The following is a 57,671-nucleotide window of genomic DNA, read 5'->3' on the forward strand; positions in this document are numbered from 1 at the left end:
TCCTCGTTCAGCGCGTCGAGAACGTCGGTGACGCGCAGTTCCTTGATGTCGGCGACGGCGCCGGAAAAATCCTTCCAGAAGTCGCGCAGCACATCCTTCCAGGCGAGCTTGCCGTCCGAGATCTCGTCGAGTTTTTCCTCGAGGGACGCGGTGAAGTCGTATTCGACATAGCGCTTGAAGAAGCTTTCGAGAAAGGCCGACAGCAAACGACCCTTGGCCTGCGGCACCAGCCGGCGCTTGTCGATGGTGACGTAGTCGCGGTCCTCAAGCGTCTTCAGGATCGCCGTATAAGTGGAAGGTCGGCCGATGCCGAGCTCTTCCAGCTTCTTGATCAGCGAGGCTTCCGAATAACGCGGCGGCGGCTCGGTGGTGTGCTGGGTGGCATTGATCGCCTGCCGCGCAAGCTGCTCGCCGGCGCGGATCTCGGGTAGCCGACGGTTCTCCTCGTCTTCCGAATCGTCGTCCTTCTGGTCGGTATAGGCGGCAATGAAGCCGTCGAAGCGAACGACGGAGCCGATGGCGCGGAGTTCCGCCGTGCGGGTTCCATTGACCGCCTCGATCTCGGCGGTGGTGCGCTCGATCTCGGCCGACTGCATCTGGCTGGCGATGGCGCGCTTCCAGATCAACTCGTAGAGCCGCATCTGGTCGGAATCGAGATATTGCCTGACCGATGCCGGGGTGCGCATGAAATCCGTCGGGCGGATCGCTTCGTGCGCTTCCTGGGCATTCTTGGCCTTGGCGGTATATTGGCGTGGCTTTTCCGGCAGATATTTTGGGCCGAACTCCTTGGCGATGGCGTCGCGGGCGGCCGAGATCGCCTCGGGGGCCATCTGCACGCCGTCGGTTCGCATATAGGTGATCAGGCCGGTGGTTTCGCCGCCGATTTCCATGCCTTCATAAAGGCGCTGCGCCACCTGCATGGTGCGGCTGGCCGAAAAACCGAGGCCCGACGAGGCGGCCTGCTGCAATGTCGAAGTGGTGAAGGGCGGGCCGGGATTGCGCTTGGTGGGCTTGGCTTCCACCGACACCGCCTTGAAGGTCGCGCCTTCGAGCATCGACTTGATGTCGTCGGCCTGCGCCTTGTTGGAAATGTCGAGCTTCTGCAGCTTCTTGCGATCGAAAGCGGTCAGACGCGCTTCGAAATTCTCGTTGCGCGGCGTGCCGAGGAGAGCTGATATCTGCCAGTATTCCTCGCGGATGAAGCGCTCGATTTCAGACTCGCGATCGCAGACCAGACGCAATGCAACCGACTGGACACGGCCGGCCGAGCGGGCCCCCGGCAATTTGCGCCACAGCACAGGGGAGAGCGTAAAGCCGACGAGATAGTCAAGCGCCCGACGAGCGAGATAGGCATCGACCAGCGGCGCATCGATCTGGCGCGGATTGGCCATCGCTTCCAGCACCGACGACTTGGTGATGGCATTGAAAACGACGCGGCTCACCGGCTTGTCCTTGAGCGCACGCTTCTGCTTCAGAACTTCCAGCACGTGCCAGGAAATCGCTTCGCCTTCTCGATCCGGGTCGGTGGCGAGGATCAGGCCGTCGGCATCCTTGACCGCCTTGGCGATGTCGGCAAGCCGCTTGCCCGAGGCGGTGTCGACCGCCCAGGACATGGCAAAATCCTCGTCCGGACGCACCGAGCCATCCTTGGCCGGCAAATCGCGGACATGGCCGAACGAGGCCAGAACCTTGTAGTTCTTGCCGAGGTATTTGTTGATTGTCTTTGCCTTGGCCGGCGATTCGACGACGACGACGTCCATGAGGTCTCATATCAGCTGTGATGCGGCAGAAGAATTCCGCTGCTCGCGACGAAATCTCGTTCTATTTGTCGCTCACATGGCCGCGCTTTTGCATCCGGTCAAGGGGAAGCGTCCCAAATTGCGGGGATGCCCGTAGCGATACACTCTTAGAGTGTATGATTGAAATCACAGAATTCTGGCCAGTGGAGATGGTGGTCCCCAGTCACCGAAACGACCCGGTTCATTTTCCGGCGAGTCGGAGAAAAACCGCCGGAATGCTGCGCCGGGGCAGGGCGACACGACCCACAAACGAGAGCTGGCCGCCGGCTGCATGGGATGCCTGGCGACCAGCATGTCCCGCCAGCGGGCGGGAATTCGCATTGAGGGGTCTAGTTGGCCTTGACGGCGTGCCAGACATCGGCGACGCCGTCGCCGCTCATGTCGCCGGCCTTCTTGTCCTTGATGAAGGTGTAGACCGGCTTGCCGTCATAGGCCCACATCTTGGTGCCGTCGGTGCGGTCGACGACGCTCCACTCGTCATCTCCCTTGGCGCCAGCCTCGGCCTTCAGCGGCGGCCAGTTGGTGGCGCATTTGTCGTAGCAGTTGGACTTGCCCTTCTCGTCCTTGTCATAGGTATAGAGCGTCATGCCGTTGGCGTCGGTGTAGATCTTGGTGCCACCGACCTCGGCTTCCTTCCACGCGTCGGCGGCGAAGGATGCGGCGGTGCTCAGCAAAAGCGCGGCTAACCCGACTGTTATCGTTTTCATGGGGATCTCCCTGGATGTTCCAAAGAGGCGCGGGAAATCGCGACCTCACTGCATCAACGCCAGCCGCGGGTCCTTTCTTCCCTGGCCTCAGCGTGCGCCGACGACTTGCCACAAAATGGTGATTGGTGGAGAAGCAGCGTCGAGCCTATATCGGCGCCGGGACAGTTGGAGTTTTGGAATGGCATTGGACGTCGGCTATGTCAGCGCGGTCGGGGCGGGGGCCATCTCGTTCCTGTCACCGTGCGTGCTGCCGCTGGTGCCGCCCTATCTCTGCTATATGGCTGGCGTCTCGGTCGACGATTTTCGCGGCGATGCGGGCGTGACGGCTCGGGAAGGCACGCGCGGCGCGCTGCTCTATTCATCGGTCGCCTTCGTGCTCGGCTTCTCGACCGTGTTCGTGGCGCTCGGCGCAGGCGCTTCGACCATCGGCCATTGGCTGCGGGTCTGGCAGGAGCCGCTGGCGATGGCGGCCGGTGTGCTCATCATCCTGATGGGCCTGAATTTCCTCGGCATCCTGCGCATTCCGCTGCTGTCACGCGAGGCGCGCTTCCAGTCGCAAGGCAAGCCAGCAAATGCCCTTGCCGCCTATGTCATGGGACTGGCCTTCGCCTTCGGCTGGACGCCCTGCATCGGGCCGGTGCTGGGGCCGATCCTGACGCTGGCCGGCGGCCGTGAAACCGTGGGCGAGGGCGCGCTGCTGCTCGCCGCCTATTCGCTTGGCCTCGGCATCCCGTTCCTGATCGCGGCGCTGTTTTCCGGCGCCTTCATGCGCTTCCTCGGCAAATTCCGCGTCCATCTCGGCCGCGTCGAAAAGGCGATCGGCGCACTGCTGGTCGTCGCCGGCGTGTTTTTCCTCACCGGCGGCGTGCAGACGGTGTCTTACTGGCTGCTGGAGAATTTTCCGGTGCTGGGGCGGCTGGGGTAGTGCCTTGGCTACCGCATGCTTGCGCCGGGTATTGAACGGCAGACCCGCTGATTAAGAGTCAGCTGCTCTTCCGTTTCCGCGATCTCACCGGAATTTAACCGCATTGGTGCAGCATGGCGCCACTGCTATCCTGTCTTGATTCCCGACCCTTTTCATATGGTTGTCCTTCCATGAGCCAGAGAACCTGCCTGTCCGTCATCCTTGCCGCCGGCGAAGGCACGCGCATGAAAAGCGCGTTGCCGAAGGTCCTGCACCAGATCGCCGGTCTGCCGATGGTCGCCCATGTCGTGAAGGCCGCCGAAACCGCCGGTGCCGGCGACCAGGTGCTGGTGATCGGCCACGGGGCGGAAGAAATGCGCAAGGCCGCGGCAAAATTCGCGCCTGAGGCCGAGACCTTCGTGCAGGAAAAGCGCCTCGGCACCGCGCACGCCGTGCTTGCCGCTCGCGAAGCGATATCAAGGGGTTACGACGATGTTCTGGTGATGTTCGGCGACACGCCGCTGATCGACCCGGGCGCGCTCACCGTGGCGCGGCTGAAACTGGCCGAAGGCGCGGCCGTGGTGGTCATCGGCTTTCGCACGCCCAACCCAACCGGCTATGGCCGGCTGATCGAAAAGGGCGGCAAGCTGGTCGCCATCCGCGAGGAGAAGGACTGCAGCGACGAAGAGAAGAAGATCACCTTCTGCAATGGCGGGCTGATGGCGGTGGCCGGCAGCCGGGCGCTGAAGCTGCTCGATGCTGTCGGCAACAAGAATGCCAAGGGGGAATATTACCTCACCGACATCGTCGGGATCGCTAGCGGGCAAGGCCTTGATGTCGTCGCCACCGAAGCCAGTTTCGAGAATGCGCTCGGCATCAACAACCGCGCCGAACTGGCGCAAGCCGAAGGCATCTGGCAGCAGCGCCGGCGGCACGAGGCAATGCTGTCGGGCGTGACGCTGATAGCGCCGGAAACCGTGTTTTTCTCACACGATACCGAGATCGGCGCCGACACGATCGTCGAGCCCAATGTCTGGTTCGGCCCAGGCGTGAAAATCGCCACGAGCGCCAAGATCCATGCCTTCAGCCATATCGAAGGCGCCGTCATTGCCTCGAACTGCGATGTCGGACCGTTCGCGCGGCTGCGGCCGGGTGCCGATCTCAAGCAAAAGGCCAAGGTCGGCAATTTCTGTGAGGTCAAGCAGGCGACTATCGAGGAGGGCGCCAAGGTCAACCACCTGACTTATATCGGCGATGCCCGCGTCGGCGCTGGCGCCAATATCGGCGCCGGCACCATCACCTGCAACTACGATGGCTATTCGAAATTCTTCACCGACATCGGCGAAGGGGCTTTCGTAGGCTCGAATTCCGCGCTCGTGGCGCCGATAACGATCGGCAGGGGCGGCTACATCGCCTCGGGCAGCGTGATCACCGAAGACGTACCCGATGATGCGCTGGCCTTCGGCCGCGCCCGCCAGAAGACGATCCCAGGCAAAGGCAAGGAATTGCGCGAACGGTTTGCTTCGGCTGCGGCCGCCAAGAAGAAGTAAAACCGGCCCGGAAAAACGGAGCGATTACAGTAACCGGATTGCAAGAGCGGTCTGTCATGGTGCATCGACAAGGTTGACCGTTCCGCTGATACGGGACGAAATGCAATGTGACTTTCGCGGCAGACCGGCGATCCCTAAAAAGCGCTGGGTTTCTGCAAGGAATTGGGGCTGTCTGCATGTGCGGTATCGTTGGAATCGTCGGCCATACGAAGGTTGCGCCGCGCATAGTCGATGCGCTGAAGCGGCTCGAATATCGCGGTTATGACTCGGCCGGTGTCGCCACCATCGACCATGGCCAGCTTGCCCGCCGCCGCGCCGAGGGAAAGCTGATCAATCTCGAACGCAGGTTGAAGGACGAGCCACTCAACGGCACGATCGGCATCGGCCATACGCGCTGGGCGACGCATGGCGTGCCGAACGAGACCAATGCGCATCCGCATTTTTCCGACGGCGTCGCCATCGTCCATAACGGCATCATCGAGAATTTCGCCGAGCTGCGCGACGAGTTGATCCGCGACGGCTACAGTTTTTCCTCGCAGACCGACACCGAAGTCGTCGCCCATCTGGTGGCGCGCGAGCTGGCCAAGGGGCTGAAGCCGGTCGAGGCGGCGCACCAGGCGCTGAAGCGGCTGCAAGGCGCCTTTGCGCTGGCCATCATGTTCAAGGGGGACGAGGATCTTATCGTCGGCGCGCGCAATGGCCCGCCACTGGCGGTCGGCCATGGCGATGGCGAGATGTTCTTGGGCTCCGATGCCATCGCACTCGCCCCGTTCACCAATTCAATCACCTATCTGGAAGATGGCGACTGGGCCGTGGTGCATCGCGACAGCGTCATCATTTTCGACATCGACGGCAAAAAGGTCGACCGCAAACGCCAGCAGTCGCTTTCGACCAGCTTCATGGTCGATAAGGGCAATCGGCGCCATTTCATGGAAAAGGAAATCCATGAACAGCCCGAGGTCATTTCGCACACGCTGGCGAACTATCTGGATTTTGTCGGTGGCGTCTGCAAGCCGCTCGACCTGCCATTCGACTTTGCCAGGATCAACCGGCTGGCGATTTCGGCCTGCGGCACGGCGTATCTCGCCGGCCTGATTGGCAAATACTGGTTCGAGCGCTATGCGCGGCTGCCGGTCGACATCGATGTCGCCTCGGAATTCCGCTACCGCGAGATGCCGCTGTCGGCGGACGATGCCGCCTTCTTCATCTCGCAGTCGGGCGAGACCGCCGACACACTGGCCTCGCTGCGCTATTGCCGCAAGGCGGGGATGAAGATCGGCGCGGTCGTCAACGTGCGCGAATCGACCATGGCGCGTGAATCCGACGTCGTGCTGCCGACTTTGGCCGGCCCGGAGATCGGTGTTGCTTCGACCAAGGCCTTCACCTGCCAGCTCTCGGTGCTGGCCTCGCTTGCGGTGCGTGCCGGCGTGGCGCGCGGGACGATCTCGAAAGAGCAGGAGAAAACCCTGGTGCGCGAGCTTTCGGAAGCGCCGCGCTATGCCAACCAGGTGCTCAAACTTGAAGAGCAGATCGAACGGATCGCACGGGAATTGTCGCGCTACAGCGATGTGCTTTATCTGGGCCGCGACACCAATTTCCCGCTGGCCATGGAAGGGGCGCTGAAGCTCAAGGAAATCTCCTATATCCATGCCGAGGGCTATGCCGCGGGCGAGTTGAAGCATGGCCCGATCGCGCTGATCGACGAGAACATGCCGGTGATCGTCATCGCGCCGCATGACCGGATTTTCGAAAAGACCGTGTCGAACATGCAGGAAGTGGCGGCGCGTGGCGGCAAGATCATCCTGATCACCGACAGCAAGGGCGCTGCGCTTGCGAGCGTGAAGACGATGGAAACGATCGTACTGCCGGACGTGCCCGAAATCATCTCACCGATCATCTACGCGCTGCCGATCCAGATGCTCGCCTATTTCACCGCCGTGTTCATGGGCACCGACGTCGACCAGCCGCGCAATCTGGCGAAATCGGTTACGGTGGAATAGGCGCCTTTAAAAACTTCGCAGTTCCAAAGCGCCTTCCGGTTCACTAATGTTGCGTCGCAATAGCGCGCCCCGGTGAACCATGTCCGATGCTCCGAAGACCTCCGGCATGACCCGGCTGAGGAACTATTTCCTCACAGGCTTCGTCGTCTGCGCGCCACTGGCGATCACCGCCTATATCGCCTGGTCGTTCATCGGCTGGGTCGATTCCTGGGTAAAACCGTACATTCCGGCACGCTATAGCCCCGACACCTATCTGCCGTTTCCTGTCCCGGGATTCGGACTGATCGTCGCCCTGATCCTGATCACGCTGATCGGCTTCCTGGCAGCCAACATCGTCGGCCGCGCCATCGTCAATTTTGGCGAACGCCTGCTTGGCCGCATGCCGTTGGTGCGCGGCATCTATGGTTCGCTGAAGCAGATCTTCGAGACCGTGCTGTCCAACAAGGGCGACATGTTCCGCCAGGTCGGGTTGGTGGAATATCCGCGCAAGGGCGTCTGGTCCTTGGTCTTCGTCGCCAGTGAGAAGGAAAACGAGATCAATGAGAAGCTCGATCAGGAAGGCGATCCGCTGATCGCCGTGTTCATGCCCTGCACGCCCAATCCAACGACGGGTTTTCTCATGTACGTTCCGAAGTCGGACATCGTGCTGCTCGACATGACGATCGAGGACGGCGCCAAGCTGATCGTATCTGCCGGGCTGGTTGCGCCCGAGGTCAAGTCGAAAGTGGTTGTCGTGAATGGCGAGCCGATCGAGGGCGTGCTTGCCAACCCGTCGGTTGGCGCCTTGGCTCAGCCGGCACGCAAGAGCCGCACCGCCTCGTCGCGGCCGAACAAGTAAAGCAGCAGGCGCAACGCAGCGCCCCGATCGGACTGCAGCTCCGGGTCGCGGGACAGGATCAGCCTTGCGTCGTCGCGGGCGGCCTCCAAAAGGTCGGCATGCGCCTCGATGCGCGCCACCTGGAAACCCGGAGTGCCGGACTGGCGAGTGCCCAGCAACTCGCCTTCGCCGCGCAGCTTCAGATCCTCCTCGGCGATCAGGAAGCCATCTTCCGTCTCGCGCATGACCGACAGTCGTCGCTTGGCCGTCTCGCCAAGCGGGTCCTTGTAGAGCAGCACACAGGAAGACGGCTTGATGCCGCGTCCGACACGGCCGCGCAGCTGGTGCAATTGCGCAAGGCCAAAGCGCTCGGCATGTTCGATGACCATGACAGTGGCGTCAGGCACGTCGACGCCGACCTCGATCACCGTGGTGGCGATCAGGATGCGCGTCTCGCCCTCTTTGAAGGCGCGCATCGCTTCATCCTTCTCGGCACCCTTCATGCGGCCATGAACAAGGCCGATGCGGTCGCCAAACAGCGGTTTCAGCGAAGCGAAACGGTCCTCGGCCGACATCAGCTTGATTTCTTCGGATTCCTCGACCAACGGGCAGATCCAGTAGATCTTCTGGCCACCGGCGACGGCCTCAACCATGCGGCCGACCAGTTCGTCGAGCCGTTCGAGCGGCAATGTGACGGTGCGGATCGGCTGGCGGCCGGCCGGCTTTTCCGTCAGCTTCGACACATCCATGTCGCCGAAGGCGGTCAGCACCAGCGTGCGCGGGATGGGTGTGGCCGTCATCACCAGCATGTCGGGCGCGTCGCCCTTCGCGGTGATGGCAAGCCGCTGATGAACGCCGAAGCGATGCTGCTCGTCGATGACGGCGAGGACCAGGTCGTGGAAGATCACCGTCTCCTGAAACAGCGCGTGGGTGCCGACGACGATGTCGATCTCGCCGCTCGCCAGACCGGCCAGCGTGTCGGTGCGTTCGCGGCCTTTTTCACGGCCGGTCAGGATGGCGATCCGCAGCCCGACCTTGGCGGCAAGAGGCGCGATCGTCGCCAGATGCTGCCGTGCCAGGATTTCGGTCGGTGCCATCAGTGCTGCCTGGCCTCCGGCCTCGACGGCGCGCGCCATGGCGAGCAGCGCGACGACCGTCTTGCCGGAGCCGACATCGCCTTGCAGAAGCCGCAGCATGCGTTCGGGATCGCCGAGGTCGGCATTGATTTCGGTAAGCGCGAATTCCTGGCTGGCCGTCAACGAATAGGGGAGTGCGGCGCGCAGTTTCTCGACGATACTGCCGTCGCCGACCAAGGGGCGGCCGGACAGGCGGCGGACTTTGGCCCGCACCAGCGCCAGCGAGACCTGGCCTGCCAGCAACTCGTCGTAGGCGAGGCGCCGCCAGGCGGCACCGTCCACGGAGACATCGATCGGGTCGGCCGGATTGTGGATGCGGGCGAGCGCATCGCCAAAGGCCGGAAAGCTCTGTCGGCGCATGAACGCGCCATCCTGCCATTCGGCCAATACGGGCAGGCGCGCGAGCGCCTGGCCGATCGCCCGGCGCAGCACCTTGCCAGAGAGCCCGGCGGTGAGCGGATAGACCGGTTCGACGAGCGGCAGGTTCTCCGCCTCGCTGGCGAGCGCGATGTGGTCGGGATGGACCATGGTCGGGCGGCCATTGAACCATTCCATGCGGCCGGAGATCACGACATGCTCACCCTCGGGCATCGCCTTTTCAAGATAAGAGGCATGAGCATGGAAAAAGGTCAGCGCGATCTCGCCGGTGTCGTCATGGGCATAAACCCGGTATGGCACCGACCTGTTGCCGCGCGGCGGCGGCTGATGGCGGTCGATGCGCACGTCGAGCGTGACGATGGCGCCTTCGGCCGAACCGGCAATGCCCGGACGGTTGCGACGGTCGATGACGGTGTGCGGCAGCACGAACAGAAGGTCGCCGGCACGCGCCGCGCGATCGCCGAGATCGGCGGCGACGACCTTCTCGATCAGCGCGCCAACCTTCGGCCCCACGCCGGCAAGCGAGGTGATCGGGACGAACAAGGGGTCGAGCAGGGAAGGACGCATGATGTCAGCTTATGTCGCGACGGCCACAGCGCAAGGCTGACAGCACCTTCTATCCACGCTATATGCGCCGCAGCAAGTGAGGATGCGGCACAATGACCGGAACGACGAGATCAAGTGCCGGGTTGGCAAGCGAGGGGCTCGACGCCCGTCGCCGCAAGCTGCTGTTTCGCTCCGGCATCGCGGCCTGCGCGAGATGGACCTGATCCTGGGCACGTTCGCCGACGCCGAAATCGGTGCCTTGACCAGCGAGGAGATCGACCAATATGAGAGGCTCCTCGACATTCCCGACACCGAATTCCTGCCCATGGTCACCGGCGAACACCCGGTCCCGGCGGATATTGATTGTGCCGTCCTGCAAAAGATCCTGGCTTTCCGCCACTCCATAACATTCTGAACGACGTGATTTCATGAGCCTCATCCCCACCATCGGCCTGCCGAAAGGGCGCGCCGGCCAGTTCATAGTCGACGGTGTCGCCGATGGCTATGAGGCCTTCGCGCTGGTGCAGGCAGTACTCGAGATCGCGCCCGACAAGCCGGTCCTGTTCGTGGCGCGTGACGGCCAACGCCTGCCGGCGATCATCGAGGCGCTGTCCTTCGCGGCACCCGGCCTGCCGGTGCTGGAGTTGCCGGCTTGGGACTGTCTGCCCTACGACCGCGTCTCGCCCGGCTCGGACGCCGCCGCCAAGCGCCTCGATGCCTTGACCGCCATGATCGCGCTGGCGAAGAAGCCACATCGCGCCGTCATCCTCACCACCGCCAATGCGCTGCTGCAGCGCATTCCGCCGGCCGGGCTGGTCGAGGCCCAGACTTTTCATGCCAAGCCAGGCAACCAGATCGACATGAACGCACTGGTGTCGCGGCTGGAGACGTCCGGTTTCGAGCGGGTGCCGACCGTGCGCGGCGTCGGCGAATTCGCGGTGCGCGGCGGTATCCTTGACCTGTTCGCGCCTGGCTGGACCGAGGCGCTCAGGCTTGATTTCTTCGGCGACACGCTGGAATCGATCCGCGTCTTCGATGCCGCCACCCAGCGCACCACCGGCCAGCGCAAGTCGATGGCGCTGCAGGCGATGAGCGAAGTGGCGCTGACGCCGGAAACCATCAGTCGCTTCCGCCGCTCCTATATCGAAGCCTTTGGCGCGCCACAGCGCGACGACGGGCTCTATGCGGCGGTCAGCGAGGGCAGGCGCTTTGCCGGCATGGAGCACTGGTTGCCGTTCTTCTACGAGCGACTGGAGACCGTGTTCGACTACCTGCCCGATACACCTGTCGTCTTCGACCATCTGGCGCATGAAGCGCTCGCCGAACGCCACACGCTGATCCTCGATCATTACGAAGCGCGCAAGAAGCAGGCCGACGGCGCGCTGAAGGATGCCGTGCCTTACAAGCCGGTGCCGCCGGACCTGCTCTATCTCTCGCCAGAGAACTTGATCGCCTCGCTTGGACCGCGTGAAGCGATAGACTTCACGCCCTTCGACGCGCCTGATGCCGGCGCGAAAAAGGTCTTTCATGCCGGCTCGCGCCACGGCCGCAGCTTCGTCGAGGAGCGCGCCGATCCGAACGTCAATGTCTTCGACGTCGTCGTCAGGCACATCGCCGACGAACGCGCGGCGCGCCGCCGGATCGTCATTGCCGGCTGGACCGAAGGCTCGCTCGACCGGCTCGGCCAGATCCTTGCCGAGCACCATCTCGGCAACCTCAAGCAAGTCGCCACGCTGGCGGAGGCGGAAAGGCTTGAGCCTGGGCAGGCGGCCCTTGCCGTGCTGCCACTGGAAGCCGGTTTCGAGACCGAAAGACTGGTCGTCGTCGCCGAACAGGACATTCTCGGCGACCGGCTGATCCGCCGCTCGAAGCGCAAGAAGCGCGCCTCGGACTTTATTGCCGAGGCCTCGGCGCTGTCGGCAGGCGACATCGTCGTCCACGCCGATCACGGCATTGGTCGCTTCATCGGCCTGCGCACCATCGAAGCTGTCGGCGCACCGCATGACTGCCTGGAAATCCACTATGCCGGCGACGACCGGCTGTTCCTGCCGGTCGAGAACATCGAGCTTCTATCGCGCTACGGTTCTGACACAGCCGAGGCGACGCTGGACAAGCTTGGCGGCGGCGCCCGGCAGTCGCGCAAGGCGCGGCTGAAGAAACGCCTGCTCGACATGGCCGGGCAACTGATCCGCATCGCCGCCGAACGGCAGATGCGCGCAGCACCTGCGCTGGTGCCGGCGGAGGGCCTCTATGGCGAATTCGCTGCCCGCTTCCCCTATGAGGAAACCGACGACCAGCAGACGGCGATCGACTCGGTTCGGGACGACCTTGCCGCCGGCAAGCCGATGGACCGGCTGATCTGCGGCGATGTCGGCTTTGGCAAGACCGAAGTGGCGCTGCGCGCCGCCTTCATCGCGGCGATGGAAGGGTTCCAGGTGGCGGTGGTGGTGCCGACCACGCTTTTGTCGCGCCAGCATTTCAAGACATTTTCGCAGCGCTTTTCCGGCCTGCCGATCCGCGTTGCCCAGGCGTCGCGGCTGGTCGGCGCCAAGGAGTTGGCCGAAACCAAGAAGGGTATCGCCGAAGGGCAGGTCGACATCGTCGTCGGCACCCATGCGCTGCTCGGGTCCTCGATCTCGTTCAAGAATCTCGGCCTGCTGATCATCGACGAGGAGCAGCACTTTGGCGTCAAGCACAAGGAACGGCTGAAGGACCTGAAGACCGATGTCCATGTGCTGACGCTGTCGGCGACGCCGATCCCGCGCACGCTGCAGCTGGCGCTGACCGGGGTGCGCGAGCTGTCGCTGATCGCAACGCCGCCGGTCGACCGCATGGCGGTGCGCACCTTCATCTCGCCCTTCGATCCGCTGGTGATCCGCGAGACGCTGCTTCGGGAACGCTATCGCGGCGGTCATTCCTTCTATGTTGTTCCGCGCATCAGCGATCTCGCCGAAATCCATGATTTCCTGCGTGAATCCGTTCCCGAACTGAAAGTGGCGGTGGCCAATGGCCAGATGCCACCCGGCGAACTCGACGACATCATGAATGCCTTCTACGACGGCCAGTACGATGTGCTCTTGTCGACGACCATCGTCGAATCCGGCCTCGACATCCCGACCGCCAACACGCTGATCGTGCATCGCGCCGACATGTTCGGCCTGTCACAGCTCTACCAGTTGCGCGGCCGCGTCGGCCGCTCGAAGGTGCGTGCCTATGCGCTGTTCACGCTGCCGGCCAACCGCAAGCTGACCGACACCGCCGAACGGCGGCTGAAGGTGCTGCAATCACTCGACACGCTGGGCGCCGGCTTCCAGCTGGCCAGCCATGATCTGGACATTCGCGGTGCCGGCAACCTGCTGGGCGAAGAACAGTCCGGCCATATCAAGGAGGTCGGTTTCGAACTCTACCAGCAGATGCTCGAAGAGGCCGTTGCAGAGGTAAGGGATTCCGGCGAAGTCCAGGATGGCGGCTGGTCGCCTCAGATCGCCGTCGGCACGGCGGTCATGATCCCAGAAAGCTATGTGCCGGACCTGCAGCTCAGGCTGGCGCTCTATCGCCGTCTCGGCGATCTCGAAAACACCGAGGAAATCGACGCCTTCGGCGCCGAGTTGATCGACCGGTTCGGCCCGCTGCCGGAGGAGGTGAAGCATCTGCTCAAGATCGTCTTCATCAAGGCGCTCTGCCGCAAAGCCAATGTCGAGAAGCTCGACGCCGGGCCGAAGGGCGTCGTCATCCATTTCCGCAAGCGCGAGTTCCCCAACCCGGTCGGTTTGGTCCAGTTCATCGGCGAGCAGGGGTCATTGGCCAAGATCAGGCCGGACCACAGCGTCGTGTTCGTGCGCGACTGGCCAACGGCCGAGAAGCGCCTGGCGGGTTCGGCTGTGGTGATGACACAGCTGTCGCGCTTGGTGGAGAAGGCCGCGTAGTATCATGGCTGGCACCTTTCGACGGGAAAGGTGCCTTCAGCCGCCTGTGATTTGTTGAAAGGGAAAAGTAACTGAAGCGCAGGGGTCAGGCGCTCTCTGTGGGGGGAGATGTGCGACGATTGGGGCAATTGAAGTATTTTGGCCCAAGGGTCAGATGGTCTTGCAACTCATCGCTGAAGGGGGAAATCCATGAACCCGCAAACCTTCGATGAATACTGGCTCGGCTATCTCGCTGGCCATTCGAAACCTTCGACCCGGTTTATCCACTATCTCGGCCTGTTCTTCGCGCCGATCGCCGGGGTCGCGGCGTCATTTCTTGTCGTCTGGTGGGCCTTCCTCGTCATCATTCCCATCTTCTACCTTGCTGCTCTGTTTACCCATCCTTTGCTCGAGCACAACAGCAACAAGCCCTTCGCGGATCGCCCCCTGTGGAGCGCCATCGCGCTACTCCGTATGCTTGCACTCGACCTGACTGGAGGCCTTGGCCGCCACCTTAGGCGAGTGAACGAGGCCGCCCGACAAGCATGACAATGGCGGTCGTCGCTCTCTGCTCGGCCATTCTGCTGTTCGCAGCCGTCTTTCATCTCTATTGGGGTCTCGGCGGTCACATCGGCGTTGGCGTTTCGCTCCCGCAGCGCGAAGATGGCAGCACGGCCATGAAGGCAACGGCCTTCGGCGCCACAATAGTGGGGCTGATACTGGCGCTGGTGCTGCTGCTCGTTCTTGGCCTCGTCGGCGTGATCCATTTGCCGGTGCCGCAAGAATGGCTGAAGGCAGCTGTGCTGTTTTGGGCGGTCGTCTTCAGCGCGCGAGCGTTGAGTTGGTCGAGATATGTCGGCCTGTTCAAGAAGGTCAGGACAACACGCTTCGCCAGCTATGACACATTGCTTTTCAGCCCTTCGTGCCTGGTTTTGGGGATGGGCCTTTTCTATCTGGGGCTGACCGACCACATGCAATGACCTGCCGACCATCATTCGCCAGCGCTGAAATTCCGGTCTAGAATAGGAAATCGGCTTCGTGTATGGAGCCGCGACCCCCCGTATGGGGCCGGGAATGGCGGAGTCTAGGCCGCTGGAAAGAGCGTTGGGTGCAGCGATGACGAAATGGTCGCCGAATTCGTGGAGAGCAAAGCCGATCAAGCAGGTTCCTGCCTATCCGGATCTTGCCGCGCTGAAGAACACGGAAGCGCAACTCGCCACCTTTCCGCCGCTCGTTTTTGCAGGTGAGGCCCGCAAGCTGAAGAAGCAGCTCGCGGCTGTGGCCGCCGGTGACGCCTTCCTTCTCCAGGGCGGCGACTGCGCCGAGAGTTTTGCCGAGCATGGCGCGGACAACATCCGCGACTTCTTCCGCGTCTTCCTGCAGATGTCGGTGGTGCTGACCTTTGCCGGCGCACAGCCGGTGGTGAAGGTTGGTCGCGTTGCCGGCCAGTTCGCCAAGCCGCGCTCGTCCGACAACGAGACCAAGGGCGGCGTGACGCTGCCGAGCTATCGCGGCGACATCATCAACGGCATCGAGTTCGACGCCAAGTCGCGCATTCCCGATCCTGCACGGCAGGAGATGGCGTACCGTCAGTCGGCGGCGACGCTCAACCTTTTGCGCGCCTTCGCGCAGGGTGGCTATGCCAGCCTGGAGAATGTGCATCGCTGGATGCTCGGCTTCGTGTCCGACAGCCCGCAGGGCGAGAAATACGAGTCGCTCGCCAACCGCATCACCGAGACGATGGACTTCATGAAGGCCGTCGGCATCACCTCGGAAACCAACTACGCGCTGCGCGAGACCGATTTCTACACCAGCCACGAGGCACTGCTGCTCGGCTATGAGGAGGCGCTGACCCGCGTCGATTCGACCTCCGGCGACTGGTACGCGACGTCAGGCCACATGATCTGGATCGGCGACCGCACGCGCCAGCCCGACCATGCCCATGTCGAATACTGCCGCGGCATCAAGAACCCGCTCGGCCTGAAATGCGGTCCGTCGCTGACGCCGGACGGCCTGCTGGAACTGATCGACCTGCTCAATCCGGAGAACGAACCCGGTCGGCTGACGCTGATCGCGCGCTTCGGTTCCGACAAGGTCGCCGACTATCTGCCGAAGCTGGTGCGCGCGGTGAAGAAGGAAGGGCGCAGCGTGGTCTGGTCGTCGGACCCGATGCATGGCAACACCATCGAGGCCGCCGGCTACAAGACGCGGCCGTTCGACCGCATCCTGAAGGAAGTGCAGACCTTCTTCGAGGTGCATCGCGCCGAAGGTACCCATCCGGGCGGCATCCATGTCGAAATGACCGGCAAGAATGTCACCGAATGCACCGGTGGCGCGCGCGCCATCACGGCCGAAGAGCTGCAGGATCGCTACCACACGCATTGCGACCCGCGCCTCAATGCCGACCAGGCGATCGAACTGGCCTTCCTGGTCTCGGACCTGCTCAAGAAGAGCCATCCGGTCCAGCACAAGCAGGCGGTCAACGGCTGATTTTCGCCGCGATCCGAATGAACCCATGAACGAGGCGCCTGACAAATCCGGCGCCTTTTCTCTTTTCAGCTCAGCACCCGCGCTCCCGGCGCGGGCCGACGGGACGGGGATCGGCAAAGACCGAAGGTATCAGTCCTTCTTGTAGAGCAGCCAGCTCTTGCTGGCACGGCTGGCCATCGTCGAGTGCTTGGTGACGCGGTTGCGGCCGCTGACCTTGGAGCGATAAAGCGCCCGGTCGGCCTTGGTATAGAGGTCTTCGGGACCATCGGCTTCGGATGCCATGCAGATACCCATCGAGACAGTGACGGTGCCGTAGTTCGTGCCGGTCTGGCTGCTGGTGAACGGCGTCTGCTCGATCAGTGCGCGAATGCGCTCCGCGATCTCGTAGGTGGCGTCCTCGCTGGCGCCCTCGATGATCAGCGCGAACTCCTCGCCGCCGGTGCGGGCGACGAACATGTCGCCACGGATGCTGGTCTGGAGAATGTCGGCGATGATCTGGATGATCTTGTCGCCAACCGGGTGGCCATAGCGGTCATTGATGTCCTTGAAACGATCGATGTCGGCAAGGATCAACGCGTTGAACAGGATGCCCTTGTTGCTGTTGTAGATCCTGGTGATTGCCTTGTCGAAAGCGCGGCGATTCCAGATGTGGGTCAAGGGATCGGTATCGGCCAGCCGCTTGTATTCCTCGAGCTTCGACTTGACGCTCTCGAGTTCGGCGGTCTTGTCGCTGAGCGTCGAGGCGACCTGCCTGCCGTGGTCGATCGTCGAATTGGTGGCAATTGCCATGGCGTTGGCGATCTTGTGCAGAAGATCCTGGGAGAGAAGGCTGCGGCTGCTCAATCCGCTCGATGTTTCATCGAGGATCCTGCCGTATTTCTCGATGTGGCTGCGTTCGCTTCTCAGCAGCAGCGCCACGTCCTCGAGCTCCTTGGCGATGACGTCTCGCGCATGCTCGACGATGCTGGGCCCATGGTTATGTGCAAAGAAGGCGCGCCCGATCTGGTCAAGCTCGTCCTGTGTCGGCCGCTCGCTCAGCGAAACGACGGCGAGGCTAAGTTCGCGATTGGTGCCGCTCAGCGCCTCGTAGAAGATCTCATAGTTGCGCGGCAGTCCGAGCACGCCCAGCTGGCGCATCGTGGCGACAACCGTGGCTGCGATGTCGGTGCTTCGTTCGGTCTGGATTGCTGCCGGCTGCATCTTCGATTCACTCTTCCCCTCGGAGCCCGCCGCGGAAATTTCCGGGGTTCCAATTGTCGCCGACCAGGGGAATGCCACCCGACAGCCCAGAACAATTTGCGAAGAGACGCGTCCCCACCCACGACCTTCACTTGCCGCGACCATAAATGCGGCGGCGCTAAAGTTTCCTTAATTGACAGGGATCGCACCGGTTTTTCCCTACCTGTGGCTGTAGAAGCTCTAACCCGCGCATCAACAATCTGGGACAATGCCAGTCTGGTGTCCTTGAATTCGAAGCTGTTCCGTCATTGAACCGAATTTCGGATTTGCCATACCAGTGCATGTCGCATTTGCTCGCGTGCGACGGCCATAAAGCTGGAATCCTGGCGCCGATGCCAGGCAGAGTTTCTTCAAGGAGGGATCGAAGTGAGTGACAGTCACCGGGGATCGTGTCTGTGCGGAGCGGTTCGCTTCAGGACGCGCGGAGCGCTACGCGGCGTCGTCTATTGCCATTGCTCGCAATGCAGGAAGCAGAGCGGACATTTCTATGCCGCGACCAATGTTGCCGACGCCAACATCGTGGTCGAAGGTGCGGAAAGCATCACCTGGTACGAGGCGTCTGCCTTCGCCAGGCGCGGTTTTTGCAAGGCATGCGGATCGCTGCTGTTCTGGAAGCCGCGCGACCAGGATTACATCTCGATCATGGCTGGATCGTTCGACAGGCCGACCGGCCTGCAGGGCGAATGCCATATCTTCGTCGGCGACAAGGGCGACTATTATTCGATCGATGACGGTCTGCCGCAGTTTGAAAAGTCGACGCCTGCCATACCGGTCGCCGAATGAATCTTGGACAAGTCGCCTTATTCCATTGATCTGGCCAGCCATTGCATTATCCCGTGCCGGTGATTCGGAAAGGGGTTTGGCATGCAGCGGCTGATCGACGCTCTTTTCAATTCGGTGCGGGCGTTTCGCAAGCTGGCCGTCAGCGAGAAGGCTTTTCAGCAGGAGCTGATGCTGCTTGCGCTCGCCTTGCCGCTCGGCTGGTTTGTTTCGATCTCGTGGCGCGGCTATGCACTGCTCATCGGCGCGGTGCTGTTGCTGATCATGGTCGAGGTGCTGAACACCGGCATCGAAGCGGCCTGCGACGCCTTCAGCCGCGAGTTCAATGTCGACATCCAGCTGGCCAAGGATTGCGGTTCGCTGGCGGTGCTGATTTCGGTGCTGATCGTTGCCGGCGTCTGGGGCATCGCCATCATCGAGCGGATCATGGGCCTGCCGATCTAGGGTCTGGACCCGCTAATATGATCGAAATGGTGTGAGGCCATCTGTTCGGATACGCGGAGCGAAGGCGCAGGAAGACCCCGACCTTCGCGATTCTCCTCGCATCTTTTTCCCATTTCACGCGCCATTTCGATCATATTAGCGGTCCAGACCCTAGACGTCGGCGTCCTTCGGATCGGCGAACTTGCGGCCCGGGAGCGGCACAAGCATGGGAACGTGCCGGCGATAACGCAGGTAGGTCGCGCCGAACTCGGCGATCAGATCCCGCTCCTCGAATTGCAGGCCGACCAGGATGTAGGCTGTGGTCATGATCGCGACAGCAAATGGCCGGCGGTCATCTCGGGCGCGGCCCAGAACGCGAGCAGAAAGCCCAGCATGAGCGGATGCCGCACGATTTTGTAGAGCAGCGGCGTCTTGAACGTTTGACCGGGCATCTCGGCCCCGCGCAGCGCGAAGAAAGCCTGGCGCAGGCCGGATAGATCGAAATGATCGATCATGAAGGTTGAGGCCAGCACGATCGACCAGCCGAGCCAGTAGACGCCGATCAGGAACCAGGCCGCAATTCCGTCGATCTGCCAGATCTGTATCGGGATCGGCCGCCACTGCCAGAACAGCAGCAGAAGGATCAGGCTGGAGAGCAGCACGTAGGTGCTGCGCTGGCAGGCCACCGGAAAGATCGTGGCCGACCATCGTTTGAAGGCCGGGCGCGCCATAATGCTGTGCTGAGCTGCGAATAGACCGAGCAGCAGCAGGTCGATGACGATGGCCTCGCTCACATTCGTCGGGCCGCCGACGTCTATCGACTTGGGTATGAGATAGTTGCCGACGAAACCGAGCGCATAGAGAAATGAAACAAGGAATACGGCATAGCTCAGGATGGCGTAGAATAGGATCAGGAGGCGTGCGAACATGATTGTTTCCCTATTGTGCCGGCGCCAGCGGTGCCGCATGCAGGAGCCTGCGATAGCGAGCCGGCTCGATCAGGCCTGACTGTTATCCATGGACCGTCCCCTGCGCGTCCCCTGGGGTGCCGACAGGCAACGGGAGATTTCATGACTGGGTTCTCGCTTCAGACATTCGGGTTCCCGGAGATCCACGGTGACGACCGTCCGATCAAGCTGAACCTGCGCAAGGGTCTTGCACTGCTGGTCTATCTCGCGGAGGCCCGGGGCGCTGTTGCACGAGAGGTCATGGCCACGCTGCTATGGCCCGAAAGTCCCCCAGAGACCGCCCGCGCGCGATTGCGGCGCATGCTTCATCGTATCGAGCTTGCGCTCGGGCGGCATGTTTTCGAGACCGACCGCACCAGCGTGCGATGGTCTGCGGCGGTCGAACTGAAAGTTGACTCGCATCTGTTCGAGAGCGCCTGCGACGGAGGCGCTTTCGAGGAAGCCTGCCTGCGCTATCGGGGTGACTTCCTCGCGGGCTTCTCTCTGCACGATTGTCCCGAGTTCGACGATTGGGCGTTCTATCGCCGCGAGGCGCTCAGGGGGCGGCTGATGCATGCGCTTGAACGCCTCGTGCACGACAACAATGCCGCCGGTGAACATTTTGCCGCGGCGGCGCACGCGGGACGCCTTGTCGAGCTCGATCCGCTGAGCGAGGTGTATGGCCGGCATTTGATCCGCAGCCTGCTGCTTGCCGGCGATCGAAGTTCGGCGGAACGACACCACGCGGCACTGAGACAGCGACTGCGTGACGAGCTTGGGATTGCGCCCGAAGCCGCAACCGAAGCGCTCATGGAGCCCACCACGGCGCCGCCGGCCCATGCTGTTCCGACGACACTCTATGCAAAGGGCGCCGGCATACACTTGGCGTATCAGACATACGGAAGCGGCGAGCTTGATATCCTGATCATGCCCGGCTTCGTGTCGCATGTGGAACGGCTTTGGGAGCTTCCCTCGTGCCGGGCATTTCTGCTTTCATTGATGACGCTTGGGCGGCTGATCTTGTTCGATCGCCGCGGGATCGGGCTGTCGGACCGGGTCGGATCGGCTCCGAGCGTCGAAGTCACGGCCGAGGATATCGGCACCGTCCTGCGGGCGGCGCACGCGCGTCGGGTCGTCCTGTTCGGGGCGTCGGAATGTGGGCCGGCATGCATCAAGTTCGCGGCCGATCAATCCCACCTCGTGGCTGGCCTCATTCTGTTCGGCTCATTGGCCAAGGGCTGCTGGGCGCCGGACTTTCCGCACGCGTTGCGGGCAAGCCAATATGACGCCTGGCGCCAGCAACTCGTCACCGAATGGGGTGGCCCTGCCGGGATCGAGACCTTCGGGCCGAGCCTTTCGCGTGATCCCCAAGCGAGGGCCTGGTGGGCCGGGCTGTTGCGCGCGGCCTCCAGTCCAGGCGGCATTGGAGCCGTGCTGGAGGCGCTACGCGACACCGACGTGAGACACCTCCTGCCACGCGTTTCCGTGCCCACGCTGGTGATGCACCGCCGGGATGACCGGGCCGTGCGTATTGCGGCGGGCCGCGATATGGCAAGCCAAATCGCCGGCGCTCAATTCGTTGAGCTCGACGGCAATGATCATTGGTTCTTTGCGGGCGCTCAGCAACCGGTGCTCGAGGCAATCAAGCGGTTCGTCAACGCTCTGCCGGGCGACAGGAGGCCAAGGCGGTGAGGTCAGCCCGGCGGCTCAGGCATCTATCCGGAGCACTGGCCGCCGACCGGGCGTCACGACGCGTCGTCTCCGGCGATGATGAGTCTGCTATAGCCTTCCAGCCTTTCGATCCCTACATGACGGTCACCAAAGGAGACTGTCATGAGCGAAGCCGCCAATTTTCTGTTGCTTGAACGGGTGCGGCTGCCGGACGATCTGCGCTGGCTGGCCGAAAAATATCCGCGTGAAAACTGGCAGGGCCATGCCAACATCCATGGCGTCGCCACCATGTGGCTGCAGCGGCACGACATGTTCCGCGAACTCGGCGGCATGCTGACCAACGGCATTAGCGACTATCGCGAAGGCAGGCTGACGGCGCCCGACTTCGCGCGTTGGTTCGCGCCGCGCCTCAATCATTTTCTCGGCCATCTCGACGGCCACCACAATGTCGAGGATCATCATTATTTTCCGGTCTTCGCCCAAGCGGAGACGCGCCTTAAGCGCGGTTTCGAGATTCTCGATGCCGATCACCACACCATCCATGAGGGGCTGGAGCGCAATGCCGAGGCAGCCAACGCCTTTATCAAGACGCTTCAGGAGAGCGAGGACAGACAGCGCTTCGCCGCCGACGCCTACGCCGACGAAAACAACCGGCTGATCGCCATGCTGACCCGGCATCTTGCCGACGAGGAAGACCTGATCATCCCACTGATCCTCGATCGGGGCGATCGGGCGCTTGGCATAGACTGACGATCAACTCTCCCTGGCGCGTTGTTTCCTCGCGCCATGGTGGGCGACGAACCAAGCAGCGAGCGCAACCGTCAAGCCAATGGCAAGCGCGATCAGCAACCGTTCATGGTGGGCCAGGGCCTGTCCGACAATGTGTTCGGCGCCCAGCCCGAAAACATAGCCGATGGTGCCGAACAGGACCGCCCAGATGATCGATGAAAGCGCGTTGAGCATAACGAAACGCTGCACCGTGATGCGCGACAGCCCCGCTGCTATGCCGCCGACAAGGCGCATGCCGTAGACATAGCGGTTCGACAGCACGAAAATGTTGGGATGGGTGTTGAGCAGGCGAAAGGCGCGACGGAAACCGGGCCGCTTGCGCAATCCGACGACGTAGCGATGGTCGGCAAAGCTTCGTCCCAGGATGAAGAAGAAGGTGTCGCCGACAAACGCGCCGAGGGCGGCCGCGACGAAGGCGTGCCACAGCACGAAGACCTGTTGGTGCGCGAAGAAGCCGCCGAGGATAGCAGCACTTTCACCCTCCGCGACGCAGCCGAAAAAGACGGCAAACAGCCCATACTGTTCGATGAAATGATGGATCGCGTCCGTCATGAGGGCTGCGTCTGGGGCGTGAGCCGTTCGTCGATCCACTTCAGCCGTTCGGCTATCTGCGCGATCTCGTCGCGCATGCCGATGATCTGGCTGTGGCGCAACTCGTCCAGTTTTTCGTGCAGCGCCATGATCTCGATTTCGGCCTTGAGATTGACCTCGTAATCATGGGCGGCGTCGATGCGGTCGCGCGCGGCCTGACGGTTCTGCGACATCATGATCACCGGCGCTTGCAAGGCAGCGATCATCGAGAGGACGAGATTGAGGAAGATGAAGGGGTAAGGGTCGAACGAATCTCGCCCCAGCAGCCACCAATTGGCACCGATCCAGAGGATCAGGAAGGCGATGAAGGACAGGATGAACGCCCACGAGCCGCCAATACGGGCGATGGCGTCGGCGATACGGTCGCCTGCATCCTGAATGCCGGCAAGGCTGTTGTTGATGTCCTGGGAGATGGGCTTGCGGTCGACGGTACTCTGCAGCACCCGCCTCTCAAGTTCGCTCAGGTTCTCCGGGTTTCGCCTCAGCCAGCGGTTGGCCAGTTCGGGCACGGTCTTGTTCATGGATGTCTCCGTACAAAAGCATCGGCTTGGCAGCCTGGTTTCCATATAGGAAGATGCCGGGTCGTCAAAAGCACGACGTGGAGATGGGAGCAGAATGCCAGATTTCGCCAAAATCCGCGCTCGTGCGGCCAAACGCAAGGGCGGCGAGGCGGAGCTTTCGTCGCTGCTGGGACCGGTGCCCGACAATGCCGCCGTGGCCGACATCACGGACGACCGCATTTTGTCGACGATGGCCGAGCGCGTCTTTGCCGCCGGTTTCGTCTGGCGCGTCATCGAACAGAAATGGCCGGGCTTCGAGGAGGCTTTTCTTCACTTCGAGCCGAAGCGGCTTTTGTTCCAGCCCGATGATTTCTGGCACGATCTGACGGCTGACAAGCGCATCGTTCGCAATCCCCAGAAGATCAAGTCCGTGCGTGACAACGCCGCCTTCGTCGAGCGCGTATCGAAGGAGCATGGCAGCTTCGGCAAATTCCTGGCCAACTGGCCGGCCGGCGACCAGGTCGGACTGATGGCCTATCTCGGCAAGCATGGCAGCCGGCTCGGCGGCAACACCGGGCAGTATCTTCTGCGCTGGCTGGGCTGGGACGCCTTCGTGATTTCAGGCGATATGGCAGCGGCGCTGCGCGACGCGGGCCTCGACATCGCCGAGAGCCCGGCCTCGAAGAAGGATCTCGACAAGATCCAGGTGCAGATCAACACTTGGGCCGCGGAGACGGGCCTGCCGCGCCGGCATATTTCGCGCATCCTGGCGATGTCGATCGGCGAGAACAACTCGCCGCAAGCCTTGCGCGAATACATGGGTGACCAGGACTGATCGGCAGTCGCCCAGGCGCGATCGAAATCCATCGATCGCTCAAGACACAAATGAGATACGTCAATCGGTCCGACACGATTGACATACTTCAATCGGTCTGGAGTGGCCCAAATGAACGCCATTGCCCGGCGAATTTTGCCGCGCTAAACCGCAGGCATGACCAAGAAGCCCGACATCCTGCGCATCGCTGTTGCCCAGCTCAATCCGACCGTCGGCGACGTCGCCGGCAATCTCGCCAAGGCACGCGAGGCGAGGGCGGACGCCGCCCGCCAGGGCGCCGACCTCGTGCTCTATACCGAGCTTTTCCTCGCCGGCTATCCGCCGGAGGATCTGGTGCTGAAGCCGGCCTTCCTGAAAGCCTGCGAAAAGGCGGCACAGGACTTTGCCGCCGATACCGCCGATGGCGGCCCGGGCGTCATCATCGGCACGCCACTGAAGCGGAAGAGCGGCACGCACAATTCGATCGCCTTTGCCGATGGCGGCAAGATCATCGCCGAGCGCTACAAGCTCGATCTGCCGAACTACGGTGAATTCGACGAAAAGCGCGTCTTCCGTGCTGGACCCGAGATCCAGGGACCGGTCAATTTCCGCGGCGTGCGGATCGGAGTTCCGATCTGCGAGGACATCTGGGGCGATGTCGGCGTCTGCGAAACTCTTGCCGAGAGCGGGGCGGAAATCCTGCTGGTGCCAAACGGCTCGCCTTACTACCGCGCCAAGATCGATGTCCGCCACCAGGTCGTCATCCGCCAGGTCATCGAATGCGGGCTGCCGATTATCTATGCCAACCAACTCGGCGGCCAGGATGAGCTGATCTTCGATGGCGCATCCTTCGCCATCGGCGCGGACAAGACGCTGGCCTTCCAGATGAGCCAGTTCGAGGACGCGGTCGATGTCACCACCTGGAACAGGCAAGGTGATCATTGGGTCTGCTCGGAAGGGCCGATGTCGAAGATCCCGGGGAGGGAAGAGGCCGACTACCGCGCCTGCATGCTGGGCCTGCGCGACTACGTCAACAAGAACGGCTTCAAGAATGTCGTGCTCGGCCTGTCCGGCGGCATCGATTCGGCGATCTGCGCGGCCCTTGCCGTCGATGCGCTCGGCGAGGAGCGACTGCGCGCGGTGATGATGCCATACCGCTATACGTCGAAGGACTCGCTCAAGGACGCCGAGGACTGCGCTCGCGCGCTCGGCTGCCGATACGATATCGTGCCGATCTTCGAGCCGGTCGAAGGCTTCCTGCACGCGCTGACACAGATGTTCGAAGGCACCAAGGAAGGCATCACCGAGGAGAATTTGCAAAGCCGAGCACGCGGCACCATCCTGATGGCGATCTCCAATAAATTCGGTTCGATGGTCGTCACGACGGGCAACAAGAGCGAGATGTCGGTCGGCTACGCCACGCTCTATGGCGACATGAATGGCGGCTTCAATCCGATCAAGGACCTCTACAAGATGCAGGTTTACGCGCTGTCGCGCTGGCGCAACAGCCACGTGCCGCCGGGCGCGCTCGGGCCCTCCGGCGAGGTGATCCCGAAGAACATCATCGACAAGGCGCCGTCGGCGGAATTGCGCGAGAACCAGACCGACCAGGATTCGCTGCCGCCCTATCCGGTGCTCGACGATATCCTCGAATGCCTGGTCGAGAACGAGATGGGCGTCGACGACATCGTCGCGCGCGGCCATGACCGGGCGACGGTGACGCGCATCGAGCATCTGCTCTACATAGCCGAATACAAACGCCGGCAGGCGGCACCCGGTGTGAAGATCACCAGGAAGAATTTCGGCCGCGACCGCCGCTATCCCATCACCAACCGGTTCAGGGATCGCGGCTAGACGCCGTTTCCCGAGCGAAAGTTCGCGCCATGCCGCAAGGGCGAGTGTAGCCATGCCTGACTGTGAAATCAGCTTCGACATGTCCCGGATCGATTTCCGGGCGACATCCGACCTGTTGATGGCAAGCTATTGGGGTGCCGGGCGCAGCGACGAGATGCATCGCCGCGCCTTTGCCAATTCGCTTTGCGTCGGCGCTTACGCCGAGGGCAAGCAAGTCGGCTTCGGCCGGGCGATCACGGATCGCACGGTGTTCGCTTATCTCGCCGATATCATCATCTGGCCCGGGTATCGCGGGCAGGGCATAGGTGGCCGCCTCGTCCAGGCCCTTATCGACCATCCGGATGTCGGGACTGTTTTCCACTGGAGTCTGTCGACCAGTGACGCGCACGGCGTTTATGAGAAGCTGGGCTTCAAGGCATCAACCGATGGTCGATACATGCGCCTCGATCGCGTTCCGCAATGAAGAGCGCGTGGCGATGGCTTGCATCAGCCGTTGTTGCAAAATAATCGCAGTGGTTGGACCAGATACGCTTTTGGCGTGAGCTCGTCTTGGCGAGGCACCAGCGTGTCTCTATAAGGGCGTCTCCGCGATTGATTTGCGGGAGGTCTGAATGGCAGTATTTCAATTGGTAATGCGAGGCCGCGAAGCCTAGGTCTCATCAGGCGCTCCGCGAGGGTTTACCCTTCGTGCCGAAGCCGGATCGAGAACAGGCTTTTGCCGATGCCGTTCGCCGCCCGACTGCGGGCGCGACGCCAAATATGCCACTCCGCATTCTGGGCAATTGTTGGCCCCTTGCGGCTTCTTCAATTTTTCGACCTTACCGGGATCGGGCTCGTTCGCGCCCGAATGACATCATGGCTCGTTTTAGAATCGATTTGCGCGCGAGCGCCTTTCGCAGCGTTCTTGGCTTCACGCTCACCCATTGGCAGCGCCAGCCGTGGCGGCTTTCGCTCATCATGGGCGGGTTCCTGCTCTCGACGCTGGCCGACGTCTTGACGCCGCTCTATTCCGGCCGGCTGGTCGATGCCGTAGCCAGCAGCGCCGGCGCGGACGCGATTGCCTGGAATGCCGCGGTGACGGCGTTTTCGATGTTGATCGCCTTGGCTCTTACCGGCGTCGTGCTGCGCAACCTGGCCTTCATGGGGATCGTCGAACTGACGCTGAAGATGATGGCCGACATCGCCGCCGATGCCTTCCACCGCGTGCAGCGCTTTTCCACCGACTGGCACGCCAACAGCTTTGCCGGCTCGACCGTGCGCAAGGTGACGCGCGGCATGTGGGCGCTCGATCTGCTCAACGACACCATCCTCATCGCGCTCTTGCCGTCGGTCGTCATGCTCGTCGGCTCTACCCTGCTGCTCGGCTGGTTCTGGCCGCTGATGGGCGTGGTCGTTGCCGCCGGGTCGGTGCTGTTCATCACGGTGACGGCGATGCTCTCGCTTGGCTATGTCGCGCCGGCGGCGAGGCTTGCCAACACCTGGGACACGCGCCTCGGCGGTTCGCTGGCCGACGCGGTGAGCTGCAACGCCGTGGTCAAGGGCTTTGGCGCCGAGGAGCGCGAGGAGCGCCGCCTCGCCGGGGTCGTCGCCAAATGGCGTGCGCGCACGCGGCGCACCTGGGTGCGCGGCACGATCAACGGCACCACGCAAGGGGCGCTGCTGCTGGTCATGCGCGCCGCGGTGATCGGCCTGGCGCTGATGCTGTGGTCGTGGGGGCAGGCGAGCGCCGGCGACGTCGCCTTCGTGCTGACCTCGTTCTTCGTGCTGCAGGGCTATCTCAGGGATATCGGCACCCATATCCGCAATCTGCAGCGTTCGATCAACGACATGGAGGAACTGGTCGATTTCCAGTCCGAACCGCTCGGCATCGAGGACCGGCCCGGCGCCAAATCTATCCGGATCACGCAGGGACGCGTCAGCTTTGACAACGTCACCTTCCACTATGGCAACCACCGATCGCCGCTGTATCGCGACTTTTCGGTCGATATCGCGCCGGGTGAACGTGTCGGGCTCGTCGGTCATTCGGGTTCGGGCAAGACGACTTTCGTCAAGCTCATCCAGCGGCTCTATGACGTGAACGCGGGAAAGATCCTGATCGATGGCCAGGACATCTCGCAGGTGGCGCAAGCATCACTGCGCGGGCAGATCGCCATCGTCCAGCAGGAACCGATCCTGTTCCATCGGTCGCTGGCCGAAAACATCGCCTATGCCCGACCGACGGCGACGCAGGACGAGATCGAGCATGCCGCGAGGCTGGCGAGCGCGCACGATTTCATCACCAGCCTGCCGAAGGGCTACGGCACGTTGGTCGGCGAACGCGGCGTGAAACTGTCGGGCGGCGAGCGTCAGCGCGTGGCGATCGCGCGCGCTTTCCTTGCCGATGCGCGCATCCTGATCCTCGACGAGGCGACATCGAGCCTCGATTCGGAATCGGAGGTACTGATCCAGCAGGCGATGGAACGATTGATGGTCGGTCGCACCACACTGGTGATCGCGCACCGGCTTTCGACGGTGCGGGCGCTGGACAGGCTGCTGGTCTTCGATCGCGGCAACATCGTCGAGGAAGGCTCCCATGACGAGCTGATCCGGCTCAAGGGCGGCATCTACCGCCGCCTGTTCGAGCGCCAGGCGCTTGAGCTGACCAAGGGACTTGTCGGCTGACCTGGGGTTGGCCTCCAGCTTCGGCCGGAGGTCACCTCTACCGGGCGAGGTGGCGCGGGGCACGGAATCGCAGGGCAGAGCCGAAGGGCAGACGCAGAGCAAATTCATGCGTCAGCTTTTCGCCTACAGGAATGTCTTCTTCCGCTATGCCGGGGGGGACGATGGTCCGCTCGCGAACCGATGAGGTTACGCAAGCGGCCGCTCCGGCGACATCTTCATGGGTGGGTTGATGGGCGACCGACGACCGGCGTCGGCTCCGCCGGCTGGCTACGCTCGGTCATGGCGGGCGTCGCCGGACTGGCCGCCGCCTATGCGTCGCCTGAGACCCACGCCGCCCCCGGTCTTTTCATTGCGCGCGCCATGTTCTATGTCTGCCGCACTGCGCGGGGGCGCGTCTTGTCAATCACAAAAGCATCCGGTACGCCCCGTTCATGACAGTCACCGTTCGTTTCGCCCCGTCGCCGACCGGCCGCATCCATATCGGCAATGCGCGCACCGCTTTGTTCAACTGGCTGTTCGCCTTGAACAACAAGGGCCGCTTCATCCAGCGCTTCGACGACACCGACATTGCCCGGTCGAAGCAGGAATTTTCCGACGCCATCCTCTACGACCTGCATTGGCTGGGTATTTTTCCGGACGCCACCGAATATCAGTCGCGGCGCTTCGAGGTCTATGACGCGGCGGTCGAGAGGCTGAAGACGGCCGGCGTTCTCTATGCCTGCTACGAAACGCCCGAGGAGCTCGATCTCAGGCGCAAGGTGCGCCGCACGCGCGGCCTGCCGCCGGTCTATGGCCGTGAGGCGCTGGCGCTGACACGAGAGCAGATCGCCGAATACCAGGCCGACGGCCGCCGGCCGCACTGGCGCTTCCTGCTGCCCAATTTTTCTAGCGATCCGCAGCAACCCGAGCGCACCGAGGTCCACTGGAACGATCTGGTGCGCGGCGAGGAAACCGTCGATCTGGCCTCGCTGTCCGATCCGGTCCTGGTGCGCGAGGACGGCACCTATCTCTATACGCTGCCTTCGGTGGTGGACGACGTCGAGATGGGCGTCAGCCATGTCATCCGCGGCGACGACCACGTCACCAACACCGGCGTGCAGATCACCCTGTTCAAGGCACTGGGTGCCGAGCCGCCGGTCTTCGGTCACCATAATCTTCTAACCACCGCATCGGGCGAAGGACTGTCGAAGCGCACCGGTGCGCTTTCCATCGAGAGCCTGCGCGAGGACGGGATCGAGCCGATGGCCGTCGCTTCGCTTGCCGTGCTGGTGGGCACCTCGGAGAACGTTTCTGCGGTGCCGACAATGCCCGAGCTTGCCGAACGCTTCGATCCGGCGGCGACATCGAAGTCCGCGGCCAAGTTCGATCCGGACGAGCTGTTCGTGCTCAACCGGGCGCTGCTGCACCATATGCCGTTCTCCGAGGCGCGAGACCGGCTGATCGTGCTTGGCGTCTCAGGTGAGCAAGCCGAGCCTTTCTGGCTGACAGTGCGTGGCAATCTCGACAGGCTGGCCGATGCCGTGAACTGGTGGCGTATCCTGCGCGAGGGGCCGCAGGAGAAGCCGGAGTTTTCCGATGACGACCGCGATTTCCTTGGTCAGGCGTTCGACCTGTTGCCGGAGGAGCCCTGGGGCGGGACGATCTGGAAGGACTGGACGGGCAAGATCAGGGAAGCGACCGGCCGCAAGGGCAAGGCATTGTTCATGCCGCTCAGGCTCGCCCTTACCGGACTGCCTTCGGGGCCGGAGCTTGCAGATCTATTGCCGCTGATGGGTCGGGAAGGAACGCTGGCCCGACGACCCTGACCTTGCGCTGCTCCGGCGGCATAGTGGACACCGGCGAAGTCACCGGCTTGACGGAAAGCCGCTTGATCGCGTCGCGGTCCAGTCCGCCTTCAATGTTCGCCAGCGTCTCCGGGTCGGCGCCCGGATCGGGCTTGGAAACCGGGACCGGAACGAGCGGTGCCGCGTCGGCTTCGGGCCGCGACTGCTGCTGATACGGCGGATTGCCGCCGATGATCTGGAAATTCTGCGCCGCGTTGCAGCCGCAGGCCGGCGGCCGCGACATGTTGGACTGCTTGTAGAGATAGGCGGTCGGCAATTCGCTGTAAGGCCTGCCGGTGACCGATGACGTCATCGACGCCGAATCGTCGTCCATGCCGCGCGCATAGAAAACCTGCATCTCGGTGCCGGGGCAACTCGATTCGCAATTCTTCTGGTCGCGTTCGAAATCGCTGACCGAGGCGGCATTCGACATCGGAAAGAAGTAGCCGTCGCAGGTGCGCACGCACGTGGTGTGGAACTGGCCGCCGACGCTCGGAAAGTCCGGTATGCCGGGCTGGTTGAGCACTCGGCGGACGTTTCGCTCCTCGCCGGGATCGTCAGACTGGTCGAGTGTGTCGAGTGAATCGATCTGCCGGCTATTGCCGCCGAAAAGCTGGTCGAACAGGTTTGCGTTGCCGTCTTCGCGATTGGCTTCCTGCAGCGGTGCGCCCGGTGGAACAATTGTGGCGTCGTCGTCCCGGCAACCATTGGCGTCGAGCGCCGCCAGGATGCGTCCGCGATCACGGCGCGAGCCGCCGCCTTCGGCCAGCCGCTCGCGTTTGCTCTGCAGGGCATCGAGATTGGCATTCATGCGCTCGATGGTGGCATTGAGCCCGGCGCATTGATTGACGTTGCGGCCGAACAGCGAAAAGCCGCAGCCGGCGCTGCTGGACTGGCCGCGGGCCTTCGAGATCTGCTCGCGTTGCCTGGCGATGGCGGCGTCGTATTTCCGGATCAGCGCTGGGCCGCCACCGTCACCGCGCGAGGCAGCGGCAAGATCGGCCTCCAACTGGCGGCAGACCCGCGGGGCGGCTTGTGGCTCGGTGACCGTGGCGCCGAAAAGCAAGAGGCCAAGCAGCACGGCAGCATGCGCCTGCTTCCACCCTCCGCTTGTCATTCTCCTGAACCCCGCTTGCCTATGGTCGCCGAGGCTACCCCGTTCGCGGTTAACCGTCTATTTCCGGACATGGCCCGAGCACCGGCGTTAAAGCCCGGTGATCAATGCGTCTTCCGTGGTTTGACGTCATGACAATGCGCTAATTTCAATCAGCCAAGCGACGCAAAGGACACGTGGGGCAGCCGTTTCCGGGTCGCGGTCAGAACTTGTAGTTCATGCCGATTTTGACCGCATTGAACGTATTGTCGAACACGGTGTTGCTGCCGCCGTAGTCGATGGTCTGGTCTCGCAGATCGACATACAGATATTCGACTTTCGCGGACCAATGGTCGGTGAGCGCCTGCTCCAGGCCGGCGCCAATGGTCCAGCCAGTCTTGGTGTTCTTCTCGGAAAAGCTGTTGAGGGGGCCGTCGAGATACCGGTTTTCGACGCTCCCGAACGCCAAGCCACCGGTCCCGTAGACCAGGGTGCGATCGAACGCATAGCCTGCTCTGGCGCGAAGCGTTCCAAACCAGTCCACCTTGGTGTCGTAAGTATCGCCGCGAACGCCAACGTTGATTTCGTTCGAGTTCCCCTTGATGTCGGCGCCCGCGATGTCGGCCTCGACGCCGAGAACCACGGAATTGATCTGGTAGTTGTAGCCGACCTGAACGCCGCCCAGGAAACCGTCGATGTCGTAGTCCTGGCTCGCCTGAAACGTTGGTGTGTTGGGCGAACTGAAAACCGCGTCGGATCTACCGAAACCGTAGCCAAGATGCCCGCCGGCATAGATGCCGGACCAGTCGTGGACGGTTGTGGGTTCAGCACCAATAGCGTCAGCGGCGAACGCATGTCCGCCGACCAGGGACAGCATTGCAGATGCAAGCAACAAGCCTCTCATGGTATCCTCGCCGCCAAACCAGACGACTGAACTCTATCAAATCGGCCTTCCCTGAGAAATCCACCTTCGGCCAGCGCCAAATTTTCTCAATCAAAAGTTGCCAGCCTGCAACACCTGTTCGGACAAGGTTGTGTCGGAGCACCGTGCGGGCCACCTTCGGGGCTTGGCCAAGCCGAACCAGCAGGAGCTGAATTAGCCCAGATTGGCGATCGCCTGTGCCTGCTGTGCGGCCTCGGCGATCGCCAGCGCTGTCATGTTGACCACGCCGCGCGAGGTTACCGACGGTGTCAGTATGTGTGCCGGCTTGTCGGTGCCAAGCAGGATCGGACCGACATGCAGCGCATCCATCATCGTGCGCAGCGCGGTGAGCGTGATGTTGGCCGCATCGAGATTCGGGAATACCAGCAGGTTGGCTTCGCCCTTCAGCCGTGAGTGCGGGTAGACACGCTGGCGCAACTGCTCCGACAGGGCCGAGTCGGCGTGCATCTCGCCGTCGCACTGCAACTCGGGCGCAATCCGCGCCAGGATCGCCGCCGCATGCCGCATCTTCAGCGCGCTCGGCGCATCGCGCGAGCCGAAATCCGAGAACGACAGAAGGGCAGCCTTGGGCTCGATGCCGAAGCGCCTGATTTCCTCCGCCGCTAGAATGGTCATCTCCGCGATCTCCTCCGCCGTCGGATCAACCGAGACATAGGTGTCGGTGAGGAAGATGATGCCGCGCTGCGAGATCAGCATGGAAAGCGTCGACAGGTCATGATCCCTGATGCCGGCGCGCGGGCCAATGATCAGGGTGACATTGCGCAGATGGCGGGCAAAGCGGCCCTCGAGGCCGCAGATCATGGCGTCGGCGTCGCCGCGTTTCAGGGCGAGTGCCGCGATGACCGTGTTGTCGGTGCGCACCATGGTGCGCGCGGCCTCCGTCGTCACGCCGCGCCGGCCGGCGAGTTCGATCAGCAGATCGACATAGTGGCGGTAGCGCGGGTCGTCTTCCGGGTTGATCAGGCCGAAATCGACGCCGGGCCTGATGCGCAATCCGTAGCGCTTCAGCCTGACCTCGACCACATGCGGCCGGCCGATCAGGATCGGCTCGGCAATGCCTTCCTCAAGCACCACCTGGGCAGCGCGCAGCACGCGTTCGTCCTCACCCTCGGCATAGATGACACGCTTGGCGGTCGAGGCCTTGGCCGACGAGAACACCGGCTTCATCACCAGTCCGGAACGGAAGACGAAGCGATTGAGCTTGTCGATGTAGGCGGCGAAGTCGGTGATCGGCCGCGTGGCGACACCGGTGTCGCAGGCTGCCTTGGCGACGGCCGGGGCGATGCGCAGGATCAGGCGCGGATCGAAGGGCGAGGGGATCAGGAACTCGGGTCCGAAGACCGGCGTTTCGCCGGAATAGGCGCGCGCGGCCACGTCCGAAGGCTCCTCGCGGGCAAGCGCCGCGATCGCTCGTACCGCGGCCATCTTCATCTCTTCATTGATGGCGCTCGCGCCGCAGTCCAGCGCACCGCGGAAAATGTAAGGAAAGCACAGTACGTTGTTGACCTGATTGGGAAAATCCGATCTCCCCGTGCAGATCATCGCGTCGGGCCGGGCGGCCCTTGCCACCTCCGGCATGATCTCCGGATTGGGGTTGGCCAGCGCCAGGATCAATGGTTTTGGCGCCATGTGTTGCAGCAGTTCCGGCTTCAGCACGCCTGCCGCCGAAAGGCCGAGGAAGACGTCGGCGCCGGGGATGACATCGGCCAGCGTGCGTGCCTCGGTGTCCTTCACATAGGGATCTTTCCAGCGGTCCATCTCGTCAATGCGGCCCTTGTAGGCGACGCCGAAACGGTCGGTGACCCAGATGTTCTCCACCCGTGCGCCAAGCGAAACCAGCAGATTGAGGCAGGCAAGGGCGGCCGCGCCGGCACCGGAGGTGACGATCTTGATGTCCGAAATGGCCTTGCCGGCGAATTCCAGCCCGTTGAGCACGGCGGCGGCGACAATGATGGCGGTGCCATGCTGGTCGTCGTGGAAGACCGGGATGCCCATGCGGGCTTTCAACTGCTCTTCCACCTCAAAGCACTCGGGCGCCTTGATGTCCTCGAGATTGATGCCGCCGAAGGTCGGCTCCAGCGCCGAGATCGTCTCGACCATGCGCTCGATCCCGGGCGCGTCTATCTCGATGTCGAACACATCAATGCCGGCGAACTTCTTGAACAGGACAGCCTTGCCTTCCATGACCGGCTTGGAGGCAAGCGGTCCGATATTGCCGAGGCCGAGCACCGCCGATCCGTTGGAGACGACGCCGACCAGATTGGCGCGCGCCGTATAGTCGGCGGCGGTCGCCGGATTGTCGCGGATTTCGAGGCAAGGGGCGGCGACGCCTGGCGAATAAGCGAGCGCGAGATCCCGCTGGTTGCCGAGCGGCTTGGTCGCCTGGATCTCGAGCTTTCCCGGACTTGGATATTTGTGGAAGTAGAGGGCGGCTTCATCGAGATCCGAACGTGCCGTCTTCTTGTTCTCGCCTTCCATGCGGCCGCTCCCTCGAAATCTGCCTGGAGAGTCCTTTTAGCATGCGGCCAAGCTTTTTCGCGACGCTAATTGACGCGCCGACAGCTCTACTCGGCGGCGCGTCCAAAACGACTATATATCAAATGCTTATGCGGATTTTATGCCAAATGAGTCTTGCTGCTTGATCGGCGTGCCGATCAAAAGGCGCTGACGTAGAGACCGCCGTCGACCGGTATGTTCTGCCCGGTCATATAGCCGGCATGGACCGAGCACAGGAAGGCGCAGATCTGGCCGAACTCCTCCGGCGTGCCGAGCCGCTTGGCCGGAACATCGGCACTGATGCGGGTCTTGCGCGCGGCGGCAGCGGCGGGGTCTTCGACCGTGCCGGCCTCATGCGGCCCGCGCAGCCGGTCGGTATCAAGCTTACCCGGCAGCAGGCTGTTGATGGTCACGTTGCGATCCACCACCGTGCGTGCCACGCCGGCGAGGAACGACGTCAGGCCGGCGCGCGCGCCCGAAGAGAGATCAAGACCGGGGATAGGAACGTAGACCGACAGCGAGGTGATGTTGACGATGCGGCCAAAGCCACGCGCCGCCATGCCGTCGATGACGGCCTGCACCAGCTCGATCGGCGTCACCATGTTCTGGGTGACGCCTTCGAGAATCTTCGCGCGATCGAGTTCACGGAAATCGCGCAGCGGCGGGCCGCCATTGTTGTTGACGAGAATGTCCGGGTCCGGGCAGGCGGCGAGCAGCGCCTTCTGCACTTCCGGTTTCGAAACGTCGCCGATAACTTCCGTCACCGTCACGCCATAGCGCTCGCGCAGCTCAGCGGCGGTTTTCGCCACCAGTTCGGCGTTGCGGCCGTTGACAACGATGTTGCAGCCGGCCTCGGCCAGCGCCATGGCGCAGCCGCGCCCAAGCCCCTTGCTCGAAGCGCAGACGATAGCCTTCTTTCCGCGAATACCGAGATCCATGTCGATTTTCTCCTCTTGAGCCGGCGGCAAGCTAGTCCCTCGGCTGGACCAATCGCAACCGTCATACGGTTGTTGCATGAATCGGGGCATAGGCTGGGCGAAAGCAACGGTGAAATCGCGATGTCCGGCCAAGAGCCCCGCACTTTCCGCAGCATGTTCATTTCCGACGTCCATCTTGGATCGAAGGCGGCGAAGGCCGAATTCCTGATCGACTTCCTTAGATATCACGACGCCGACATAATCTATCTGGTCGGTGACATCGTCGATGGCTGGCGGTTGCGGCGGAGCTGGCACTGGCCGCAAAGCCACAACGACGTCGTGCAGAAATTGCTGCGCAAGGCGCGCAAGGGAGCCACCATCACCTACATCGCCGGCAACCACGATGAATTCGCTCGCCAGTTCCAGGGTGTGCATTTCGGCGGCATCGTCGTCGCCGACCGCGCCATCCACGAAACCGCCGACGGCAAACGCCTGCTCGTCATCCACGGCGACCAGTTCGATACCGTCGTCCACAACGCGCGCTGGCTCGCATACCTTGGCGACCACGCCTATGATGCGGCGATGCTGGTCAACCGGGTCGTCACGCGGCTTCGCCAATTGCTCGGCCTGCCGTATTGGTCGTTCTCGTCCTGGGCCAAGGCCAACGTCAAGAAGGCGGTGAACTTCATCGGGTCGTTCCAGACCATGCTTGCGGAGGAAGCGCGCCGCTCGCATGTCGACGGCATCATCTGCGGCCATATCCATCATGCCGCCATCGAGAATTTTGGCGATGTCCAGTACATCAACACCGGTGACTGGGTGGAAAGCTGCACCGCCGTTGTCGAGCACTTTGACGGCCGGTTGGAGATCCTGACCTGGGCGCAGGTGCTGCCCGAGGCGCCGGACGAGCCCTTCATCCCGATGCTCATCGAGGACCGGGTGGGGCAGGCGGCATAGCGCCGGAGTTCATTTCGGCTCTGGGCTCAATCGATTAGGCCAACCGGTTTCGTCCGGTTTTCACCCATGTTAAGGGATCGATACGCGTTGCCGGCCGATCGAGTGCAGCGTTATTGGATCGATTCATGTCCCTGCCGCCGCTTTCGCCCGAACAGCTCGTCAAGCCGCGCCATTTCGAACTGCGCATCAGCCTGATCTTCGCCACGCTGTTCGTGCCGCTCGGAACGCATCTTCCTTACTTCCCGCTGTGGCTGCAGGCCAAGGGTTTCCATGCCGAGCAGATCGCCGTGATCCTGGCGGCACCGATGTTCTTGCGCGTGGTGACGACGCCGTTGCTGACCGCGCTGGCCGACAGGGCCAGGGATCGCGCCGATGTCTATGTCGCGCTGGTGGCGGCCGCGCTACTCTTGTCTGCAGGTTATTTCCTGACACCGACCTATGCCATGGTGCTGGCAGTGTCGCTGGCGCTGACCATTGTCTGGACGCCGCATTCGCCGATCGCCGATTCGCTGGCGCTGTCGGGCGTGCGCCGCTTCGGCTCGAACTACACCAGCATGCGCAAATGGGGCTCGATTTCCTACCTGTTCGCCAACATTGCAGGCGGCTTCATCCTGTCGGCAACCGGCGCCCGGGCCGTTCCAGTAATCATTTTCGTGGCACTTGCCGCAGCTCTTGCCGCCGGCTTGCTGGCGCCCCGTCTTGGCCGGCCGCGCCGTGCCTCGCCGCTTTCGGCCACCGACATCCAGCAGTCGGCGCCAAAACTTCTCAACCCATATTTCCTGTATTTTTCCATCGGCGTTGGCGTCATCACCGCCAGCCACGCATTCCTCTACGGCTTCGTCTCGATCTACTGGAAATCGATCGGCATCGGCGATTCGGTCGTCGGCTTGCTGTGGGCATGGGGCGTGGTATCCGAAGTCTGCATGTTCATGATGTTCACCCGCTTCTTCGGCGCGTTCTCGGTCGTGACGATCATGATGATGGCAGGGGTTGGGGCCGTCGTGCGGTGGATCGCCTTTCCCCTGGTCTGGCCGCTCGGCCTCGGCGTTGCCGGTTTTTTCGGCGTCCAGACGCTGCATTCGGTCTCGGTGGCGCTGGTGCTGATCGGCCTGCAGAAGATGATCGGCGAAACGATTTCCGAGGAGCAGACAGGTGCCGCGCAAGGCATCGCCTATTTCTCCAACGGGTTCTTCATGGCGGTGGTGACGCTGGCATCCGGCCCGCTTTACGACCATTTCGGCGTCGACGGCTTCTTTGCCATGATCCCGATCGCCTTGATCGGATTGGTCCTCATCGGACTTGCGGCGCGCTCAGCCCCACAAGGCCGTATCAGGGGGTGATACCAGGGATCCCTGGTAGACAAGACCGGGCACGCGATCGCGGGCAAGCAGCAGCGGACCGTCGAGGTCGACAAAGTCGGCGCCTTGGGCCAGCAGGACGGCCGGCGCCATCGCCAGCGACGTGCCGACCATGCAGCCGACCATGATGCTGAAACCGAGTTCGCGGGCGCGATCGCGCAGGACGAGCGCCGCCGTCAGGCCGCCCGATTTGTCGAGCTTGATGTTGACGGCGTCGTAGAGGCCGACAAGCGCGGCAAGATTCTTCTCCTCATGCACGCTTTCATCGGCGCAGATCGGCACGGAATGCGCGATATGGCGCAGGATCTCATCATGGCCGGCCGGCAGCGGCTGTTCGATCAGCGCGATGCCTTGCTCGGCGGCAAAGGCAAGGTTCGCAACGATGTTGTCATCGTTCCAGCCCTCGTTGGCGTCGAGGATGATGCGGCTCTCTGGCGCCGCTTGCCGGACGGCGCGGATGCGTGCGACGTCGTTGTCACCACCGATCTTGACCTTGAGCAGCGGCCGCGCCGCATTGGCGCGGGCTTGCGCCGCCATTGTCTCCGGCTCACCGAGCGACAGCGTGTAGGCCGTCTCGAGTTCCGATAACGGAACGGCGCCAATCGCGGTGGCGACGGGTGTGCCGCTGATCTTTGCCTCCAGATCCCACAGAGCGCAGTCGATGGCGTTGCGGGCAGCGCCCGCCGGCATGGCGTCCAGCAAGGCTGTCCGGCCGATGCCGCCGGCGATCCGGTCGCGCATCGCCTCGATCGCTTCACGGACACCATCCATGGTTTCGCCATAGCGCTTGTAGGGGACGCATTCGCCACGGCCGGCGTGACCGTCCTTGCTGATTGTGCAGGTGATGACCTCGGCTTCCGTCTTCGAACCACGTGAAATGGTGAAGGTTCCGGCGATCGGAAAACGTTCGGCCTCAACCGAAATGACACGCGCCATATTTTTCTGCTCCGGCTGTGCGACAAGCGCTGTCGGCAAATCGACAGGTCAGACCCGTCAGGCTAAACAGGACGCCATGTTGACTATCGGCAAGCGCGACGCAAGCGGCACGACCGCGGGGGAGGCTGACCACGAACCGCGCGTGGCGATCGGCGAGGAGGACGGCGTTCTGGGTTGCGCGTTCTCGGGAATCTGGACGACACGCACCGTCGCATTGATCGACACCGATATGCGCAAGATCGAGAAACGGAGTGGTTTCAAGACCTTGGCGCTCGATCTTTCCAACATCGAGAAGATGGATACCGCCGGCGCCTGGCTGATAGACAGGCTGGTCAGCGCTTTCGAGAAAAAGGGCGTCAAAATCCAGATGCAGGGCCAAAGCGAGATCGCTTCGATACTGCTCGACGCCGTGGGTGAGGCTGTTCGGCGCGAATCCGAATCCGGTCCGGTGCGGCCGCCCAACATCATCATTCGCACGCTCGAGGCGGTCGGCCGGCGCGTCTACGAGATGCGCGACGACTTCCTCGCCTCGATGAACATCCTCGGCGCCACCATCCGCGGCGCGCAGATGAAGCTCGGCCGCGGCCATGCCGTCAATCCCGCGGCGATCTTCAACCAGATAGACCGCATGGGCGTCGGCGCCATTCCGGTGGTGGTGCTGATGTCGGCGATCGTCGGCGCCATCGTTGCCCAGCAAGGCGCCTATCAGCTCAGCTATTTCGGCGCCGACATTTTTGTCGTCGACCTCGTCGGCGTGCTTATCCTGCGCGAGCTCGGCGTGCTGATGACGGCGATCATGATTGCCGGTCGCTCCGGAAGTGCGATTACCGCCGAGATCGGCTCGATGAAGATGCGCGAGGAGGTCGACGCGCTGAAGGTGATCGGGCTCAACCCGATCGGCGTCCTGGTCTTCCCGCGGCTGGTGGCGCTGGTGATCGCCTTGCCCTGCCTGACCGTCATCGCCAATTTCGCGGCGCTCGGCGGCGGCATTCTCGCGGCCTGGCTCTATTCGGATATCGCGCCTGCCGCCTTCATAGACCGGCTGCGCGTCGCCATTGACCTCAGTACGATTTTCTCCGGCCTGATCAAGGCACCGTTCATGGCCATGATCATCGGCACGATCGCCTCGGTCGAAGGCATGAAGGTTGGCGGCAGCGCCGAATCGCTCGGCCAGCACGTCACCGCCTCGGTGGTGAAATCGATTTTCGTCGTCATCATCCTCGACGGGCTGTTCGCCATCTTCTACGCAGCGATCGAGTTCTGAGATGAAGCTGCGGAGTGGGACAAAGGCGATCGCGGACGACACGGGCGAGGGCGACATCGTGCTTTCCGCGCACGACATCACCGTGGCCTTCGCCGACAAGGTGATCCTCGACAAGTTGTCGCTCGACATCAGACGCGGCGAGATTCTCGGTTTTGTCGGCGCCTCGGGCGCCGGCAAGTCGGTTCTGCTGCGCACCATTCTCGGCCTGACGCGCAAGCGGTCGGGCACGATCAAGCTGTTCGGCGTGGATGTCGAGAAGGCGAGCGACGCGGAACGCCTGCGTATCGACATGCGGCTTGGCGTGCTGTTCCAGCACGGCGCGCTGTTTTCGGCGCTGACGGTAATGGAAAACGTCCAGGTGCCGATGCGCGAATATCTCGACCTGCCGCGAAAGCTGATGGACGAACTGGCGATGCTCAAGGTCGAGTTGGTCGGACTGCCGCCGGACGCGGCGCAAAAATTCCCCTCCGAACTCTCCGGCGGCATGATCAAACGGGCGGCGCTGGCGCGGGCGCTGGCGCTCGACCCGGATATCGTCTTCCTCGACGAGCCGACCTCCGGCCTCGATCCAATCAGCGCGGCGGAATTCGACGAACTGGTGGTCAAGCTGCGCGATACGATGGACCTGACCGTCTATATGGTCACGCACGACCTCGACACGCTGTTCACCGCTTGCGACCGCGTGGCGGTGCTCGGCAACAAGAGAGTGCTGGTAGAAGGCACCATCGACGACATGCTGAAGAGCGAGGAGCCTTGGGTGAAATCCTATTTCCGCGGAAAACGCGCCCGGCAACTTGATCTTGCGGCGCGCGCATAGCCATAAGTGAAGCAATGGAAACCAGAGCCAACTACGTCATTGTCGGCATTTTCACGCTGGTCGCGATCCTGGCGGCGTTCGCCTTCGTCTACTGGACGGCGGCGATCGGCGACAAGGGCGAGACCACATTGCTGCGCGTGCGCATTCCGGGCTCGGCTTCCGGGCTTGGCCGTGGCAGTTTCGTGTTGTTCAACGGCGTCAAGGTGGGCGACGTCAGGCGCGTCTATATCGATGTCGACAATCCGACGGTCGCCATCGCCGACACCGAGATCGACCGCTTGACGCCGATCACCAAGTCGACGCAGGCCGATATCGGCCTTGCCGGTCTCACCGGGCAGGCCAATATCGAACTCAAGGGTGCCGACCCCAAGGAAGTAAAACTCCTCGACCAGGCCGAGAAGGAAGGCAAGGTCGCCGAGATCGTTGCCAACCCGTCGGCGGTCACCAACCTCTTGCAGACCGCGCAGAACATCTTCACCCGCGCCGACAAGGTACTGAGCGAGCTTGAAGGCTTCACCAAGGATGTCCGAGGGCCGCTGACCGACACCGTCAAGAACGTGCAGACCTTCTCCGATGCGCTGGCCAAGAATTCCGACGGCATCGACAAGTTCCTGTCCAGCGTCAGTGCGCTGGCCGACGAGTTGAAGGGCGTTTCCGGCAAGCTGGACGGCACGCTGAAGGCAGCGGAAGGCCTGCTCAATGCCGTCGACAAGGACCAGATCAAGAGCATCGTCGCCAATGTCGATACAGTGACGTCAAACCTCAAGGAAACCTCGAAGCAGTTCGACAGCGTCATCAAGAACGTCGATACGGCGGTCGGGTCGGTCAACGATTTCGCCAAGCAGACGCAAGGCACGCTGGCCAAGGTCGACGGCGTGCTGGACGGCATCGATCCAGCGCAGGTGCGCACCGCTCTGGCCAACATCCAGAAGGCGAGCGAAAACGCCGACAAGGCTGCCGCGGACATCGCCAAGGTGACCGACAAGTTCGCCAACCGTGCTGATGATATCGACCAGACGATCAAGGATGCCAAGCAACTTGCCCAACGACTCAATGATGCTTCGGTGCGTGTCGACGGTATCCTCGCCAAGGTCGACACCTTGCTTGGTTCGGGGCAGGCCGATGGCGTGATGGCCGATGCCAGGGCGACGATGAAGTCGTTCAAGCAGGTTGCCGACACGCTGAATTCCCGCCTGGGCGTCATAACCGACAATCTGGCGCGTTTCTCGGGCCAGGGCCTGACAAACGTCGAGGCGCTGGTGCAGGACAGCCGTCGTTCGATCACCCGCATCGAGGAGGCGGTGACCGATCTCAGCCGAAACCCGCAGCGCATCCTTTCGGGTGGCGATGGCGAGGTTCGGCAATTCGATGGCAGGGCGCGGCGTTGACTTCGGCCGCCGCTCGCCCCAAGAACATGAGCTGCGGATGCGGATTGATCTTACGATCCGGGGACAACGAGGATCGCGCGTGAAGTCGGTGTGGGTGAGAACGAGCGGATTGACATCGGCTGCGGCATTGCTTGCGCTCTCGCTTGCCGGCTGCGCGGCGCTGGGCGGCAAGCCTGCGCCGCTGGATACGTTCGAGCTCTCGGCGCCGTCGATCGACGCACGCGGCCACAGCCGCCGCCAGATTCTCATCGCCCAGCCTTCCGCGCTCAAGGCGCTGGACAGCCAGAACATCGTCATCAAGCCTTCGGATCGTTCGATCCAATATCTCAAGGGCGCGCAGTGGGCCGACCGACTGCCGTTGATCGTGCAGGCGCGGCTGGCCGAGACGTTCCAGCGCTCAGGCAGCTTTGCGGGCGTCGGCAAGCCGGGCGAGGGCCTGGCCATCGACTACCAGGTGATCGTCGAGGTCCGTTCGTTCGAAGTGCGCGTCGACGGCGGCGAGCATGCCGAGGTCGACCTGTTCGTGCGCATCCTGAACGACCGTAACGGCGAGGTGCGTGCCTCCAAGAGCTTCACCGCATCCGCGCCCGTTTCGGGCAGCGGCAATCCCGCCTATGTCAACGCGCTCGACAATGCGTTCGGGGATGCAGCCAAGCAGATCGTGCGCTGGACCGATTCTGTCATCTGATCTCCGTAAGGGATTGATCGCGCAACGCTTCTGAGAGCGCTGACGTCTTCTCCAGGCGACACCGCAGACGTGCCAGCACAACAAATCGATCGAAATGAAAAAGGCGGGAAATTTCCCGCCTTTTTGTTTGTTGCAGAGAGCCGTGGCTAGTGCAGGCGGCCGCTGGCGTGGGCCAGCATGGTGTAGACCTTGCCGGTGTCCGACGTCAGATAGGTCTGCGCCATGATGTTGTCGCGGTCGTTGCGCGCGACATCCTTGAGCAGCTTCTCGAAATCGTCGCAATAGCGGTCGACGGCGGCACGGAACTCGGCCTCCGCCTGATATTTGCGGCGGATCTCGTCAAACGTCTGCTGACCTTTCAGCGTGTAGAGCCGCCGGGTGAACACGTCACGCTCGCCGCGCCGATAGCGGTTCCACAACTCGATCGAAGCATCGTGGTCGATCGCCCGCGCGATATCGACGGACAGCGAGTTCAGCGATTCCACGACATGCAGCGGCGAGCGCTGGGCAGGAGCCGCACGCGGTGCTTCCGCTGGCGTTGCCGGCCTGGCTTCCTCTTCGCGCGATGCTCCGCTCAGCAGATCACGGACCCAGCCGCCTTGCGGCGTACGGGCGCTGGCATCGACACGCTGGCGCGGTGCCGCCTCGGCCGGACGCTCGAGGTCGAGCGTGCCGCGCAGCGCGGGGCCGCCCAACGGCGCCTGAGGTGTGCGAAGCTCCGGCTGTGGTGCCGGCGCGCGACGCGGTGGCTCGGGGGGCCGTGCGGCCGGCGCTTGCGGCGCCGGGCGCAGATTGCGCGGTTCAGAGGTATCGCCACCGCGGCCGGACTTCGCAACGATGTCCGAAAGCTCTTTCAAGGCGTTGATCTGCTCGGAAACGGCACGGCGGATGGCCGAGGTCGATTCCTTTGCCTCTTCCGGCATCTCGATGACGCCCTTCTTGAGTTCGGCGCGGGTGAGGTCGAGCTCGCTCTTGATCGAGCCCGCGGTGCGGCGCATCTCCTCGGTCGCATCGGCGAAGCGCTTGGTTGCCGAATCGACGACTTCGGTGATGGCGTTGCGGATCTTGTCCGCCGACTCCATCGTCTTGCCCTCGGCGTTCTGCAGCGTCTGGCCGACCAGGCTCTCGAACGAGCGCATGACCTTTTCAAGATCCTCCGACTTCTTGACCAGGCCGACGGCGAGGTCCTCGAGCGACGATTGCCTTTCGAGCGTGTGCTCGAGATTGCTCTGGGCCGAGCTCAGCAGGTCCGAAGCACTGGACAGCAGGCGGCTGTGTTCGTCGAACTTGGTGGCGATCGATGCGACCTCGCGCAAGGTGGACGATGACAGTTCCGTCAGCCTTGTCGTGTTCGAATCGACCAGCCGCGCCGAGCTGGCGAAGGTTTGCGCGGCCTTTTCCGTGGTGGCGGCGAAGCTTTGCGTGCTGCCGCTCAGCCGTTCGTCGACCTGGCCGAGATTGACCGCGGCCTGTTCGATCAATTGACCGAGCTGCGAGCTGGACTTGGTCATGCGGCCAATGAGGTCGGCGACGCTGTCGGACAGCGACGAGCGAGCGCCTTCGACGGCCGACAATGTCTCGGCCGTGCGGCTGGCGAGCGCGTTGACCAGTGCTGCGTTCTCGCTGCGCAGCTTTTCCGTGGCGCGTTCGGTGACCTCTTCCATGCTTTTTTGCAGTTCCGAGCCGCCCTGGGCGAAGCGCTCGACCAAAGGCCGCGCGGTTTCGTCGAGGATCTTCGACATTTCGGCCGAGCGCGCCGCGAGCATGGAGTTGAGCTCGCGGGTGTTGGCGCCGATGGTCTTGGCGGCGTCGTTGGTGCTCTGGCCGATATGCTGGCCAACCGCGGTGAAGGTCTCCGCGATGACGTTGGCGCGCGACACGAGTTGCGCCTCGGCACTCGATACCTGCTCGTTGAGCTTCTGGCCCATCGTCTCGGCCGTGTAGGCGAGACGGTTCTCGACACCTGCGATCTGCTCCTCGACACGGGCGGCCGCGGCCGCCGCGCTCGATGCGAGCCGCTCGTCGGCACCTGCAAGCGCCTGCTCGATCTCGCGGGCATGCACGGCCAGTTCCTGGCCGGTCTGCCGCGCACGGTCGGCGACCCTCTGCTCGGTATTGGCGAAAGCACCGACGATGGTCTCCGCATGCTCGCCGATCGTCGATGTGCTGCTGGCGATGCGTGAGACAAGGCGCTGATCGGCATCGTCGAAGATGCGGCCGATCTCCGACGCACGACTCGACAGTGCTTCGGAACCCTCGGCGATGCGAGAAACCAGCTGCTGGTCGGCGGCGTCGAAGATGCGGCCAAGGTCCGATGCACGTGCGGCAAGCGCTTCGGCCGATTCGCCGATGCGCATGCCGAGCCGCTGGTCGGCGCTTTCGAAGTTGCGCAGAATGTCGCCGGCGCGCGCGGCGAGCGACTGTGCCGTTTCGACGGCGCGGGCGACCAGCTTCTGGTCGGCGGCATCGAAGGTACCGGCAATCTCGCTCGCGCGGGCGGTCAACTGATCGGCGGTCTCCTGGGCGCGCACGGCCAGCTTCTGGTCCACCACGTCAAAGGTGCCGGCAATCTCACTTGCACGAGCGGCCAGTTGATCGGCGGTTTCATGGGCGCGAGCCAGCAGGGAACTGGAGGTATCGTCCGCGCGGGCAAGAAGGGCGTTCGACGTGTCTTCGGCACGGGCGTGCAGGCGACGATCGGCCTCCTCGAAGGTGCGGGCGATGTCTTCGGCCCTCGCCAGCAGGGCGGCGGAGGTCTGCTCGGCGCGCTCGGCGATCCTGCGGTCGGCGTCGCTGAACGCCGCACCGGCCTGCTCATGCAGCGTGCTGGTGACCTCCAGGACCTTTTCGCGCAATGCGCCGGCAACGAAGACAGCGCTCTTCTCGAGAACGCTGCGGACGTTGTCGACACCTGTCGAGAGCGCACGCTCCATGGTGCCGGCGCGTTCCTCGATGATGCCGGTCTGGCGGCTGAACGCCTGCTCGATCTTCTCGACGTCGGCAGCAATCGCATCGGAAATGCTGATGCTTCGTGCGGCGATCTGGTCGATGTGGCCTGACAGCGAGCGGTCGACGTCCTTGCGGGTTTCGGCGAGCTTGCCGAGATCGTCTTCCAACGCGCGGCTCAGCATATTGCGGCCTTCGGCCAGCTTGCCGACATGTCCGGCGATGACGTTGTCGATGTCGCCGCGGCTTTCGGTCAGCTTCTGCAGGTCGGCCTCGAGGGCGCGCTTGAGAATGTCTCGGCCCTCAGCCAGCTTCTCCACCTGACCAGCGACCAAGCCGTCGATGCTGGAGCGGCTTTCGGCCAATTTGGCCAGATCGGCTTCCAGGGCGCGCTTGAGGATATCGCGGCCTTCGGCCAGCTTCTCGACCTGGCCGGCGACCAGACCATCGATGCTGGAGCGGCTTTCGGCCAGCTTGGCGAGGTCGTCCTCTAGTGCCTTCGATAGGGTCGAACGCTCCTCGACAAGCCTTTCCGCGTGGTTGTTGACGAGGCCGCCGACGTTTTCAAGATCAGCCTGGAGCGCCTTCGACAGCGTCGAACGATCCTGGGCGAGCCGTTCGGAATGGCTGTTGACCAGGCCGTTGACGCTTTCGAGGTCGGCTTCGAGCGCCCGCGCGAACTGTGCCCGGTCGTCGATCAGTTTCTGCGACTGGTCAGCAACGGTGCTCTTGACCGCATTGAGGTCGGCTTCGAGCGCCCGCCGCAGGATGTCGCGGCCCTCGGCCAGCTTCTCGACCTGGCCGGCGACCAGTCCGTCGATGCTGGAGCGGCTTTCGGCCAGCTTGGCGAGGTCATCCTCGAGTGCCTTCGACAGGGTCGAGCGATCCTGAACAAGCCTGTTCATGTGATCGGCGATGACACTGTTCACATTCTGCAAATCGGTTTCCAGGGCCTGCGAAAGCTGGCCGCGATCCTCGGCCAGCTTTTCCGACTGGCTGGCGATGACGCCCTTGATCGTGTTCAGGTCGGATTCAAGGGCACGCTTGAGGATATCACGGCCCTCGGCCAGCTTCTCGACCTGGCCGGCGACGAGGCCATCAATGCTCGAGCGGCTCTCGGCGAGCTTGGCAAGGTCGGCCTCAAGTGTCTGCGACAGCAGGCTGCGGTCCTCGGCCAACCGCCCTGAATGGCCCTCGATCAGGCCACGTATGCCGGACAGATCATCGTCGAGCGAGCGGGACAGCTGCGTCCGGTCCTCCGCCAGCTTGGCGGAATGGGTTTCGATGAGGCTCTTGATGCCGATGATGTCGTTTTCCAGCGCCTTGGCGAGCACGGCGCGGCCCTCGGCGATCTTCTCGACCTGGCCGGCGACGAGGCCGTCAATGCTGGCGCGGCTGTCGGACAATTTGCCGAGATCAGCCTCCAGGGCGCGCGACAGGATGTTGCGGCCTTCAGCCAATTTTCCGACGTGTCCGGCAACCATTTCATCAATGATCGTACGGGCTTGCACCAATTTCCCGGAGTCTTCGTTCAAGGCGCTGGCCAGCCTGTTGCGGCCTTCTTCCAGCCGTTCGAGATGGCTGCCCAGCGACGCGTCGATGGCTGCCCTCGATTCATTTACCTTGCGCAGATCCTCCTCGAGTGCGCGCGAGATCAGGTTGCGGCCTTCGGCCAGCTTCTGCACCTGGTTGGTTACCGCCGCATCGATACCGGCGCGGCCCTCGGCGAACTTCGCCAGGTCGGCCTCCATGGCCGCGGCCATGCGGTCGCGGCTTTCGGAAAGTTTGCGGCTGTGATTTTCGACGGCTTCTTCGATGCCAACTCGGGCATCGGCAAGCCGCTGGATGTCGCTGTCGAACGAGCGCGAGACGACATGACGCGCCGCTTCCATGCGGCCGGCGAAATCGCTGGCGCGGGCTTCGAGCATGGAGGAGGTCGACGTGACGATGTCGGCCATGTCGGCGCCGATCTGGGTCTTGCCCTGATCGATCATCGCCGACAGCGTGTCCTTGCTCTCGGCAAAGGTATGCGCGATTTCGCGGGCGCGTTCGACCAGCGTCTCGTTGATCTGGCGGGCGCGGGCCTCGAGCGCCGCATTGAGCTTCTGCGTTCCGGTGTCCAGCGCCTCGGCGCGGGTCTGGAATTCGCTGATCAGCGCCTGACCGCGTTCGGCCAACGTCCGCTCGATGCCGCTGAGGCTGGCTTCGAATTCGGAACTCAGCGTGCGCGCGGCGCCGCCGAGCAGCGACACCATGCCGGTGGTGCGATCGTCGAGCAGGTCGGTCAACGACCGTGTCAGACCGTCCGTGGTGTCCGTCAACTTGGCAATGCGCGTGTCGAGAAGGCTGGCGAAGGCCTCGCCCGAGGTCGACAGCCGGTCGGTGATCGAATCGAGCCGGCCTTCCACCGAATCGAAGATCGACATCGAGCTTTCATTGATACGGTCGATGAGGGTGTCGCCGGAATTGGTGATCGTCATCGACAGCTTGGTCGAAGCATTGAGGATGCTGTCGCGGATGATGTCGCTGGCGGCGCCGATCTCGTCCTTCAGCGTCTCATGCGCCCCGGTGATCGAGGCGCGGACCCGCTCGGCGTGGGTGACAACGGCTTCGCGCTCGCTGCCGAGCCCGTCGACGAGCGAACGGATGCGGGATTCGTTTTCCGAATAGGAGCGTTCGATCTGGTTGACTTCGCTGTGGACCAGCGTTTCCAGCTCCACGGCGCGGGCAAGGGTGCGTTCGATGCCTTCGCCCATAGCCGCGACTTCGCGGCGAACGGCCTGACCGATCATCATCACGCGGTCCTGGGCAAGGTTTTCCGGCTCGGTCAGGCGGAACGCCACTTCAGTCATCGACTGGGCGGCAATGCGCATTTCCTGGGCGCGGCGAATCATCGCCGCGAAGGCCCAGAACAGGATGACGGGCACAACCGCCGCGACCGCGAGGCCGATCAGTTCGGGGCGGGCAAAAAACTGGTCGACCGTACGGATCCTCCAGATGCTCGGCCCGAAAAGGAGATTGGCCAATCCGCCGGCGCCGGCGATCCAGGCGAGCGAGACAAAGGCAATGACCCAGTAAATGGTGTTCGAGGCACGCCTGTTGAGGCCGTGAAGGAGCGTCTTGTAGTCCTTCTGGCGATCGTCATTGGCTGGCGCGAAACCGGTGGGCTGGGCGCCATTGCGTGTTTCAACGGGACGCAATTCGGCAGGCTTGGCCTGGGGCGCGGGCTTCGCACCCTGGCTCTGATTGACGGCGGGCTCCGGCTTCTGATTGCGTCCCTCGCGCGCCAATTCGTCGGCGGCCTGGGATATCTGCGCTTCCAGATCTTCCATCGAAGCCGCGATGTCGAGGTCGCCGCCGCCGATATCGCCGCTGAGGTCGATATCGAGCGCCTTTTCCAGCTCCCTGGCCACGTCGTTGTCGAGAGTTCTCGTCGTCGTTGGTTTCTTCGCCATGCCTTCGCTACCCTGTACTAGCTGCCGCGGGCTTATAATTCTGTTTGTCGTACCCCCGCGCAGGAGGCTGAAAATGGACCCCTCGTATCGTAATGACACAGGGGGGTAAAGAAAACATGCATTCCGCGAGATGTGTAAAACTTTAAATATAAGGTTAACAGAGCCGTGATTCCGGCGCCGCTTTCGCAACATTTTTCCGGGCCACCCATTAACCCGTTGTCCACTGGATTCGCCTAGGTTTTCGGGCGGTCGAACAAACGGAGTTCCAAATTCATGCGTGGCGAAAGCGGCATTGCCTTCTCAATGCCCGGGGGCGACGTATCCGGTCCAAGGCGGTCACGGCCGGTCGATTTGGCACATCTTGCCCGCCAGACGATGGGCGACCGCAGCCTCGAGCAGGAGGTGCTGGCGCTCTTTGTACAACAGGCGCTGTCGGTGCGCGACAGAATAGTCGACGCCAATATCAAAGACCGCCTCCTGCTCGCGCACGGGCTGAAGGGGTCGGCACGGGGCGTGGGTGCCTTTGCCGTTGCCGATTGCGCCACCGAGATCGAGCACCGGCCGGAAGACGATCAGACGCTCAGGCGGCTTGGCGGGCTGATCGACGAAGTGCGCGATTTCATCGCCGCCATCAATCGCTGAGCCCGGTTTGCGGAAAAACGTCAAGGAGCGGCGCTTTCGCGCGGCAGTTGACTTGTCTGCCGGAGTGATTATCTCGGCTGGGACTCCCTTCAGGTGAAAAATGACCAAGCTGACTTTTATCGCCCATGACGGCACACATTTCGACATGGACGCCGAAAACGGCTCGACGGTCATGGAGAACGCGATCCGCAACGCGGTGCCAGGGATCGAGGCGGAATGCGGCGGCGCCTGCGCCTGCGCGACCTGTCATGTCTATGTCGACGAAGCGTGGACGGCGCTCGTCGGCGAACCGGAAGCGATGGAAGAGGACATGCTGGACTTCGCCTACGACGTCCAGCCGAATTCGCGGCTGTCATGCCAGATCAAGGTGCGCGACGCGCTTGACGGCCTGGTTGTCCGCGTGCCCGCCCGTCAGGGCTGAGACACCGGTTTTTTGCCGACTGCTGCTTGGCAGCGGCGGATTGCTCATGCAGTGTCTCGGCACACACACACCGAGGCCCATCGCATGACCGACATCACCAAGACAGACGTGCTCATTGTCGGGGCAGGGCCGGTCGGCCTGTTTGCCGTGTTCGAGCTCGGCCTGTTCGACATGAAATGCCATTTGATCGACATCCTCGACCGGCCGGGCGGCCAGTGCGCGGAACTCTATCCGGAGAAGCCGATCTACGACATTCCCGGCTGGCCTTCGATCTCGGCGCAGGGACTGGTCGACAAGCTGCTCGAGCAGATCGCACCATTCAAGCCTGACTTCACCTACAACCGCATGGTTTCCAGCCTCGAAAAGCTGGAGGACGGCAGTTTTCGCGTCACCACGGACGAGAACGAGGTGTTCGAGGCCAAGGTCGTGGTGATTGCCGCCGGCGGTGGCTCCTTCCAGCCGAAGCGCCCCCCGATCCCGGGCATTGAACCCTATGAAGGCAAAAGTGTCCTCTATTCGGTGCGCCGGATGGAAGACTTTCGCGGCCACGACCTCGTCATCGTCGGTGGCGGCGATTCGGCGCTCGACTGGACGCTCAACCTGCAGCCTGTGGCAAAGAGCGTGACGCTGGTCCACCGGCGGCCGGAATTCCGCGCGGCGCCCGACAGCGTCAACAAGATGTATGCCATGCAGGAGATGAAGCAGCTGGCGTTCCAGGTCGGGCAGGTTACCGGGCTGGCTGGCGCCGACGGCCAGCTCTCATCTGCCGTCATCAAGGGGCCGGACGGTGATGTCGAGGTACCCTGTACGCGCATGCTGCCGTTCTTCGGCCTGACCATGAAGCTCGGACCGATCGCGGAGTGGGGGCTCAATCTTCACGAAAACCTCATTCCGGTCGATACCGAGAAGTTCCAGACATCGGTGCCCGGCATCTTCGCGGTCGGCGACATCAACTGGTATCCGGGCAAGCTGAAGCTCATCTTGTCGGGCTTCCACGAAGTTGCGCTGATGGCGCAGGCCGCCAAGCGCATCATCAGCCCCGGTGAGCGCATCGTGTTCCAGTACACGACCTCGTCTACGAGCCTGCAGAAGAAGCTTGGCGTCGTTGAAGCCTGACCTCTAGTCGGCTAGCACAGGAGCCGCGGTGTGGCCGCGCAGCGGCTTTTCCGGCATCAGCCCGAGCGCGACGAGCGCCATCAACAGCATTGCCGCCGCCGTGAGGAAGATCATGACGAACGCCGCGGCCTCGACGGCGGCGCTGGCCGCCTGCACGCCTTCGCTGGCCAGCGGCAGGCCGTAGCCGAGCGCGACCGCGCCGAGGACGGCGACGCCAAGCGCGCTGCCCAATGAGCGAAGGAAGGTCAACACGCCGGTGGCGACGCCGAGGTGGGCCTGATCGACGGCGTTTTGGACCGACACGGTGGCAACCGGAAATGTCGTCCCGCTTCCCAGGCCGATGCAGGTCGTCAGGATCTCGACGATCAGCAGCGAAGCATGTCCCGCCACCAGGCTGAGTACGCCGAGGCACAGGATGGCGAAGGTCACCCCGATCATCGCGATCCGCTTGTAGTGAACGAAACGCTGAATCGTGCGGCCGCTGAGGGTGGCGCCGGCAACGGTGCCGAGCATGAGCCCGAGCATGGCGGTTCCCGATGCACTGGCCGACAGCCCGAGGATCGACTGCAGGTAGACCGGCAGGTAGACCGCCAGGCCGATATTGGCGGCCTGCAGCAGGAACATCGAGAGGGTTCCGGCAAGAACGATCGGGTTGCCAAGCACTTCGAGCGAGACCAGTGGCTCGGCGGCGCGCAGCAACCGCAACGCAAAAAAGCTCCATATGACCGCCGAGCTAGCGAGCAGCCCGAGGATTTCGCGTGACAGCCACGGATATTCGCTGCCGCCCCAGTTCAAAGCCAGCAGCAGCAAGGCGGTGGCCGCGACGAGCAGCAGCGCGCCGAGGCCATCGATGCGATGATGTTTCGCGGCGATTGGCAACTTCTTCAGTGGTTTGTTGATCATGGCCATGGCGACCAGACCAAGCGGAATGTTGATCCAGAAGATCAAGGACCAATGCAGATGTTCGGCGAAGGTGCCGCCCAGAAGCGGACCGGCGATGCTGGCGACCGCCCAGGTGCCCGAGATCCACGCCGTGTAACGGGCACGCTCTCGTGGTGGTACGAGGTCGCCGATCACGGTCTGCGCCAGCGCAAACAGGCCGCCGCCGCCGGCACCCTGGATCGCGCGGCCGACGATCAGCACCAGCATGCTGGGCGCCATGGCGCTGACCAGGGATCCGGCAAGGAATATGAGAATCGCCGCATAAACCGTCGGCCGGCGACCATGAACGTCCGAGATCTTGCCATAGAGGGGCGCCACCGCCGTGGCGGTCAGGAGATAACCGGTGACGATCCAGGGCAGATATTCGGCATGGCCAAGCAGGCGCGCCATCGTCGGCATCGCCGGCGCGACGATGGTCTGATCGAGCGCGGCCAGCAGCATGGACAGGAGAACGCCGCCGATGATGGCGTTCTTTTCGCGTTCGCTGAGCGGCGCATCCGTCTTCACCGCCGTCTGCTTGCCGACAGTCTGGTCCATATCCATTCATCCGTATGCTTGCGGCTGGCCGGCCTCATCCAGCCATCCCAGTGCGTTGACCGCGTTTGGCCGCATTGATCTTTCGAGGTCCGCATCGCGAACCCCGACATATGTCGTCCCCTATAGGCGGATTTCGACCGGTGCCCGAAAATTTTTCGAAGCTGGCACCACGCTTCGGCTGAATTGGCTCGCGACGGCACCGTTCAACGCATCGCCAGGACTCAGGCCGGTGGTGGCAGCCGGCCGTTCTCGATGCGCTCCGTCCGGTAGCGCAGCAGCCGCAGGATGCGGCTTTCGAAATTGACGCTTTCGACGCGGTCGAACCGCAATTGATCCTGGTCGTGCCTGGCCAGCACTGCCGCGGTGATTTGGGCGGCCTTGGCCTTGGCTGCCTCGCAATTCCTTTGCGGGTAGGTTGCTTTCAGGGCGTCTTCGAGTTCGCGGCCATGGTTCCTGGCAATCTCGACATGGCGCTCCTCATGGCGCTTGATGTCGGCCGACAACGTATCCCAGAACAGCCTTACGTCGGCATCCGCCTTGCGTGGGCGGCGCCACTCGGGAAGGATCACCTTCACCTTGACGGTCACCACCGCGTCGGCGATCCGGCAGGACTTCGCTGTCTGCGCATAGCTGATGCGGGTTGTGAACGCCATCTGCGTGGCGCCCGGGTGGCGCCCCCCTGTGCTTTTCACCTCGGGACCACGTTTGGAGAGCTGCATCTCGATATCGTCGAGCGTGCTGCCGTCAATGGAAAAATAGCTGTATGTCTTGACGAGATTGGCCGCACCCGCCGGGAGCGGGGTCACGGCGATCAGCAGCGCGCCAAGCAGGGATCGTTTCATGCAAAGCATGGATCGTTTCATCATGTTGCCTCTTCGACCACCTTGCTTTACGGCCGTTGCCGGCGCAACGGAATTGATCCGCTGCGGATCACACATGGTTGATGAGCCCCATGGTTGCTGAGCAATGACGGCCAGGCGATGGCAACTGGCGCATGGACGCCATCTCGAACTTGGCGGCAAGGCGGTGGTCGTCGGCATCCTCAATGTGACGCCTGACAGCTTTTCCGATGGCGGCCTGTTCGATGCGCCCGAAAAGGCGTTGGCCCAGGCACGCCGCATGGTGGGGGAAGGGGCGCTGGTCGTCGACGTCGGTGGAGAATCGACCCGCCCCGGTGCCGCCGCGATATCGGCCCGCGAGGAGCAGGCCCGCATCCTGCCCGTGATCGAGGCGCTGGCGAGCGCCGGCGAGGTGCTGATTTCGGTCGACACCTATCGCGCGGACACCGCCCGGCTTGCCGTCTCTGCCGGCGCCCATATCGTCAACGATGTCTGGGGGCTGCAGCGCGAGCCCGACATTGCGCGTGTCGCCGCCGACACGGGCGCCGGCCTTGTCATCATGCATACAGGGCGAGATCGCGAGAAGTTGCCGGATGTGATCGCCGACCAGTTGGCGTTCCTCGGAAAATCGCTGGAGATCGCCCGCCGACACGGTGTCACCGACGACCATATCGTGCTTGATGCCGGTTTTGGCTTTGCCAAGGAGACGGCCGAGGAAAATCTCGACCTGATGGCGCGGTTTTCCGAACTCAACGCGCTCGGCTTTCCGCTGATGGCTGGCACGTCGCGAAAACGCTTCATCGGCAGCGTCACCGGCCGCGACGCGGCCGACAGAGCTGCCGGGACGGCGGCGACCAGCGTTATCCTGAGGCTCAAAGGCGCCGACCTGTTTCGCGTCCATGATGTCGCATTCAACGTGGACGCGCTGGCGTTAGCAGATGCTATGCTGGCGCGTGAAACCGAGCGAGCAGGCTGCTGAAGCAATGTATGTTATCCGCATGAAGAATTGCGCCTTCTTTGCCCGGCACGGCGTGCTGGACGAGGAGGAAAGGCTCGGTCAGCGCTTCTATGTCGATGCCGCTCTCACGGTTGATCCAGGCCGGGCGCTCGTCGAGGATTCCATCGAGGACACCGTCAACTATGGCATCGCCTTCACGGTGATCGAAAAGATCATTACGGGGCAGCGGCGCTTTCTGATCGAGGCCCTGGCGCTCGAAGTGGCCCGTGCGCTGACGGCGCGTTTCCCGCAGATCAAAAAGGCCGAGATCACGGTGCGCAAGCCCAACGCCCCGGTGCCCGGCGTGCTCGACTACGTCGAGGTGACCGTTGTCTGGCCCGAATAGCACTGTCTACCTCAGTCTTGGCGGCAATCTTGGCGACCCGGCGAAGTCGATGGGCGCGGCGCTGCGCATGCTGGATGCCGATGGCGACACGCGTGTCACCGGTGTCTCCTCGCTCTATCGCACACCGCCCTGGGGCAAGCTCGATCAGCCGGACTTTCTCAATGCGGCTGCCGAAATTTCCACCAGGCTTGCGCCGCGTGCCTTGCTCGACCTCTGTCTCGATGCCGAGCGCAAACTGAAGCGGGTGCGCGAGGAGCGTTGGGGTCCGCGGCTGATCGATATCGACATTCTGGTGTTTGGCGAACGCGTCATTCACGAGACTGGACTGGAAGTGCCGCACCCGCGCATGCTGGAGCGCGCCTTCGTGCTCGCGCCGCTGGCCGAGATCGCGCCCGGCCTGGTTGTCGGCGGTCGCAGCATCACGGATCGGCTGGTTGCCGTCGACACCTCGGGTATCGAGCGATTGCCATCCGGCCGGGATTGGTGGCTGGTCTGACGCGTGGGCGAGGCGAGAGCGGGATCCTTTTAACCGGAAAATCCGCCGTCATCCAGAAACGCCTGCTCCTGCTGTGTGGTCTCGCGGCCAAGCATCCTGTTTCGGTGCGGAAAGCGGCCGAAACGCAGGATGATATCACGGTGCTCGACAGCGTACTTCAGATAGGGTTCGGCCCTGGCCTGCGTCAGATCGACCGATATCTGCTGGTCGGTGGGAAGTTCCGAATGCTCGTACGGCAGATAGAGGAAGACTCGGATTTCTTCGTCGAGCTCCAGATCATGGCCAGCCGCGATCGCCTTTGCGGCGAAATATCTGGCCAGCGGGTCGGTCGCGTACATATGGCCGGTGCCGCGAAAGCAGTTGCGCGGAAACTGGTCGAGCAGGATCATCAGCGCCAGCGAACCCTCGGCATGCGCTGACCAGTCGTCGCATTCACGCCGCGCGGCTGCATAGTGCAGCTCGAGAAAGCGGTTGCGGAAGTCGGCATCGAAAGCCTCGTTCTTCTCGAACCATGCGTCCTCGCCGGCATCACGCCAGAATTTGGTGACCGACAAGGCTCGGCTGTCCAATTCCATGCTTGGGTCCTCGTTCAATCCGCGGTTTCGGATTTGTGCAGCACGCCGGCGGTCTCTTCGTTGAGAGCCTGGCCAGGGCGGCGCGGCGTGGACAGCGGTGTTGGAATCGGCGTGCCGATATTGCCCCTCAGGAAGCGCTGTCCGGCGCGAACGCCTTCGGCGAGCTGGGTTTCGAAGCGGGCGGTGTCGCGGCGTCTGACGTCCTCGATCGTTTCAGCCACGTCTCCCGGATCCACGCCCAGCGATTCTAGGGCTGAGCCACCAAAGACGAGTGCCGATTCGAAAGTTTCGCGGAGTTGATAATCGACGCCAGCGCGAATGAGCTGTAGCGCGGTGCCGCGATCGAATGCGCGCGCCAGCACCATAAGCAAGGGAAACTCTGCCTTGACGAGCTCCGCGATGCGAACGGCGGCGTCGGGCTTGTCGACGCAGATCAGCACGGCGCGCGCCCGACCCGCACCCGCGGCGTGCAGGATATCGAGCCGCGTGCCGTCGCCATAATAGACCTTGAAGCCGAAATCGGCCGCCGCCTGAATCATCTCCACATCGTTGTCGATGATCGACACGTCGATGCCGCGCAGCAGCAGCGGCTGGCTGGCGATCTGGCCAAAACGGCCGAAGCCGATGATCAGAACGCTTCCGGTAAGGCCGTCGGCAACATCGACCCCATCGAGCGACTGCTCGTCGCGCGGCGTGAGATACCGCAGCGCGACAATCGCCAGTGGCGTCAGCACCATGGAGATGATGACGATCGCGGTTAGCGTGGCGTTGGCCTGACCGTCGATGATGCCGACCGCGGCGGCGGCGGAATAGAGGACGAAGGCGAATTCGCCGCCTTGCGCCATGAAGACGGCACGTTCCAGCGCTTCGCGATGGCCGGTTTTCAGGATGCGGGCGACGATGTAGATGCCGAGCGCCTTCATCACCATGTAGGCGACGACATAGATGGCGATCAGCCGCCAGTTCTCGACCACCACATGCAGGTCGAGCGACATGCCGACCGCAAGGAAGAACAGGCCGAGCAGGATGCCGCGGAACGGTTCGATGTCGGCTTCGAGCTGATGGCGGAAGGTCGATTCGGACAGAAGCACGCCGGCCAGGAATGCGCCCATCGCCATTGACAGGCCGCTGAGTTGCATGGCGAGCGCGGACCCGAGAACGACCAGAAGTGCCGCCGC

General features: G+C 63.0%; 45 protein-coding genes and 2 pseudogenes (2 of these 47 cut by a window edge). 30 read left to right on the top strand and 17 right to left on the bottom strand.

The window, feature by feature from the left end; all coding sequences use genetic code 11:
- On the bottom strand, positions 1–1,760 hold the 5' portion of the coding sequence (topA, locus tag AC56QQ_RS17175) for a type I DNA topoisomerase (RefSeq protein ID WP_497128838.1). The gene continues 883 nt to the left of window position 1, outside the view; the window shows 1,760 of its 2,643 coding nt (coding positions 1–1,760); the start codon lies at positions 1,758–1,760; its stop codon lies beyond the left edge, outside the window.
- A 368-nt stretch (positions 1,761–2,128) separates the two neighbouring features.
- The gene (locus AC56QQ_RS17180; protein WP_497128840.1) at positions 2,129–2,506 is read right to left on the bottom strand and encodes a COG4315 family predicted lipoprotein; all 378 of its coding nucleotides are present in this window, start codon (positions 2,504–2,506) and stop codon (positions 2,129–2,131) included.
- A 178-nt stretch (positions 2,507–2,684) separates the two neighbouring features.
- Here AC56QQ_RS17180 and AC56QQ_RS17185 point away from each other — a divergent pair, with 178 nt between their 5' ends.
- From AC56QQ_RS17185 to AC56QQ_RS17200, 4 genes are all read left to right on the top strand, one after another.
- Complete coding sequence (locus AC56QQ_RS17185; RefSeq protein ID WP_497128842.1) at positions 2,685–3,431, top strand: cytochrome c biogenesis CcdA family protein; 747 nt, start codon at positions 2,685–2,687, stop codon at positions 3,429–3,431.
- 170 nt (positions 3,432–3,601) lie between these two features.
- Positions 3,602–4,960, top strand: coding sequence for a bifunctional UDP-N-acetylglucosamine diphosphorylase/glucosamine-1-phosphate N-acetyltransferase GlmU (glmU, locus tag AC56QQ_RS17190; RefSeq protein ID WP_497128844.1), 1,359 nt, complete (start codon positions 3,602–3,604; stop codon positions 4,958–4,960).
- Positions 4,961–5,136: 176 nt separating this feature from the next.
- On the top strand, positions 5,137–6,960 hold the full coding sequence (gene glmS, locus AC56QQ_RS17195; RefSeq protein ID WP_497128847.1) for a glutamine--fructose-6-phosphate transaminase (isomerizing): 1,824 nt from the start codon (positions 5,137–5,139) through the stop codon (positions 6,958–6,960).
- Between the two features lie 79 nt (positions 6,961–7,039).
- Entirely contained in the window at positions 7,040–7,798 is a 759-nt protein-coding gene (locus tag AC56QQ_RS17200) for a DUF502 domain-containing protein (RefSeq protein ID WP_497128849.1), read from the top strand.
- Here AC56QQ_RS17200 and recG read toward each other — a convergent pair.
- Positions 7,750–9,858 (bottom strand): ATP-dependent DNA helicase RecG, encoded by a 2,109-nt coding sequence (recG, locus tag AC56QQ_RS17205; RefSeq protein WP_497128851.1) that lies wholly within the window; start codon positions 9,856–9,858, stop codon positions 7,750–7,752. The two genes, AC56QQ_RS17200 and recG, sit on opposite strands and share 49 nt — an antisense overlap.
- A 92-nt stretch (positions 9,859–9,950) precedes the next feature.
- Here recG and AC56QQ_RS17210 point away from each other — a divergent pair.
- The 5 genes and pseudogenes from AC56QQ_RS17210 to AC56QQ_RS17230 all read left to right on the top strand — a co-directional run bounded on the left by AC56QQ_RS17210 (position 9,951) and on the right by AC56QQ_RS17230 (position 16,232).
- A pseudogene (locus AC56QQ_RS17210) lies at positions 9,951–10,252 on the top strand (FAD assembly factor SdhE).
- 13 nt (positions 10,253–10,265) lie between these two features.
- Positions 10,266–13,763: a transcription-repair coupling factor gene (gene mfd, locus AC56QQ_RS17215; protein ID WP_497122773.1), complete on the top strand. Its 3,498-nt coding sequence runs from the start codon at positions 10,266–10,268 to the stop codon at positions 13,761–13,763.
- 189 nt (positions 13,764–13,952) lie between these two features.
- Positions 13,953–14,291: a DUF962 domain-containing protein gene (locus AC56QQ_RS17220; RefSeq protein ID WP_256750413.1), complete on the top strand. Its 339-nt coding sequence runs from the start codon at positions 13,953–13,955 to the stop codon at positions 14,289–14,291.
- Positions 14,292–14,293: 2 nt separating this feature from the next.
- Positions 14,294–14,722: a DUF3995 domain-containing protein gene (locus AC56QQ_RS17225; RefSeq protein ID WP_497122774.1), complete on the top strand. Its 429-nt coding sequence runs from the start codon at positions 14,294–14,296 to the stop codon at positions 14,720–14,722.
- A gap of 136 nt (positions 14,723–14,858) precedes the next feature.
- On the top strand, positions 14,859–16,232 hold the full coding sequence (locus AC56QQ_RS17230) for a class II 3-deoxy-7-phosphoheptulonate synthase (protein ID WP_091575124.1): 1,374 nt from the start codon (positions 14,859–14,861) through the stop codon (positions 16,230–16,232).
- Positions 16,233–16,361: 129 nt separating this feature from the next.
- Here the strand turns inward: AC56QQ_RS17230 and AC56QQ_RS17235 are convergent, their stop codons facing one another.
- A complete protein-coding gene (locus tag AC56QQ_RS17235) occupies positions 16,362–17,432 on the bottom strand; it encodes a GGDEF domain-containing protein (RefSeq protein WP_497122775.1) in 1,071 nt (356 codons plus the stop codon).
- Positions 17,433–17,837: 405 nt separating this feature from the next.
- Between AC56QQ_RS17235 and AC56QQ_RS17240 the strand changes: the two genes are divergently transcribed.
- A complete protein-coding gene (locus AC56QQ_RS17240) occupies positions 17,838–18,254 on the top strand; it encodes a GFA family protein (protein ID WP_489861722.1) in 417 nt (138 codons plus the stop codon).
- 81 nt (positions 18,255–18,335) lie between these two features.
- Entirely contained in the window at positions 18,336–18,695 is a 360-nt protein-coding gene (locus AC56QQ_RS17245) for a diacylglycerol kinase (protein WP_497122776.1), read from the top strand.
- A 150-nt stretch (positions 18,696–18,845) separates the two neighbouring features.
- On the opposite strand, the pseudogene mddA reads toward AC56QQ_RS17245, so the two are convergent.
- Positions 18,846–19,603, bottom strand: a pseudogene (mddA, locus tag AC56QQ_RS17250) (methanethiol S-methyltransferase).
- A 141-nt stretch (positions 19,604–19,744) separates the two neighbouring features.
- Here mddA and AC56QQ_RS17255 point away from each other — a divergent pair.
- Both AC56QQ_RS17255 and AC56QQ_RS17260 read left to right on the top strand, forming a co-directional pair.
- Complete coding sequence (locus tag AC56QQ_RS17255; protein WP_497122777.1) at positions 19,745–21,313, top strand: bifunctional AfsR/SARP family transcriptional regulator/alpha/beta hydrolase; 1,569 nt, start codon at positions 19,745–19,747, stop codon at positions 21,311–21,313.
- 141 nt (positions 21,314–21,454) lie between these two features.
- Positions 21,455–22,042 (top strand): hemerythrin domain-containing protein, encoded by a 588-nt coding sequence (locus tag AC56QQ_RS17260; RefSeq protein WP_497122778.1) that lies wholly within the window; start codon positions 21,455–21,457, stop codon positions 22,040–22,042.
- Between the two features lie 3 nt (positions 22,043–22,045).
- On the opposite strand, the gene AC56QQ_RS17265 is transcribed toward AC56QQ_RS17260, so the two are convergent.
- Both AC56QQ_RS17265 and AC56QQ_RS17270 read right to left on the bottom strand, forming a co-directional pair.
- On the bottom strand, positions 22,046–22,633 hold the full coding sequence (locus AC56QQ_RS17265; protein WP_497122779.1) for a DedA family protein: 588 nt from the start codon (positions 22,631–22,633) through the stop codon (positions 22,046–22,048).
- On the bottom strand, positions 22,630–23,193 hold the full coding sequence (locus AC56QQ_RS17270; RefSeq protein ID WP_497122780.1) for a DUF1003 domain-containing protein: 564 nt from the start codon (positions 23,191–23,193) through the stop codon (positions 22,630–22,632). Before AC56QQ_RS17270 ends, AC56QQ_RS17265 begins: the two co-directional genes overlap by 4 nt.
- A 94-nt stretch (positions 23,194–23,287) precedes the next feature.
- Between AC56QQ_RS17270 and AC56QQ_RS17275 the strand changes: the two genes are divergently transcribed.
- The 5 genes from AC56QQ_RS17275 to gltX all read left to right on the top strand — a co-directional run bounded on the left by AC56QQ_RS17275 (position 23,288) and on the right by gltX (position 30,306).
- The gene (locus AC56QQ_RS17275) at positions 23,288–24,007 is read left to right on the top strand and encodes a DNA-3-methyladenine glycosylase I (protein WP_497122781.1); all 720 of its coding nucleotides are present in this window, start codon (positions 23,288–23,290) and stop codon (positions 24,005–24,007) included.
- Between the two features lie 156 nt (positions 24,008–24,163).
- Entirely contained in the window at positions 24,164–25,840 is a 1,677-nt protein-coding gene (locus AC56QQ_RS17280) for an NAD+ synthase (RefSeq protein ID WP_497122782.1), read from the top strand.
- A gap of 52 nt (positions 25,841–25,892) precedes the next feature.
- On the top strand, positions 25,893–26,303 hold the full coding sequence (locus AC56QQ_RS17285; RefSeq protein WP_489861715.1) for a GNAT family N-acetyltransferase: 411 nt from the start codon (positions 25,893–25,895) through the stop codon (positions 26,301–26,303).
- Positions 26,304–26,695: 392 nt separating this feature from the next.
- On the top strand, positions 26,696–28,501 hold the full coding sequence (locus AC56QQ_RS17290) for an ABC transporter ATP-binding protein (protein ID WP_497122783.1): 1,806 nt from the start codon (positions 26,696–26,698) through the stop codon (positions 28,499–28,501).
- A 431-nt stretch (positions 28,502–28,932) separates the two neighbouring features.
- Positions 28,933–30,306 (top strand): glutamate--tRNA ligase, encoded by a 1,374-nt coding sequence (gltX, locus tag AC56QQ_RS17295; RefSeq protein ID WP_497122784.1) that lies wholly within the window; start codon positions 28,933–28,935, stop codon positions 30,304–30,306.
- Here the strand turns inward: gltX and AC56QQ_RS17300 are convergent.
- The 4 genes from AC56QQ_RS17300 to AC56QQ_RS17315 form a co-directional block, all read right to left on the bottom strand.
- Entirely contained in the window at positions 30,224–31,441 is a 1,218-nt protein-coding gene (locus tag AC56QQ_RS17300; RefSeq protein ID WP_497122785.1) for a DUF2865 domain-containing protein, read from the bottom strand. The genes gltX and AC56QQ_RS17300 overlap by 83 nt on opposite strands.
- Before the next feature lie 199 nt (positions 31,442–31,640).
- Positions 31,641–32,321, bottom strand: a complete 681-nt coding sequence (locus AC56QQ_RS17305; protein WP_497122786.1) for an outer membrane protein — start codon at positions 32,319–32,321, stop codon at positions 31,641–31,643.
- A gap of 192 nt (positions 32,322–32,513) precedes the next feature.
- Complete coding sequence (locus AC56QQ_RS17310) at positions 32,514–34,838, bottom strand: NADP-dependent malic enzyme (RefSeq protein WP_497122787.1); 2,325 nt, start codon at positions 34,836–34,838, stop codon at positions 32,514–32,516.
- Between the two features lie 176 nt (positions 34,839–35,014).
- Positions 35,015–35,794, bottom strand: coding sequence for an SDR family oxidoreductase (locus tag AC56QQ_RS17315; RefSeq protein WP_497122788.1), 780 nt, complete (start codon positions 35,792–35,794; stop codon positions 35,015–35,017).
- Between the two features lie 153 nt (positions 35,795–35,947).
- Between AC56QQ_RS17315 and AC56QQ_RS17320 the strand changes: the two genes are divergently transcribed.
- On the top strand, positions 35,948–36,730 hold the full coding sequence (locus AC56QQ_RS17320; protein WP_489863456.1) for a UDP-2,3-diacylglucosamine diphosphatase: 783 nt from the start codon (positions 35,948–35,950) through the stop codon (positions 36,728–36,730).
- A 125-nt stretch (positions 36,731–36,855) separates the two neighbouring features.
- A complete protein-coding gene (locus AC56QQ_RS17325) occupies positions 36,856–38,070 on the top strand; it encodes an MFS transporter (RefSeq protein ID WP_489861709.1) in 1,215 nt (404 codons plus the stop codon).
- On the opposite strand, the gene dgcA is transcribed toward AC56QQ_RS17325, so the two are convergent.
- Positions 38,041–39,024, bottom strand: a complete 984-nt coding sequence (gene dgcA / locus AC56QQ_RS17330) for an N-acetyl-D-Glu racemase DgcA (RefSeq protein WP_497122789.1) — start codon at positions 39,022–39,024, stop codon at positions 38,041–38,043. The genes AC56QQ_RS17325 and dgcA overlap by 30 nt on opposite strands.
- 76 nt (positions 39,025–39,100) lie before the next feature.
- Here dgcA and AC56QQ_RS17335 point away from each other — a divergent pair, with 76 nt between their 5' ends.
- From AC56QQ_RS17335 to AC56QQ_RS17350, 4 genes are read left to right on the top strand one after another with little or no spacing between them, the layout of a single operon-like run.
- Positions 39,101–40,288, top strand: coding sequence for an MlaE family ABC transporter permease (locus AC56QQ_RS17335; RefSeq protein ID WP_489861707.1), 1,188 nt, complete (start codon positions 39,101–39,103; stop codon positions 40,286–40,288).
- 1 nt (position 40,289) lies between these two features.
- Complete coding sequence (locus AC56QQ_RS17340; protein WP_497122790.1) at positions 40,290–41,105, top strand: ABC transporter ATP-binding protein; 816 nt, start codon at positions 40,290–40,292, stop codon at positions 41,103–41,105.
- A 14-nt stretch (positions 41,106–41,119) separates the two neighbouring features.
- Positions 41,120–42,493 carry an MlaD family protein gene (locus tag AC56QQ_RS17345; RefSeq protein WP_489861705.1) on the top strand — a complete coding sequence of 458 codons (1,374 nt, stop codon included), beginning with the start codon at positions 41,120–41,122 and terminating at the stop codon, positions 42,491–42,493.
- 37 nt (positions 42,494–42,530) lie between these two features.
- Positions 42,531–43,181: an ABC-type transport auxiliary lipoprotein family protein gene (locus AC56QQ_RS17350; protein WP_489861704.1), complete on the top strand. Its 651-nt coding sequence runs from the start codon at positions 42,531–42,533 to the stop codon at positions 43,179–43,181.
- A 146-nt stretch (positions 43,182–43,327) separates the two neighbouring features.
- On the opposite strand, the gene AC56QQ_RS17355 is transcribed toward AC56QQ_RS17350, so the two are convergent.
- Positions 43,328–49,582 carry a kinesin gene (locus AC56QQ_RS17355; RefSeq protein WP_497122791.1) on the bottom strand — a complete coding sequence of 2,085 codons (6,255 nt, stop codon included), beginning with the start codon at positions 49,580–49,582 and terminating at the stop codon, positions 43,328–43,330.
- A 273-nt stretch (positions 49,583–49,855) separates the two neighbouring features.
- Between AC56QQ_RS17355 and AC56QQ_RS17360 the strand changes: the two genes are divergently transcribed.
- The 3 genes from AC56QQ_RS17360 (at position 49,856) to AC56QQ_RS17370 (ending at position 51,761) form a co-directional block, all read left to right on the top strand.
- Positions 49,856–50,224 carry an Hpt domain-containing protein gene (locus AC56QQ_RS17360; protein WP_497122792.1) on the top strand — a complete coding sequence of 123 codons (369 nt, stop codon included), beginning with the start codon at positions 49,856–49,858 and terminating at the stop codon, positions 50,222–50,224.
- Between the two features lie 100 nt (positions 50,225–50,324).
- Complete coding sequence (locus AC56QQ_RS17365; protein WP_091575073.1) at positions 50,325–50,645, top strand: 2Fe-2S iron-sulfur cluster-binding protein; 321 nt, start codon at positions 50,325–50,327, stop codon at positions 50,643–50,645.
- An 84-nt stretch (positions 50,646–50,729) separates the two neighbouring features.
- Entirely contained in the window at positions 50,730–51,761 is a 1,032-nt protein-coding gene (locus tag AC56QQ_RS17370) for an NAD(P)/FAD-dependent oxidoreductase (protein WP_497122793.1), read from the top strand.
- A gap of 3 nt (positions 51,762–51,764) precedes the next feature.
- Here AC56QQ_RS17370 and AC56QQ_RS17375 read toward each other — a convergent pair whose 3' ends face one another.
- Both AC56QQ_RS17375 and AC56QQ_RS17380 read right to left on the bottom strand, forming a co-directional pair.
- On the bottom strand, positions 51,765–53,240 hold the full coding sequence (locus AC56QQ_RS17375; protein WP_497122794.1) for an MDR family MFS transporter: 1,476 nt from the start codon (positions 53,238–53,240) through the stop codon (positions 51,765–51,767).
- A 221-nt stretch (positions 53,241–53,461) separates the two neighbouring features.
- Positions 53,462–54,082 carry a DUF922 domain-containing Zn-dependent protease gene (locus AC56QQ_RS17380; protein ID WP_489863455.1) on the bottom strand — a complete coding sequence of 207 codons (621 nt, stop codon included), beginning with the start codon at positions 54,080–54,082 and terminating at the stop codon, positions 53,462–53,464.
- A 124-nt stretch (positions 54,083–54,206) separates the two neighbouring features.
- Between AC56QQ_RS17380 and folP the strand changes: the two genes are divergently transcribed.
- The 3 genes from folP to folK are packed head-to-tail and all read left to right on the top strand — an operon-like array spanning position 54,207 to position 55,918.
- The gene (gene folP / locus AC56QQ_RS17385) at positions 54,207–55,058 is read left to right on the top strand and encodes a dihydropteroate synthase (RefSeq protein ID WP_497122795.1); all 852 of its coding nucleotides are present in this window, start codon (positions 54,207–54,209) and stop codon (positions 55,056–55,058) included.
- A 4-nt stretch (positions 55,059–55,062) separates the two neighbouring features.
- Positions 55,063–55,422 carry a dihydroneopterin aldolase gene (gene folB / locus AC56QQ_RS17390; protein ID WP_091575064.1) on the top strand — a complete coding sequence of 120 codons (360 nt, stop codon included), beginning with the start codon at positions 55,063–55,065 and terminating at the stop codon, positions 55,420–55,422.
- Positions 55,406–55,918, top strand: a complete 513-nt coding sequence (gene folK / locus AC56QQ_RS17395; RefSeq protein WP_489861698.1) for a 2-amino-4-hydroxy-6-hydroxymethyldihydropteridine diphosphokinase — start codon at positions 55,406–55,408, stop codon at positions 55,916–55,918. The genes folB and folK overlap by 17 nt, the downstream gene beginning before the upstream one ends.
- Before the next feature lie 29 nt (positions 55,919–55,947).
- Here the strand turns inward: folK and AC56QQ_RS17400 are convergent, their stop codons facing one another.
- Positions 55,948–56,493: a DUF924 family protein gene (locus AC56QQ_RS17400; RefSeq protein ID WP_497122796.1), complete on the bottom strand. Its 546-nt coding sequence runs from the start codon at positions 56,491–56,493 to the stop codon at positions 55,948–55,950.
- A 14-nt stretch (positions 56,494–56,507) separates the two neighbouring features.
- Positions 56,508–57,671, bottom strand: partial view of a monovalent cation:proton antiporter-2 (CPA2) family protein gene (locus tag AC56QQ_RS17405; RefSeq protein WP_497122797.1) — the 3' portion only. Its footprint extends 672 nt past the window's final position; the window shows 1,164 of its 1,836 coding nt (coding positions 673–1,836); its start codon lies beyond the right edge, outside the window; it ends in the stop codon at positions 56,508–56,510.

Source organism: Mesorhizobium sp. RCAM 05099 (assembly GCF_059683685.1).

Bases quoted from the DNA above. Each gene is read 5' to 3' on its own strand.
- AC56QQ_RS17180 (WP_497128840.1), bottom strand. From the start codon at position 2,506: ATGAAAACGATAACAGTCGGGTTAGCCGCGCTTTTGCTGAGCACCGCC.
- AC56QQ_RS17185 (WP_497128842.1), top strand. From the start codon at position 2,685: ATGGCATTGGACGTCGGCTATGTCAGCGCGGTCGGGGCGGGGGCCATC.
- glmU (WP_497128844.1), top strand. From the start codon at position 3,602: ATGAGCCAGAGAACCTGCCTGTCCGTCATCCTTGCCGCCGGCGAAGGC.
- glmS (WP_497128847.1), top strand. From the start codon at position 5,137: ATGTGCGGTATCGTTGGAATCGTCGGCCATACGAAGGTTGCGCCGCGC.
- AC56QQ_RS17200 (WP_497128849.1), top strand. From the start codon at position 7,040: ATGTCCGATGCTCCGAAGACCTCCGGCATGACCCGGCTGAGGAACTAT.
- recG (WP_497128851.1), bottom strand. From the start codon at position 9,858: ATGCGTCCTTCCCTGCTCGACCCCTTGTTCGTCCCGATCACCTCGCTT.
- mfd (WP_497122773.1), top strand. From the start codon at position 10,266: ATGAGCCTCATCCCCACCATCGGCCTGCCGAAAGGGCGCGCCGGCCAG.
- AC56QQ_RS17220 (WP_256750413.1), top strand. From the start codon at position 13,953: ATGAACCCGCAAACCTTCGATGAATACTGGCTCGGCTATCTCGCTGGC.
- AC56QQ_RS17225 (WP_497122774.1), top strand. From the start codon at position 14,294: ATGGCGGTCGTCGCTCTCTGCTCGGCCATTCTGCTGTTCGCAGCCGTC.
- AC56QQ_RS17230 (WP_091575124.1), top strand. From the start codon at position 14,859: ATGACGAAATGGTCGCCGAATTCGTGGAGAGCAAAGCCGATCAAGCAG.
- AC56QQ_RS17235 (WP_497122775.1), bottom strand. From the start codon at position 17,432: ATGCAGCCGGCAGCAATCCAGACCGAACGAAGCACCGACATCGCAGCC.
- AC56QQ_RS17245 (WP_497122776.1), top strand. From the start codon at position 18,336: ATGCAGCGGCTGATCGACGCTCTTTTCAATTCGGTGCGGGCGTTTCGC.
- AC56QQ_RS17255 (WP_497122777.1), top strand. From the start codon at position 19,745: ATGACTGGGTTCTCGCTTCAGACATTCGGGTTCCCGGAGATCCACGGT.
- AC56QQ_RS17260 (WP_497122778.1), top strand. From the start codon at position 21,455: ATGAGCGAAGCCGCCAATTTTCTGTTGCTTGAACGGGTGCGGCTGCCG.
- AC56QQ_RS17265 (WP_497122779.1), bottom strand. From the start codon at position 22,633: ATGACGGACGCGATCCATCATTTCATCGAACAGTATGGGCTGTTTGCC.
- AC56QQ_RS17270 (WP_497122780.1), bottom strand. From the start codon at position 23,193: ATGAACAAGACCGTGCCCGAACTGGCCAACCGCTGGCTGAGGCGAAAC.
- AC56QQ_RS17275 (WP_497122781.1), top strand. From the start codon at position 23,288: ATGCCAGATTTCGCCAAAATCCGCGCTCGTGCGGCCAAACGCAAGGGC.
- AC56QQ_RS17280 (WP_497122782.1), top strand. From the start codon at position 24,164: ATGACCAAGAAGCCCGACATCCTGCGCATCGCTGTTGCCCAGCTCAAT.
- AC56QQ_RS17285 (WP_489861715.1), top strand. From the start codon at position 25,893: ATGCCTGACTGTGAAATCAGCTTCGACATGTCCCGGATCGATTTCCGG.
- AC56QQ_RS17290 (WP_497122783.1), top strand. From the start codon at position 26,696: ATGGCTCGTTTTAGAATCGATTTGCGCGCGAGCGCCTTTCGCAGCGTT.
- gltX (WP_497122784.1), top strand. From the start codon at position 28,933: ATGACAGTCACCGTTCGTTTCGCCCCGTCGCCGACCGGCCGCATCCAT.
- AC56QQ_RS17300 (WP_497122785.1), bottom strand. From the start codon at position 31,441: ATGACAAGCGGAGGGTGGAAGCAGGCGCATGCTGCCGTGCTGCTTGGC.
- AC56QQ_RS17305 (WP_497122786.1), bottom strand. From the start codon at position 32,321: ATGAGAGGCTTGTTGCTTGCATCTGCAATGCTGTCCCTGGTCGGCGGA.
- AC56QQ_RS17310 (WP_497122787.1), bottom strand. From the start codon at position 34,838: ATGGAAGGCGAGAACAAGAAGACGGCACGTTCGGATCTCGATGAAGCC.
- AC56QQ_RS17315 (WP_497122788.1), bottom strand. From the start codon at position 35,794: ATGGATCTCGGTATTCGCGGAAAGAAGGCTATCGTCTGCGCTTCGAGC.
- AC56QQ_RS17320 (WP_489863456.1), top strand. From the start codon at position 35,948: ATGTTCATTTCCGACGTCCATCTTGGATCGAAGGCGGCGAAGGCCGAA.
- AC56QQ_RS17325 (WP_489861709.1), top strand. From the start codon at position 36,856: ATGTCCCTGCCGCCGCTTTCGCCCGAACAGCTCGTCAAGCCGCGCCAT.
- dgcA (WP_497122789.1), bottom strand. From the start codon at position 39,024: ATGGCGCGTGTCATTTCGGTTGAGGCCGAACGTTTTCCGATCGCCGGA.
- AC56QQ_RS17335 (WP_489861707.1), top strand. From the start codon at position 39,101: ATGTTGACTATCGGCAAGCGCGACGCAAGCGGCACGACCGCGGGGGAG.
- AC56QQ_RS17340 (WP_497122790.1), top strand. From the start codon at position 40,290: ATGAAGCTGCGGAGTGGGACAAAGGCGATCGCGGACGACACGGGCGAG.
- AC56QQ_RS17345 (WP_489861705.1), top strand. From the start codon at position 41,120: ATGGAAACCAGAGCCAACTACGTCATTGTCGGCATTTTCACGCTGGTC.
- AC56QQ_RS17350 (WP_489861704.1), top strand. From the start codon at position 42,531: ATGCGGATTGATCTTACGATCCGGGGACAACGAGGATCGCGCGTGAAG.
- AC56QQ_RS17355 (WP_497122791.1), bottom strand. From the start codon at position 49,582: ATGGCGAAGAAACCAACGACGACGAGAACTCTCGACAACGACGTGGCC.
- AC56QQ_RS17360 (WP_497122792.1), top strand. From the start codon at position 49,856: ATGCGTGGCGAAAGCGGCATTGCCTTCTCAATGCCCGGGGGCGACGTA.
- AC56QQ_RS17365 (WP_091575073.1), top strand. From the start codon at position 50,325: ATGACCAAGCTGACTTTTATCGCCCATGACGGCACACATTTCGACATG.
- AC56QQ_RS17370 (WP_497122793.1), top strand. From the start codon at position 50,730: ATGACCGACATCACCAAGACAGACGTGCTCATTGTCGGGGCAGGGCCG.
- AC56QQ_RS17375 (WP_497122794.1), bottom strand. From the start codon at position 53,240: ATGGACCAGACTGTCGGCAAGCAGACGGCGGTGAAGACGGATGCGCCG.
- AC56QQ_RS17380 (WP_489863455.1), bottom strand. From the start codon at position 54,082: ATGAAACGATCCCTGCTTGGCGCGCTGCTGATCGCCGTGACCCCGCTC.
- folP (WP_497122795.1), top strand. From the start codon at position 54,207: ATGACGGCCAGGCGATGGCAACTGGCGCATGGACGCCATCTCGAACTT.
- folB (WP_091575064.1), top strand. From the start codon at position 55,063: ATGTATGTTATCCGCATGAAGAATTGCGCCTTCTTTGCCCGGCACGGC.
- AC56QQ_RS17400 (WP_497122796.1), bottom strand. From the start codon at position 56,493: ATGGAATTGGACAGCCGAGCCTTGTCGGTCACCAAATTCTGGCGTGAT.